This window comes from Perlabentimonas gracilis, from assembly GCF_011174675.1.
Taxonomy (GTDB): domain Bacteria; phylum Bacteroidota; class Bacteroidia; order Bacteroidales; family Tenuifilaceae; genus Perlabentimonas; species Perlabentimonas gracilis.
On the sequence record NZ_JAANIG010000023.1, the window covers coordinates 1 to 57,671 of the forward strand.

The 57,671-nt window shown below is 45.1% G+C and carries 35 protein-coding genes (1 of these 35 running past the window's edge); 12 read left to right on the forward strand and 23 right to left on the reverse strand.

Going from position 1 to position 57,671, the window contains the following annotated elements; genetic code table 11:
* Positions 1-126: 126 nt before the first annotated feature.
* The 3 genes from G8O23_RS10765 to G8O23_RS10775 all read right to left on the reverse strand — a co-directional run bounded on the left by G8O23_RS10765 (position 127) and on the right by G8O23_RS10775 (position 18,592).
* Entirely contained in the window at positions 127-3,360 is a 3,234-nt protein-coding gene (locus tag G8O23_RS10765; protein WP_166364677.1) for an FAD-dependent oxidoreductase, read from the reverse strand.
* A gap of 317 nt (positions 3,361-3,677) precedes the next feature.
* Complete coding sequence (locus G8O23_RS10770) at positions 3,678-4,670, reverse strand: PorP/SprF family type IX secretion system membrane protein (RefSeq protein WP_166364679.1); 993 nt, start codon at positions 4,668-4,670, stop codon at positions 3,678-3,680.
* Positions 4,671-4,672: 2 nt separating this feature from the next.
* Positions 4,673-18,592, reverse strand: coding sequence for an immunoglobulin domain-containing protein (locus G8O23_RS10775; RefSeq protein ID WP_166364680.1), 13,920 nt, complete (start codon positions 18,590-18,592; stop codon positions 4,673-4,675).
* A 342-nt stretch (positions 18,593-18,934) separates the two neighbouring features.
* On the opposite strand from G8O23_RS10775, the gene G8O23_RS10780 reads away from it, so the two are divergent.
* The 4 genes from G8O23_RS10780 to odhB all read left to right on the forward strand — a co-directional run bounded on the left by G8O23_RS10780 (position 18,935) and on the right by odhB (position 23,992).
* Positions 18,935-21,730: a 2-oxoglutarate dehydrogenase E1 component gene (locus tag G8O23_RS10780; protein WP_166364681.1), complete on the forward strand. Its 2,796-nt coding sequence runs from the start codon at positions 18,935-18,937 to the stop codon at positions 21,728-21,730.
* A 106-nt stretch (positions 21,731-21,836) separates the two neighbouring features.
* A complete protein-coding gene (locus G8O23_RS10785) occupies positions 21,837-22,265 on the forward strand; it encodes a hypothetical protein (protein ID WP_166364682.1) in 429 nt (142 codons plus the stop codon).
* 17 nt (positions 22,266-22,282) lie between these two features.
* Positions 22,283-22,651: a four helix bundle protein gene (locus tag G8O23_RS10790; protein ID WP_166364683.1), complete on the forward strand. Its 369-nt coding sequence runs from the start codon at positions 22,283-22,285 to the stop codon at positions 22,649-22,651.
* Between the two features lie 111 nt (positions 22,652-22,762).
* Positions 22,763-23,992, forward strand: coding sequence for a 2-oxoglutarate dehydrogenase complex dihydrolipoyllysine-residue succinyltransferase (gene odhB, locus G8O23_RS10795; protein ID WP_219932492.1), 1,230 nt, complete (start codon positions 22,763-22,765; stop codon positions 23,990-23,992).
* Positions 23,993-24,002: 10 nt separating this feature from the next.
* Here odhB and G8O23_RS10800 read toward each other — a convergent pair whose 3' ends face one another.
* Together G8O23_RS10800 and recR are read right to left on the reverse strand one after the other, a co-directional pair.
* The gene (locus G8O23_RS10800; RefSeq protein ID WP_166364684.1) at positions 24,003-24,728 is read right to left on the reverse strand and encodes a tetratricopeptide repeat protein; all 726 of its coding nucleotides are present in this window, start codon (positions 24,726-24,728) and stop codon (positions 24,003-24,005) included.
* Between the two features lie 19 nt (positions 24,729-24,747).
* Positions 24,748-25,374: a recombination mediator RecR gene (recR, locus tag G8O23_RS10805; protein ID WP_166364685.1), complete on the reverse strand. Its 627-nt coding sequence runs from the start codon at positions 25,372-25,374 to the stop codon at positions 24,748-24,750.
* A 119-nt stretch (positions 25,375-25,493) separates the two neighbouring features.
* Between recR and G8O23_RS10810 the strand changes: the two genes are divergently transcribed.
* The gene (locus G8O23_RS10810; RefSeq protein WP_166364686.1) at positions 25,494-26,957 is read left to right on the forward strand and encodes a sodium:solute symporter; all 1,464 of its coding nucleotides are present in this window, start codon (positions 25,494-25,496) and stop codon (positions 26,955-26,957) included.
* Between the two features lie 182 nt (positions 26,958-27,139).
* On the opposite strand, the gene G8O23_RS10815 is transcribed toward G8O23_RS10810, so the two are convergent.
* The 7 genes from G8O23_RS10815 to G8O23_RS10845 all read right to left on the reverse strand — a co-directional run bounded on the left by G8O23_RS10815 (position 27,140) and on the right by G8O23_RS10845 (position 33,483).
* Positions 27,140-27,874, reverse strand: coding sequence for an outer membrane lipoprotein-sorting protein (locus tag G8O23_RS10815; protein WP_166364687.1), 735 nt, complete (start codon positions 27,872-27,874; stop codon positions 27,140-27,142).
* Between the two features lie 37 nt (positions 27,875-27,911).
* Complete coding sequence (locus tag G8O23_RS10820) at positions 27,912-29,183, reverse strand: ABC transporter permease (protein WP_166364688.1); 1,272 nt, start codon at positions 29,181-29,183, stop codon at positions 27,912-27,914.
* Positions 29,184-29,314: 131 nt separating this feature from the next.
* Positions 29,315-30,490 (reverse strand): ABC transporter permease, encoded by a 1,176-nt coding sequence (locus tag G8O23_RS10825; RefSeq protein WP_166364689.1) that lies wholly within the window; start codon positions 30,488-30,490, stop codon positions 29,315-29,317.
* 10 nt (positions 30,491-30,500) lie between these two features.
* The gene (locus tag G8O23_RS10830) at positions 30,501-31,193 is read right to left on the reverse strand and encodes an ABC transporter ATP-binding protein (protein ID WP_166364690.1); all 693 of its coding nucleotides are present in this window, start codon (positions 31,191-31,193) and stop codon (positions 30,501-30,503) included.
* Between the two features lie 140 nt (positions 31,194-31,333).
* Positions 31,334-31,699 carry a four helix bundle protein gene (locus tag G8O23_RS10835; RefSeq protein ID WP_166364691.1) on the reverse strand — a complete coding sequence of 122 codons (366 nt, stop codon included), beginning with the start codon at positions 31,697-31,699 and terminating at the stop codon, positions 31,334-31,336.
* 85 nt (positions 31,700-31,784) lie between these two features.
* A complete protein-coding gene (locus tag G8O23_RS10840; protein WP_219932493.1) occupies positions 31,785-32,912 on the reverse strand; it encodes a hypothetical protein in 1,128 nt (375 codons plus the stop codon).
* On the reverse strand, positions 32,905-33,483 hold the full coding sequence (locus tag G8O23_RS10845; RefSeq protein ID WP_166364692.1) for a TetR/AcrR family transcriptional regulator: 579 nt from the start codon (positions 33,481-33,483) through the stop codon (positions 32,905-32,907). Before G8O23_RS10845 ends, G8O23_RS10840 begins: the two co-directional genes overlap by 8 nt.
* Positions 33,484-33,725: 242 nt before the next feature.
* On the opposite strand from G8O23_RS10845, the gene G8O23_RS10850 reads away from it, so the two are divergent.
* On the forward strand, positions 33,726-35,423 hold the full coding sequence (locus tag G8O23_RS10850) for an AMP-binding protein (RefSeq protein WP_166364693.1): 1,698 nt from the start codon (positions 33,726-33,728) through the stop codon (positions 35,421-35,423).
* A gap of 25 nt (positions 35,424-35,448) precedes the next feature.
* Here the strand turns inward: G8O23_RS10850 and G8O23_RS10855 are convergent, their stop codons facing one another.
* The 3 genes from G8O23_RS10855 to G8O23_RS10865 all read right to left on the reverse strand — a co-directional run bounded on the left by G8O23_RS10855 (position 35,449) and on the right by G8O23_RS10865 (position 39,406).
* Entirely contained in the window at positions 35,449-36,741 is a 1,293-nt protein-coding gene (locus tag G8O23_RS10855) for a UDP-N-acetylmuramoyl-tripeptide--D-alanyl-D-alanine ligase (protein ID WP_166364694.1), read from the reverse strand.
* Between the two features lie 69 nt (positions 36,742-36,810).
* Positions 36,811-38,325: an SUMF1/EgtB/PvdO family nonheme iron enzyme gene (locus tag G8O23_RS10860; protein WP_166364695.1), complete on the reverse strand. Its 1,515-nt coding sequence runs from the start codon at positions 38,323-38,325 to the stop codon at positions 36,811-36,813.
* A 91-nt stretch (positions 38,326-38,416) separates the two neighbouring features.
* Positions 38,417-39,406 carry a PorP/SprF family type IX secretion system membrane protein gene (locus tag G8O23_RS10865; protein WP_166364696.1) on the reverse strand — a complete coding sequence of 330 codons (990 nt, stop codon included), beginning with the start codon at positions 39,404-39,406 and terminating at the stop codon, positions 38,417-38,419.
* A gap of 199 nt (positions 39,407-39,605) precedes the next feature.
* Between G8O23_RS10865 and porU the strand changes: the two genes are divergently transcribed.
* From porU to G8O23_RS10895, 6 genes are all read left to right on the forward strand, one after another.
* The gene (gene porU / locus G8O23_RS10870; RefSeq protein ID WP_166364697.1) at positions 39,606-43,451 is read left to right on the forward strand and encodes a type IX secretion system sortase PorU; all 3,846 of its coding nucleotides are present in this window, start codon (positions 39,606-39,608) and stop codon (positions 43,449-43,451) included.
* A gap of 71 nt (positions 43,452-43,522) precedes the next feature.
* Positions 43,523-44,713 carry a type IX secretion system outer membrane channel protein PorV gene (gene porV / locus G8O23_RS10875; RefSeq protein WP_219932494.1) on the forward strand — a complete coding sequence of 397 codons (1,191 nt, stop codon included), beginning with the start codon at positions 43,523-43,525 and terminating at the stop codon, positions 44,711-44,713.
* Positions 44,714-44,715: 2 nt separating this feature from the next.
* A complete protein-coding gene (ispF, locus tag G8O23_RS10880; RefSeq protein ID WP_166364721.1) occupies positions 44,716-45,198 on the forward strand; it encodes a 2-C-methyl-D-erythritol 2,4-cyclodiphosphate synthase in 483 nt (160 codons plus the stop codon).
* A gap of 1 nt (position 45,199) precedes the next feature.
* Positions 45,200-45,562, forward strand: coding sequence for a CoA-binding protein (locus G8O23_RS10885; RefSeq protein ID WP_166364699.1), 363 nt, complete (start codon positions 45,200-45,202; stop codon positions 45,560-45,562).
* Between the two features lie 126 nt (positions 45,563-45,688).
* Positions 45,689-47,095, forward strand: a complete 1,407-nt coding sequence (locus G8O23_RS10890) for a M20/M25/M40 family metallo-hydrolase (RefSeq protein WP_166364700.1) — start codon at positions 45,689-45,691, stop codon at positions 47,093-47,095.
* A gap of 36 nt (positions 47,096-47,131) precedes the next feature.
* Entirely contained in the window at positions 47,132-48,619 is a 1,488-nt protein-coding gene (locus G8O23_RS10895; RefSeq protein ID WP_166364701.1) for a GH3 auxin-responsive promoter family protein, read from the forward strand.
* Between the two features lie 144 nt (positions 48,620-48,763).
* On the opposite strand, the gene G8O23_RS10900 is transcribed toward G8O23_RS10895, so the two are convergent.
* The 8 genes from G8O23_RS10900 to G8O23_RS10935 all read right to left on the reverse strand — a co-directional run.
* Positions 48,764-49,075, reverse strand: coding sequence for a helix-turn-helix domain-containing protein (locus G8O23_RS10900; RefSeq protein WP_166364702.1), 312 nt, complete (start codon positions 49,073-49,075; stop codon positions 48,764-48,766).
* Positions 49,059-49,403: a type II toxin-antitoxin system RelE/ParE family toxin gene (locus G8O23_RS10905; protein ID WP_317169005.1), complete on the reverse strand. Its 345-nt coding sequence runs from the start codon at positions 49,401-49,403 to the stop codon at positions 49,059-49,061. Before G8O23_RS10905 ends, G8O23_RS10900 begins: the two co-directional genes overlap by 17 nt.
* 229 nt (positions 49,404-49,632) lie before the next feature.
* Positions 49,633-50,682, reverse strand: a complete 1,050-nt coding sequence (locus G8O23_RS10910; protein ID WP_317169004.1) for a virulence protein RhuM/Fic/DOC family protein — start codon at positions 50,680-50,682, stop codon at positions 49,633-49,635.
* Positions 50,683-50,787: 105 nt separating this feature from the next.
* Positions 50,788-51,624, reverse strand: coding sequence for a CvfB family protein (locus G8O23_RS10915; protein WP_166364703.1), 837 nt, complete (start codon positions 51,622-51,624; stop codon positions 50,788-50,790).
* Positions 51,625-51,727: 103 nt separating this feature from the next.
* A complete protein-coding gene (locus G8O23_RS10920; protein WP_166364705.1) occupies positions 51,728-53,761 on the reverse strand; it encodes a S9 family peptidase in 2,034 nt (677 codons plus the stop codon).
* Positions 53,762-53,827: 66 nt separating this feature from the next.
* The gene (locus tag G8O23_RS10925) at positions 53,828-54,229 is read right to left on the reverse strand and encodes a hypothetical protein (protein WP_166364707.1); all 402 of its coding nucleotides are present in this window, start codon (positions 54,227-54,229) and stop codon (positions 53,828-53,830) included.
* Between the two features lie 58 nt (positions 54,230-54,287).
* Positions 54,288-57,527 carry a two-component regulator propeller domain-containing protein gene (locus tag G8O23_RS10930; RefSeq protein WP_166364709.1) on the reverse strand — a complete coding sequence of 1,080 codons (3,240 nt, stop codon included), beginning with the start codon at positions 57,525-57,527 and terminating at the stop codon, positions 54,288-54,290.
* 6 nt (positions 57,528-57,533) lie between these two features.
* Positions 57,534-57,671 carry the 3' portion of a caspase family protein gene (locus G8O23_RS10935; protein WP_166364711.1) on the reverse strand. Its footprint extends 1,677 nt past the window's final position, so 138 of the gene's 1,815 nt are visible here — the last part of the coding sequence; its start codon lies off the right edge, out of view; it ends in the stop codon at positions 57,534-57,536.

Sequence of the window (57,671 nt, forward strand, 5' to 3'; positions counted from 1 at the left end):
CTAAACATCAAGCATATAGCCAAATTATTCCACAACTATTTTACTGACAATCAGTGTTTTGTTGAACAAAAAAGAGGGAATCCGTTTTTGGACACCCTCGTTGATTTTTTTTTGCAATAAGGCACTCTACTTGAAAGCCTTTTCGGGCAACCCATCGCCACTTAGGCTTAGGCGGCTAAAGTATTCTGGAACTGGTTTGCCCAGCATGGCATCTACATACATACGTGCTAGCCCCATGCCCAGCATGAAGCCTTGGCCCCGAAGGCCTGTGAATAGACCGTGCTCTGGATCGATAAACATTCGTGGCTCAACGTAGTATCCTGCCCAAACGGCCTGGTACCCCACCGAGCTAAGTTCGGGGATCCAGTTGGCAAATACTTCTGAAGCAATCTCCAGAAAGTCCTGCGAGTTTATTTTCAGGTTCTTATCTGTCTCCCTTGGATCCACTGCTGGTGAGGCGCAGCCAATTATTTGCCCTGTTTCTGCCAGCTGCTGTCCATATACAGCCACAAATCCTTTGTAGTTTCGCCTATCGATAAGCATTGGTAGCGGAGTGTTGTTAACACCCATCCAGGGTAGGCGGCGGGTAATGAAAGCTTGGTGCTTTACAGGGTAAATACCTGTGTTTATTCCTAGCTGGCGCGAGAATTTATCGCCTGTTGGCCCCAGTGCATTCACAAAGTTCTCGGCGTGGTACTCGATGTATGTTTTGTCGTGGTCGCGCACTAGGGCAACGTAACCATCGCCATTGCGGTGAACGTTAATGAGCTCGCAATCCTCCTTAACGGTTCCGCCCTTCTCTATTCCAATTTTGCGAAGCAAGTCAACCACTTTGCCGGGTGTGGCTTGCCAGCAGTTGCTGGTAATAAGTGCAGCTTGGTAGGTGTCGATTGCGGGGTTGAAGTAGGGCGATATTTCCTTTCGGAAATCTTTGGGCTCAACCATTCGGGCTTCACTCCAGGCGCGTGAGGCGTCAAGCGCTTTGTAGGTGGCCTCGTCGTGGGCAAAGCTCACGTAGTTAATGGTGCGATAGTCGATATTGCTAACCTGTTGTAGATCCTTAAATATCTGGTGGTTTTCGGCTGCAATCTGTGATATTTCGGGCAGCGAGAAAGCTGTTCGGCCACCGGCAATGTTACGCCAGCTAGCACCCCTTCCGTAGTTTAGGAGCACGGGGTTAAGGCCAGCCTCGGCCATATAGCGGAATAGCGCGCTACCTCCAATTCCTCCACCAGCCACTAGGGTTTTAACCTTTTCCACTCGATTCTTCTTGCCGTTTATTCCAGTTACGTAGGTTTCGGGCACATCCTTTGGGTAGAGTTCGCCAATGCTCACCTGATTGCTTAACGGGCCGCGTGGGGTTGCATCGCCCACAATTTGAATACCCTTGGGGATAAGCGCCGTTTTCAGGCGTTTTATGCATCGCTTGCCACGGCATGCTCCCATGCCCAGTCGGGTGGTGTGCTTAACCTCATCAACCGAAATAAACTTACGGTTTCCTATGGTTTCAATCACTTCGTCGAGGCTTACGTCGTCGCAATGGCAAACGTATGTTTTCACCTCAGGCTTATACTCAATGGGTTTTATTTGTACTGGTGTGGGGAACTTATCTTTAACAATAAATCCTCTTACCTTAAGCAGCTCGTCCTTATGCACGTCTTTGCTTTTCACCCTGGCAATATTGGTTTTGTTGGGTTTTCTGAGGATTTTTTCGATAACCCCTTCGCCCACCTTTTGGCCGTTATTGTCAACCAGGAATACCTCGCTACCTTCAGCCGCCTCGTACTCAATGGGCAGGAATAGCCAATCTTTTCCGTAGTGATATCCAAAGATGGCAAGGCCGGGGCACTGGTAAACGCAGTCCATACAGCCTATACACTTGTCGAAATCGATATGAGGCACTGTGCTGGTGGATGTTTTGGTAATAGCTCCATGTGGACAAGCAAACTCGCAGGGATTGCAGGCAAATCCGTACAGACAGTCTATCTGAACAAAGGGTTTCTTCTCCCTGCGCTCGTTGGTTGGCAGGAATGGCTCCTCGATAACCCTTACGGGGTGTTGCTGGCTGTCGATGTACTCCTTACTAACGGACAGGAACGTGTCGTAGTTATAACGTTCACCCATTTCCTGCAAAATATCATAAGCCACCTGCTTGCCACGAAGCACGGCGCTGGTTCCCTCTCCAATTCGAATGGCATCGCCAGCACCATAGCAGAAGCGTCCAAATATTTCGTTACCCTTAATCAGTAGCTGGTCGTCGGGTACCAATCCAGTACAAATATTAATGGCATCAATTCCTTCAATTACCTGCTCTGTTCCAGGAATAGCCTTAAAGTTTTCGCAATCGGCCACCACTGCGCCAATTACACCAGTTCTATCCTCGTTGGGTAGGGCTTTAATTAGGATTTTACCCAGCATAACGGGGATTCCTAAGCGCCTAACACGGTTGGCCTGAACTGGGAAACCACCCTCCCGGGGCATGGCCTCAACAATAGCCTTCACATTTGCACCGGCTTGCATAAGCTGGTAGCTGGTTAGGTATCCAATATTCCCGGCGCCTACGGTAAGTACGTTCTTGCCTAGTAGGGTGAACTCCTGGTTCATCATCTTTTGAACCACGGCAGCAGTGTAAACCCCAGGTACATCGTCGTTCTCGAAGGTAGGCATAAAGGGCACTGCACCTGTTGCAACTACCATATGGTCAGCCTCTACGTAGTAAATCTCGTCGGTTTTGATATTTTTCACCGCAATACGTTTCCCCTCCAGTATATCCCAAACAGTGCTGTCGAGGAATATCCCATCGTGGTTGTCACCTGCAAGGGTACTTGCGATATCAAATCCACGCATTCCGCCAAACTTCTTCTCCTTTTCAAAAAAGAAGAACTGGTGCGTTTGCATATTGAACTGGCCACCAATGGTTGAGTTATTATCTATCACAATATTTTCTACACCATGCTCAAGTAGCACTTCGCGAGTGGCCAGACCAGCAGGGCCAGCACCAATTATTGCAACGGTGGTTTTGTATACCTTGGTCGATTTTTTCTTGTCGGGGGCGTTAACCGATGGCGCGTGCTCGGTTGGGATTTCGGCAACCTCCTTCACGTCGTCAACCGTGGTGATGCAAATTCGCTTAATCTGCCCATCAACCAGCATCTCGCAGGCGCCACACTTGCCAATTCCACATTCAAGGCTTCGCTCGCGATTGTCGAGGCTGTGGCTGTGCACAGGGAAACCAGCCTGATGTAATGCCGCTGCGATGGTGAACCCCTTTTCGCCTTCAACTACCTGCCCTTGGAAACTAAATTTAACCTTCTCGGGATTTGGCACGTCGAGGATTGGATGCTTACTAATCTTTTGCATAGTAGTATATTTTAATATGGATATAGATTCAGTAAATATGCTTGCGAAGTTACTTTTCCAATACTTTACGTAAAATGATGTTTGTCAGTATTGATGAAAATCAGGTTTTTAAGAAAGTTCAGCATTTTACTCCAAAGGAAGGTCTGTGCCGAAATTGGAGAGGATAGTTGATGTGGAATGAAGAAAGGTTAGTACAATCGTAATATAAGTGGGAAACCAGTTTGGTTTTAAGCCCCAAGACAGTTTTATTAGGGCTTTAAACCGCTGGCCTAATCATTGCATAAATGCTATCTCCTTTAGTTGGTAGTATATCTTTTTTAAAAAAATGTAGGGCAGGGTATCTTACGGTACTTTCTTCTTTGTTCGTTCCCTTCTTTAAAACTTAGATGGTAAATAATGCTAATTTCATGACTTCCACCAGTTGTTGATATTAAACTCCCAAGGGACATATCGTAGCTATAATTGAATACTAGCTGGTTGTATTTAACACCCAGAAGGAATATTAGGGCATCGCTATTATTATATACATTCCCAATGGGAAGACCTCTGTACCATATGCCTAAGTACAGCGGTTTTCTGAAGTAATAACCTCCGATATCCAGCTGATTTACTTTTGCTTGGTTACGTAGGTTGAAAGCTAGGTGTAGCGTTTCGTTGTTTCTGTTTTGTACAGTTCGTTTGGTGGTGAGTTTAACCCCGCCAAAAATTGAGAAGAACAGATCGGGATATTTAAAGTCTTGGCTCAAAACAGGCGATAACGACATGAGGTGGTTTAGGTTGAATCCCCCCCAAATATTTTCGGTGTAGCCCATTACCGAGAAGGCAAAGTCGGCATGCTGAACCCTGTCGGGGGGGAGAACTTCTGAGGTGGTGCCAATAAATTCGCCATTAAAGAACTGATCGGCGAAGCTAAGCGACTGATGGTTTACGCTACGGCTGTAGTAGTATGCCGAAATCCCGGGCTGAAGGTAAAAATTAGGGGTAACCTTTAGCTTGTATGAGTAAAGGTAGCCTATATTGGTTGTTACAACTTTACCGCCTCCGGCTTGATCGGAGAAAAACATAAGACCCATTCCGCTATTGTACTTCTCGAACAAATGATCGACCGAGAAGGAGTAGCTTGTGAAATTGCCGGGTAGCTTTGACCATTGCTCTCTGAAATTTGTGATGAAACGGCTTGTTTCTGCACTACCGGCAAACGAAGGGGCAAGGTAGAGTGGGTTGGAGTAGAACTGCGAGAAATGAGCATTCTGTGCTGTCGCAGTGTACCCAATGGCGAGTATAAGTATATGTAGTATTGTCCTTTTCATGGCTAGTATTCTTTAGCAATTAACAGTACATTGCCAACCTCCCTAAAGGGTTCCCCGTTGTTGTACTTCCCTGTGATGTAGTATACATAAACTCCTTGAGGGAGTAACTTTCCTTTGTAGTATCCATCCCAACCTATGTTAATATCATTAGATAAAAACACCATCACTCCGGCTCTGTTGAAGACCTTTAGTTCATAGTCAAGTATTTCACCATCTGCGAGTATGGGATAAAATACATTGTTTAACCTATCTGTGACGCTGTATGTACCACCAGAACCTCCGTAAGGGTTAGGGGTGAAGGCATCGGGGAAGAAGAATCTGCTACGTTTAACCACATGAACTGCATCAAAGATGGTGTGGGTATCCTCGCAATCATACTGGTTTATTACCCTTAGGGTAATGTTGAATTTTCCAGTATCGCTATACTCATAAATAGGGGCAAATGCTTCAACCAAATCTTTTCCATCGCCAAAGTCCCAAATACTGGTAACAATATTTCTGGAGTAGTTGTATCCGCTTACGGTTTGCCCCGGAATGTACACCACCTCGGGTGCAATCTCAAAGCTGGCAGTAGGTGATGGATGTATAGTAATTGTTTTTTCTTCGGTTACCGTATTATTGGTTCCAGGGGCGGTTGCGGTTAGTGTTACTTTATATACTCCCGGTGTGTGGTAGGTGTGCGCTAAAGGTGCTACCTGTTGCTGCACTACGGGTGAACTGTCGTCGCCCAATACCCAGGTGTAAGGTGCACCTTGCCCTATGGTTTTGTTGGTAAAGCGGATTTCAAGCGGTGGACAGCCACTATAGGTTGACGCTTCGAAGTCCACCTCGGGCCATACAATGTAGTTTACCGTAATCTCATCGGATGCAATACAGCCTTTGTAGTCAATATTCCATCTAAATACGTTTGCTCCTGCGCCAAGATGGTGAACAAAGGTCGAGAAGTTGTCTGGTGTTTCTATTTCGGTTTCGGGGTTGGCCGCAACTGTTTCCCAATAACCAGTCCCAGGATTGGGGACATTACCAATAAGTTGAACTGTTGGGTCGTTCACCGTAGTGTCTTTACCTGCGTTAACGTACATTAGGTTGTTGGTTACAATAATATCGCTGAATAATGAACAGTTCATATGGGTTGTTGTCCACCTAAATGTGTTGGTGCCAAATTTCAGGTTTATAACCTTGGTTTGGTTTTGCTCGGGGTTAAGTATAACCGCATCGTTGCTTGGAGTGCTCCAGTATCCGGTTCCAATTGCTGGGTTCTGGGCAAAAAGGGTAACCGAGTCGGCGCAAATCTGGTTATTATCTCCAACGCTATTTATTATGGGTTGGCTCGGGCTATTGTTGATAAGTTTGAGTTCTGAAATTGATTGACAACCATCCCTGTCGATTACCCATGCAATTACGTTTTCGCCCCGTCGGATATTGATGGCGCGAGATGTGGGTGAGTTGGGGTTTTCGAACTCAGCCGAGCCGCTAATTAGTTGCCATGATCCGGTCTCAATCTCATCGTTTGCGCTGTTTGCATTAAGCATTGTGTTGTCGCTACACAGGGTTTGGTCGGCACCAGCAAATGCGGTGGATGGAATGCTGCTGCGGATGATTACCTCGTCGGAGACATGACAATCGCCACTTGATACTGTCCAGCGGAAAACGTTATCGCCTTGCCCAAGGTTGGTAACCTTGGTGTTATGTTTATACCTGTCCTCAAAGACACCTGCCCCTTGCCCCGACACAATCTCCCATCTTCCGGTGCCTATGCTAGCAGGGCTAGCAGCCAGGGTTACCTCATTTGAACAAACTACCTGATCGTTACCTGCAAAAACCTCCTCGGGTAGATTTCGAGTAATCAGTACGTCGTCGAAGGAGGAGCATATTCCTTCTGTTATGGTCCAACGTAACACATTATCGCCCTCAACTAGGTTGCGAATCCTTGTTTTCGGATCCTCGGGGTCATCAAAATAGGCCGATCCACTCATTGCCGACCATACGCCCTTGCCGTAGCTGGGTGCATTGGCAAATAGGTTGGCCTCCTTGGCGCATACCGATTGATCTTCACCAGCCAAGGCTGTGGTGGGCATGCTGTTGGTAATGGTTACATCGGCAGTGGCAATGCACCCCTTGTTGTCAACTGTCCAGCGGAATTTATTCGATCCTTTTGAGAGGTTTGTTACCACCGCGTTGGGTGCGTTTCTATCATCGAACGAAGCTGAGCTAGCCTCAAGTATGCTCCAGGTGCCAATCCCGGGCTCGGGGTTTGCTGCCATAAGCTGGTATGTGCTTTCGCAAAGGGTTTCGTCGGAACCTGCAAATGCCTCAATGTAATTATTCGAAACTATCACCTCGTCGAATTCGGAGCAGCCTTCCTTTTCAATGGTCCATCGGAAAATATTCATTCCATATGAAAGGTTTGTTACCCCCGTTTTGGGATTCGTGATATCTGCAATATCGCCCGATCCGCTTATGCGACTCCATGATCCAACTCCTTGCAATACTGGGTTTGCATCCAGCACAACGTTATCAACACAAATGTTCAAATCGTAACCAGCATTAGGAGTAGTGGGCTTGTGGTTGGTTATTGTAACCTTGTCGATGGATTTGCATTGTCCATTGGTTATGGTGTAAACGAATACATTATCGTCGGGGCCAAGGTTCGATACGATATTTCCCTCGAAGAAACCGCTACCACTTTCGATGCTCCATGACCCAGTCCCAAAGGTTGGTGAGTTTGGCAGTAGTTCGGTTGAACTTGTGCAAATTGTTTGATCTTCTCCTGCGTTGGCAACTGTTGGGGTGTCGTTTGATATTATTACAAAATCGGTCGAGACACAGCCGTTATTGTCTATAGTCCACTTAAACTCATTAACGCCCGGCGATAGGTTGGTTACTTGTGTGGTAGGGTCGTTTATGTCGGCTATTGTTGCCGATCCACTTATGCGGGTCCAAGTTGATGTGCCGTAAGCAGCAGCATTTGCTGATAGTTGTACCTCGTTGGTGCATAGAGCTCTATCGGCACCAGCATTAGCTATGGTGGGCATATGGTTAATAATTGTTACTTCGTCGTAGCTAACGCCTTCGGCCGATATACGAACTGTCCAGCGCAGCACATTCTCACCTTGAGCTAGGTTTGTTACTCTTGTATTTGGATTATTTCTATCATCAAATACTCCTCCGCCCGATATCACTGTCCATTCGCCCACTCCAACAATTGGAGCCTTAGCATTTAGCGAAGTATAGTTTATGCAAAGGGTTTGATCTTCTCCAGCATCGGCGGGTTCCAGCATAATGTTTTCAATAATAACCTGATCGGAAAGGGAGCAACTTCCTCGGCTAACCGTCCATTGAAGAATATTAGCACCCGGCATCAGGTTTCTTATGGTGGTTTCGGGGTTGTTTGCATTATCAAAAGTACCCCCGCCACTTATTATTTCCCAAGACCCTATTGTCCCATCCTCGGGCGCACTTGCTTGCAGAGTGTACTCATCACTAGCAACAGCATCATCCTGGCCTGCATACGGAGGGAGGGGGCGGTTATTAGTAATGTAAACCCTATCGGACGAAATGCAGTTATCATTATTTACGCGCCACTCAAAAACATTTACACCTTGGCTTAAGTTTGTGACAATAGTTGTGGGGGAGTATGGGTCTTCAATAGCTCCTTGGCCTTGGTTGGGTACTACTCGCCATGAAGCGCCCTCAATGGGCGCTACTGCTTCAAGCAGCACCTCCGTTGAGCAAATGGTTTGATCATCACCAGCATCTACATCAACCTGAAGATTTGTGATGGTCACTTCGTCAAATGCCGTACAGCCATTTTGAGTTACTGTCCAACGGAAAGTATTTGTCCCTGAAAGCACATCAGTTATGGTTGGGTTATGGATATCCTTATGCCCTGGCTCAAATACCGCATCACCGGTAATAATGCTCCAAACTCCTCCTATTGCCTCGTTTGCCTCAAGGGTAAAGGTGCTAGAGCACTCCCGCTGATTGCTTCCGGCATATGCGTAAGGTGTTGGGTTAACTGTGATAGGCAAGGGATCTGATTTCGCTCCAATGCCACAGCCATTTACCCCGTGTACTGTTATTGAGCCTGATGTTGATATGTTTGAGAAGTTTACCTGTATGGAGTTTGTTCCAGTACCGCTTGCAATGGTTGCTCCATAGGGCAATTCCCAAACATAGGTTGTTGCGTGGGCAATTTGAGGTACTGTGTAATGTACGTTGGTTGCACCTTGGCATACCGATATTGAACCTGTTATTGCACCAGCTGTAACGGGTAGCTCGTTTACAGAAAGTTCAGCAGGGCTTGTGCTCTCAATGCTACATCCACCAGTAATTACGCAATGATAGCTACCTGCATCATCGGCAGATACATTGGAAATGGATAGCACATTGCCATTGGCCCCTGTGATTTTTCCATCGATATTCTCAAGGGGTGTTGCGCTATTATCCTTATACCAACTGTAGGTTAGGTCTGTTCCTGTTGCCGTAGCCTTAACCTCGAAGAATGCAGCGTTACCCTCGCAAACGGCGATGTCTTGGGGTTCGAGTTCTATAGGAGTTTCACTCCGCAGCTCCAACTTGGCGTAGGTACTGTTGGCGCTAGTACAACCATCGGTTACGCGGCAGTAGTAGTTACCTGCATCCTCAAGCTGTAGGCTCGATATGGTTAAGTTGGGTGAGTTAGCTCCCGAAACGGTGGTGGCACCATTAGGCTGTGTTCCGTTGCCAAGAGGGGTGTTCCCCTTGTGCCACTGGTAACTTACGTTAGCCACGTTCGATTCCACCGAGAAGGTTACGGTTTGTCCTACGCATCGCTCCTTGATTAGCGATTCGTCAGCGGGGATTGTAACCTTAACAGTTGGGTTAATACTTATTATGGCCACATTGCTCTCCTTGCTGTCGCAGCTATTGGTAACTACGCAGTGGTAATCGCCAGCATCGTCAGATGTAATGTTGTAAATAACCAATCGATTTGTTTCTGTGCCAGTAATTCTTCCATCGTCAGTAAGGGGCGCGTTGTTTTTATGCCAAATGTAGTCCAGGCCAATTCCTATTGCCTCAACCTCAAGAACAAGGTTGTCGCCAGAGCATTTGCTTTGCGACTCTGGCTCGTTGGTAATAGTTACCGCATCGTTAACAATAAGTGTTGCCGTATTGCTATTGGTGGTTACACTGCTTGTTGGACCGGTAACAACGCAGCGGTATAGTCCGTTATTATCCGTTGTAGTAGATGCTATAGTTAGGTGAGACGAGTTGGCTCCTGATATGCCATTGCCATCGGTTAGGGTTTCCCATACACCCGTACCCCTAAACTGCCATTGATAATTAAGTACTGTACCTGTGGCTGTAACTGAGAAGTTGGCCGCATCGCCAACACAAAGTGGTGGTAGATCTTGTGGGTGATCAGTAATTGAAACAGGCTGGTTAATGGTTAGAACGGCTGGGTTGGAGTACTTAACTCCACAATCGCCTGTAACAGCACAACGATATCTGCCTGCATCATCAATGCTAACTGTGCCGATAATGTAAGTGGTAGATTCTGCGCCGGGTACATCCTCGTAGCTGTTAGTTGCATCGTTATACTTTTGCCATTGGTAGGTTAACGGATTGTGCGAGCCACTAGCAGCAACATTAAAGCTAGCCGAATTGCCAACAAGTACCGTTTGATCCAATGGATTTGCTGTAATAGTTGTGTTTGTAGTAACTGAGAGTGTTACGGGGTAGGTCTCAACCTCATTGCAACTGCTGGTAATAATGCACGTGTACTGCCCTTCATGTTCCTTTGAGGCAGATGATACGGTTAGCTGGTTGCTGTTTGCTCCTGTATAGGTGCCGTTGTTGTTAATCACAACGGAGTTGTTGTAAATCCATTGGTAGGCTAGTTCCCCCGTACCAGTTGCATTAACAGTAAATGTGGCTGTTGTGCCCTCGCAAACCCTACTGCTAGTTGGGTTGCTGGTTATGCTTATGCTAGGATTAACGGTTACGCTAGCGGTGTTGCTGATAGTTGTGCCGCACGATGAGGTTTCACCACCAACAACTTCCATATAGTATGCACCCTCGTTCTTTGACTTTATGGTTGAGATGGAAAGGACAGGACTATCGGCACTGCTAATATTAACCAGCTCGGTATCGGCAGGAAGGTTTGTTAGGTCGATGCTAGTTCCAGAACCTTCGGCAATAAACCACCAGGTGTACTGCAAGGGTTCTACCCCTGTAGCCGATGCCACCAGCTGAATGCTCTGATCCTCGCATAAAATGCTGCTATGGGCAGGTTGCAGAGTTATCTGTGGAGTGGGGTTTACAACCATCTCCACGTTTGCGGAGATAACAGCATTGGTATTACAGGAGCCAGCAATTTCGCACGAGTAGTAACCGCTAAGGATGGTTTCTGCACTAGTTATACTTAGTATGCTAGTATTTACCCCAGAGTAAAACTCATTATTCTCAAGATACTCTCCATTTCGCATCCAGCGGTAGCTGGTTATTGTGCCTTCTGCCTCAACGGCTAGTTCAGTTCCGCTATTCTGACAAATGGTAACAATAGGCTCTGGATCGTTAGGTTGTTTTGTTATACTAACCCCGCTATTCACATTAAGAATAATGGAAGATGATGTTGCGGTGCTTGTCCCACTACCGCAATTGGCCTCAACTATACTGGTGTAGCTACCAGCCTCATCGGTGGTGATACCCGTAATTCTTAATCTGCTAATGTTGGGACTTGGGGATGTAACGGAAAGCGTAGCTGATGTTAGAGGTAAATCGTTTATGTTAGTGCCCGATGCGCCACCCTTCTTCCATGCGAAAGTTGGGTTTGTGCCTGTAGCCTCAACGGTAAATACAACCTCACCGCCCTCGCAGCGGGTAAATGTTCCTGTGGATTGCGAAACAATGGTTACAATTGGGTTCACCACAAGTAAAGCCTCGTTGCTTGTTATTTCTGCCCCACAAGGGCCAAATACAGTGCAAGTGTAAACTCCACCATACGATAGCTGAGCGCTTGATATTTCAAGTTGAGAAGATGTTCTACCTGATATGCCAGTGTCTGTATCGGGAATAGTTTCTCCATTTCGTTTCCACAGATAGGATCGTCCATCGCCCACGGCATCTATTGTAATGGTTGTGCTACCCCCCTCGCATACAGGATTGGTTGAGATAACGGGATTTGGATCTGTAAAATCAATCCAACCATTTATAGTTAGTTCAGCGGTATTACTTCTTACTGGTTGCCCTGCATCGGGATTGCAGCTGCCATCTACCTCCACCCAAAAGCTGCCCTCGTGCTCTGCCTTAATAATTGCTGATATAGTTAGCGTTGAGGTGTTATTAGCCGTATTGTTTGTTATGCTGATATTAGAAAGTGTTGTGGCCTCAACTTCCACTGCCGATCCTGCCTCCTTGAAGTGCCAAGTGTAGCCATCAGCCAAAATATGTCCCTTGGCTTGTACGGTAAAGGATACATTATCGCCCTCGCACTTGGCTCGGCTTATGGGGTTGGTGGTGATGACTGTTGTGGTGTTTACCTCAATATTTGTAGCGTTACTAACTACCGATGACGTGTTGTTGCCACAGGTGCCAGTTGCAACACAGGAGTAATTGCCAATGTTTGTAGATACAGCATTGGAGATTTGTAGCTTGTTGGTGTTTCTCCCAGATATATTAGCATCGGTAATGGGTAGTCCATCTTTTAACCACTCAAAAGAGATGTTATCACCTGTAACATCAAACTCAAGGGTAATGGTTTCGCCCTCGCAGGCCGGGTTGCTACCGGTGATAATTGGGTCGTAATTATTTACAACCATCTTTTGGCTTACAGCAAGCGATGCAGATGCCTGTTGTGTTGCTCCACAATCACCTGTAACCTCGCAGCGATAGGTTCCGCTATCACCAATATTTAAGCTAGATAATATGAGTTCGGCATTTATTTCACCAACAATCTCACCATCATCTTTAAACCATTTGTAGCTTAGGTTTGTACCTTTTGCAACCACAGAGAATACATGCATATTACCCTCGCACTTTGTTCCACCAGTTGGCCCAACGGTTATTTGGGTAGTTGGGTTTACTGTAACAATCGATGCTGAGCTTCTATCCTCAATTCCATCCTTAGCTACCAAGCATGTGTATGCTCCCGTGTGACCTGTGTTTGCAGGATTAATGGTAAGCGATGGGCTGTTGGCTCCTGCAATGGTCTCGTCGTTGCGGAACCACTGGTACGAGTCAACAGGGTTGTGTGTGATTATGCTAAGCGTAAAGCTGTTACCCTCGCAAACGGTCTTGGGTGTTTCGGGATGCGTTTCAATTAGCCTCTCGGTTAGTACGGTTAGTGTTGCCGACTTGCTCTCAGTATCGCTGCACAAATCACCATAAACAGCACATTTGTATGAACCAGCGCCACTGTGGCTTGCATTGGTAATGGTTAGGGTTGGGTTGGTCTCTCCAGCTAGCTCATTCCAAGTAGTTGCAGATTCGGGCATGTGATACCACTGATAACCTGTTGCTGTTCCCGTAGTTGTTATGGAAAGGGAGACATCCTCTCCAACCAAAACGCTGGTGGAGGCTGGTCCGTAAATCTTTATTTTTTCCTGAATGCTCAGGGTTTCGGATATGTTAATGGTGCTGCCACATAGCCCATTTACCTCAGCTTGGTAAATCCCATTGTCAGACGGGATAGGATTGTTAATTGTGAGTGTTTTGGTTTGGCTTCCACCAATGCGTGTTCCGTCGGTTAGGGCTGTTCCGCCCTTATACCACTGAATGGAGTGTCCTGTGCCCTCAGCATCAACCGTTAGGCTTATGTTTTGCCCTTCGCAAATTGGGTTTGCAGGGTTAACGGTTATGGTTGATGCGGTTGTTAGAACTGCCTCCAGAACCTCAACGGCATCCGTATAAATCTCTTGGCATATATTTGTTAGTTGACAACGGTAGTTTCCCTCGCTAGTTGCTGTATATGTGCTTGAGCTGGCTCCTGTTATGTTTTGCCAATCGGTACCATCCCATTCTTGCCATTGGTATTGTACAGTTCCCTTAGCAACAACAGTAACACCCATTGAACTACCAGGGCAGTAGTAACCACCCTTGGGTTGCTGTGTGATAACTATTTGCTCCTGAACGGTTAGCGTATAGATGGTGGTTGAGGTGTTTCCGCATGAGCTGGTTATTTGGCACGTATAGTCTCCTGCGTCATCAACGGTAATGTTGTTTATAGAAAGGGTTTCGAGGTTTACCCCATTAATGCGGGCCGTATTGGTTAGTGCCACCCCATTCTTGTACCACTGCAGCTGCATATCTGCAGATCCTGTAACATTTACCGTAAAGGTTGTGTTATTGCCCTCGCATCTTGTTTTGCTGGTTTCGGTAGTTGGGGGCGGGGTAACAACAACAGTTGGTTCAACTTGTAGCCGGGCAGCTGTGCTGTTTATGCTTCCACAATCCGACAACACAACGCACCGGTAGAAACCATTATGCGAAACTGCATCAGGATTGTTAATTGTGAGTATCCTGTTATCGTTGGCTATTCCTCCGGGTAACCCTCCCCAAGGCACAGTCTCCACCTCTCTGAACTGCCATTCGTAATCATAGGTTTCTGGGTCATTACCAGTAACCGTTACGCTAAACTGAACGCTTTCGGTGCCACTACAAATGGTTCTAGAGGCTGGATTGGCTGTTATGATTGGTGCCGATTTTACATTTAGAAACGCGCTAACCGTTTTGGGTTCACCGCAAGTGCCTGTAACTTGGCAACTATAGGTATCTTCATCGCCCTCTATAATGTTTTCAATAGATAGTGAGTTTGTTTGAGATCCTATGATTCTATCGGAGTCGGTTAGCTCTATTCCATCCTTAAACCATTGGTAGGTGAAGTCGGGATTGTATTCTACCACAAAGTTTGCGTCTTGCCCTACGCATCGGGTGATATCGTCCAAATCGATTGGATTGGCTGCTTCTCCCTCCGAAACCTCAGCCTTATTGGTGGCTTCGGTTGCACAACCATTGGTTACCATACTGTAGTAAGTGCCAGCATTGCTTGCCTGATAATTGTTAAAGGCCAAAGATTGACCTGTACTTACAGGCGCTGCTTCACCTTCTTTATACCAAGTATATGTTAGCGACCCAGATGGTGTCGTTGCCTCGGTGGTAAGCACAAAATTATCGCCTATGCACTTCACCTTATCGGTTGGGTGCTTGGTAATACTTATGGTGTTGCTGGCAACGGTAAGTTGTGTGCTAGATGTTGTAGTTGACTTACAACTATTTGATACCAAGCAACTGTAAAGAGCCTCATCGGCTTGTGAAACGTTAGTGAGGGTTAACGTTGGTGAGGTTGCTCCAACTATATTAGCCCCATTTTTCCGCCACTGATAACTTACATCTGTATTGCTAGTTTCTACGGTGAAAGTTACCGCACTGCCCTCGCAAACAGTTTTTGGGGTGGGTTGTTTGGTAATGGTAAAGTCATTGTCAACAGTGATGATTGCCTCTTGACTAGTTACCGTTCCGCACGAATTGGTAATACTTACCTTGTATGTGCCAGCTTCTGTGGCTGTGAAAACGGAGTTGTTATTGCCTTGCGATAAATTATCCTTAAACCACTCGTAAGTTGGTGTTGGTGTAAGTGGGGTGTGCGTAACGGATAGCTCAACGCTGCCACCATCGCAAATTGTTTGGTTTTGGGGAGGGGCTGTAATTGTTATACCCTCAAGCACTGTTAGGGTGCTACTCGACTGTATTACATCGCACCCATTGCTTGCGGTTACCCTGTATGAGTTACCGTTATGGGCCGATGTTGCCACGGGCAATGTGTATGATGGGCCGTTGGCACCAGCGATAACAGTTCCATTCTCTTCCCATATGTAGCTAGTTATATTTGCCGTTGGTTCTACAGAGAATGTTATGTTGGCTGTGCCATCACATACAGATTTATTCTCAAGTGGTGTAATGGATATTGGTTGTTTTACAAGGAGTTCAACCTCGTTTGAGTAGAAAATACCACAACCCAGTGTCTCAATTTTACCTCGGTAAATACCAGCAATGCTAGTAGTATAGGTTAGATTGCTATTGGGCGCAGGAGCATCAACAAAATTGGCTCCGTCTTTAACCTGCCACACCACATTGCTGTAGTCGCCATCAATAACTAATGAGAATGTTGCATTATTGTCAGAACAGATTGATGTGCTTGAAGGTGTAGCCAACTTGGTGGTAACACGCTCCTTAATAACAACTCGTACCTCATTGCTCTGGTCGCTTCCACAGGTGCCGCTAACTAGCACGTAGTAGCTACCAGCTTGTGCCGATGTAATATTTGAAATTGTTAAGGTGTTTCCATTGGTTCCGCTGTATATCCCGTCGTTTGTAAGGGGCGTAGCGCTTCCAACCTTGTACCAACTATAGGTTGGGTTGTGGGCATCTGCACCAACGGTTATGTTAACGTTAGAGCTTTCGCATACAACAATATCATCGGTGGGGAAGGTGTTTATTAAAGTTTCAATGGGTATGGTTAGTGTAACCGTATTGGTAGTTTCGGTGGCTCCACAAGGGCTAGAGATTTCGCAGTAGTACTCACCAACATCGCTAATATCAATTGAGTTTAGCCCAATATTTGCTGAGGTTCCCTCGGGGCCTGGCACCACCACGAAATTAGTTTCTCCTTCCTCCTTAAACCACCATTGGTAGGTTAGGCTTGTTCCGGTGGCACTGGTTGTAAAATTGATGTTGCTCCCCTCACAGGCCGTTTTACTTGTGGGTTGCGCTGTAATTACAATCGGGTCATCGATGAACAGTTCAGCATCGTTACTCTTAACCGGATTTCCGCAATCGCCTGTAACCACACAGTAGTATGTGCCGGCATCGGCACTCAATAGGTTGGTGATGCTGTATGTCGATTCTGTTGCTCCTGCGCCTAAGCTATTGTTGTCTTTGAACCACTGATAGGTTCTGTTTTTTCCAACGGCAGTTACAGATAGTGTTGTCCCCTGCCCAGAGCAAATGTTAGCACTCAGAGGATGGCTTGTAATTCTCGTCTTTGGCTCAACGTATAGCCTCACTCTATTCGACTCAATCGGGTCGCCACAATCGCTCGAAACTATGCAGTATACCTCAGAGTTGTTTTTATCAAGCGATACGCTGTTTACGATAAGCACGTTATTGTCAACTCCAAGATCAACACCCCCTACAAACCATTGGTATATTGGGTTTATTCCAGTTACTTCTACGCTGAATGTGACAGAACCATCTTCGCATATTGTAGCGCTTTCGGGCTGTTTAGTTATTGCCACTTCAGGAAGTATTGATATTGTTGCGCTGCTGTTCATTTGTCTAGTGCAGCCTGTTGTTGGATTGGTGGCAATAACGGTATAGGTTCCAGCGTTGGTTTGCTTCTCAAAGCTAATTTCCCCACCATCACCCGTTTTGGTGTCTGCTATGGTCGCAGCGTTTCTGTAGAGTTGGTAGGCAAAAGTATTCTCCGAACTGCTAAGCTTAATCTGTACGCCTTCAGGGTCGGCTGGACAATGACTTCCACCGCCAGATACGCTGAAAACTAGAGGGAGGGGGTTAACTACAAATACTTTTGTAATGCTCGATGTGCATCCATCAGCCGATGTGAATTGGTAGGTAACGCTGTAGCTACCTGCCGACAAATTGGACAATTCAAGCGTTGCTGTGCCGTTTCCGTGGTCAAGAATTGCATCGCCAGTAAAGAAACCACTAGGTGCCCGATTGCCTGTTAGCGTAATGTCATTATGTCCACGACAAAATTCTTGGTTATTACTTATCCCCGAGAAATTAACATTGGGCAAGCTGAAAACCTGTACCGTTTGGGTAACGATATTGTCACATTCGCCATCGTTATAGGTGTAGGTTACGGTATGTACTCCAGCCCCAGCTGTAATGGGGTTGAATGTAGCTGTTCCATCCCCATTGTCCGTAACTCCCAGACCTGATACCGAACCGGCAGGTTCTGAGTAGGTGAATACTACCGAAGGTTCGTTAAGGCAAAAAGTGCTAGGCAGGTCATTTATTGATATTTCGGTTCCAACTCTTGTGCTCCGCGTTGTGGAGTAGTAGCAGCTGTTTGGGTCGGTATAGTTATAGGTTATTGTATGCGTACCCAAACCCGCAGAAGAAGGGTTAAAAGTGGCGGTTCCATTCCCATGGTCAGTAATCCCAGCGCCAAAGAACTGGCCTCCGTTAGCATTTGCTCCAAGAGTATTATTGTATGCAGTAATGGTATACGCTGGCTCATTTTGACACTGATTGTCTTTAAAGTCAAGTAGTGATATGTTTGGCGAATCTAGTACCTCAAAAGTAACGGTTGTTGTGTTTGAAAAATCTCCTTGGGCAGTTGTTACGGTGTATCTGGCTTCTATTTGGTAAGTTCCGGTGCCAACTGAAAGAGGATAAAAAGTATTGCTTACAACTCCCTCGCCCGAAAAATACCATGCTCCCCCATCTGGTGAACCAGTGCCACCATCAATAACGAAGGGGTCACCATCCTCGCAGAACTCTGTTCGCGTGGGGTTAAAGGTTATGGTTGGTAGTACGGTTATATTCCAAATGCGGGTATTATTGCTGCTACTGTGAGGTGCAGTAACAGTAAAGTTGCCAACGCTAGAGCATGTGGTGTTGAATGTTTTTGTTTGCGTATCACCCTCTAAGCAAGTGTTATAGGATACAGGATCCACTGTCCAGTCATTCAGCCCACCTGAGTGTCCTTCGAGCAAAGTTGTTTCTCCATAGAAAAGTGTTAAGTTAGTAGTTGTTTGTCCAATAGCAGCCGAGGTAAATAACAGAAGGAAGCTAACAACCAAGGAAGCTAACACTCCTCTTTTCCCAGATGACAAACGGAACAGACCATCTTCTGGCTTCTTTGAGAGTTCAACTGTTGTGCTGCTTTTTAGAGAAATATATTGATAACGGTTCATTTCTGTCAACTTTTTATGCTTAGGATTACTCTTCATAGGATATACGAAGGGTATGTTAGATGGTTTGACAGACACCCCTTGTTTGTTGGTGATATTTATCATCAAGATTTTTGGTGTAAGATGTAAAAAATAGCCTTAGTTGAGTTGATGAATACTTTAACGCCTAGGTTAACTCCCTGATTTTGTCTGTACAATATCCAGTTTCAACCAAAATAGAGAATGTAGGGTCACTTTTCGCCCGCATTTTCTCAACATTCCCGCCCCAAAACTGTTGATTCCATTAAATTCTAAAATATCACACCTAATTTTTTTACCTTTGCTTAAAAGGCAAAACCTAATAAAATGGAAGACAACTCGTTTTTATCCAATTTGGATCCGCAATCCATTGATAATCTATATAAAGATTACCTTGATAACCCCGAATCGGTTGATCCCAGCTGGCGTCAGTTCTTTCAGGGCTTCAACTTTGCACGCGCTAGCTATGGCGAGGCTGGTGACCAGCTCTACGATGCCGAGGTAAAGGTGCTTAACCTAATTGATGCCTACCGCAAGCGTGGGCATCTGTTCACCAAAACCAATCCCGTTCGCACCCGTAGGAGCTATTCGCCCACGCTCGATATCGAGAACTTTGGTCTATCGGAGGCTGATTTGGGAACCGTATTCCAAGCGGGCAAGCAGCTGGGCATTGGCCCTGCCAAGCTAAGCGATATTATCGATTACCTAAAAGCAACCTACAGCAAGTCCATTGGTTGTGAGTATATGTATATCCGCGATGTGGAGGTAATTAGCTGGTTGCAGCAAAAGATTGAGAAGGATAGGAACAGCACCAAATTTTCTGATGATCAGAAGAAGAAAGTCTTCGATAGGCTTAAATTGGCCGTGGGGTTCGAGCAATACATCCATAAAAAGTTTATTGGGCAGAAACGGTTTTCGCTCGAGGGTACTGAGGCCCTAATCCCTGCCATGGATGCCATAATTACACACGGAGCGGAGTTGGGCATTCAGGAGTATGTAATTGGTATGGCCCACCGTGGTCGGCTCAACGTGCTGACAAACATTATGCGCAAGCCCTACGAGCATATTTTCAACGAATTTTTTGGTGAGGAGTACGACGAGGACGTGGCCCTTGGCGACGTGAAGTACCACATGGGCTACAACAGCACGGTGAAAGCATCCAATGGAACAGAGGTGAAGCTAAACCTTGTTCCCAACCCATCGCACCTCGAAACGGTTGCCCCTGTGGCCATTGGGCTTGCCCGTGCCAAAATCAACCATCATTACCAAAAGGATTTTAAAAAGCTTGCACCCATAATAATCCATGGCGATGCAGCCGTTGCAGCCCAGGGCGTGGTATACGAAACGCTGCAGATGTCGCAGCTAAAGGGCTACACCGTGGGCGGAACCATCCATCTGGTGCTTAACAATCAGGTTGGATTTACCACCAACTACCTCGATGCGCGCAGCAGCACATACAGCACCGATATTGCCAAGGTTACCAAGTCGCCCATATTCCACGTGAATGCCGACGACCCAGAGGCGTTGGTGCATACCATACAGCTAGCCATGGAGTATCGGCAGCGATTTCATACCGATGTATTCATTGATATATTGGGATACCGGCGCTATGGCCATAACGAGGGCGATGAGCCTCGCTTTACACAGCCCATTCTTTACGATATTATTGCCAAGCATCCTAACGTTAGAGATATTTATGCCGAGAAGTTGATTAGGCAAGGTGTTGTTACCCCCGATGAGATTAAAAAATCGGTTGGCGAATTCAACGATATGCTCGACGAGAAATTTGAAGTAGCCAAGGGCTTGAGAAAAGTGAAGATCCAGCGGTTCCTGTCTGAGGAGTGGAAGGGAATACGTTATTCTCATCCTGAGGATTTTTATCAACCTGCAGAAACAGCCGTACCCAAGGACGATCTGATTCGCGTTGCCAATCGAATAAATAGTCTACCATCCGATAAAAAATTCTTCCGCAAGCTCGAGAAGCTAGTGGCCGATCGTGCCGCTATGGTAAAGGAAGGGCGAGTGGATTGGGCTATGGCCGAGCTGCTGGCGTATGGAACCCTGGTCGATCAGGGGCATCCGGTTAGGCTAAGCGGACAGGATAGCGAGCGGGGCACGTTCTCACATCGGCACGCCGTGTACGCCGTTGAAAAATCGGAGGAGAAGCATTTTCCGCTTAAGAGTATCTCCGAGAATCAGGCCAAGTTTCATGTGTACAACAGTCTACTCTCCGAATATGGAGTGATGGGGTTTGACTACGGATATTCCCTTGGTACGCCCAATGGGCTTACCATTTGGGAGGCTCAGTTCGGCGATTTCTTTAACGGTGCACAGATAATTATCGATCAGTATATTAGCTCTGCTGAGGATAAATGGGGGTTAACATCGGGGCTAACGCTGCTGCTGCCCCACGGGTTTGAGGGGCAGGGACCAGAGCATTCCAGCGCTCGAATTGAGCGATTCATGGTGCTCGCTGCTCGTCAAAATATGCAGATAACCAATATTACCACCCCTGCCAACTTTTTCCACGCCCTACGCCGTCAGGTTAAGCGGGATTTCCGTACCCCGCTGGTGGTGTTCACGCCAAAGAGCTTGCTGCGGCATCCCAAGTGTATCTCGTCAGTTGATGATCTTACTCAAAACGGCTTTAGGGAAGTTATTGATGATGATAATGTGGATAGGGAAAAAGTGCTTCGCGTTGTGTTTTGTACTGGTAAAATTTACTACGATTTGCTAGAGCGCAAGGAGCATTTCGAGGCGCGCGACATCGCTCTGGTTCGTCTTGAGCAGCTATACCCATTCCCTGCAAAGCTGGTGGGTGAGGTGCTACAAAAGTATCCCAACGCCATTCAGTGGTTGTGGGTTCAGGAGGAGCCCCAGAATATGGGCGCTTGGAATTTTATTCGCGATAACTTTGTGAATATTCCCATACAGCTAGTATCCCGACAACCTAGTGGTAGCCCTGCGGTGGGACTTAGCAAAATCCATAATCAGGAGCAGCAGGACATACTTGACAAGGTATTCCGCCACTGCGACTGCGAGTTCAAGAACAAGTACTGCGGATTGCAGTGCAAGGTAGGAGGTGAGCGTATGGAGCGTAAGGCGGAGTTTAAGGAGATGTAGAAGAGGGGAGACGGAAGACGGAAGACGGAAGACGGGAGACAGAAGACGGGAGATAGAAGACGGAAGAACGACCTGTCAGCGTCCGAAGATCCTGACAGTGTCGCCTTTGAAGAGAGAAAGCGGAAGAATGACCTGTCAGCATCCGAAGGTCTTGACAGTGTCGCCTTTGAGGAAGGAGGAGGGAAGACGGAAGAGAGAAGACAGGAGACAGAAGACAGAAGAGAGAAGAGGGGAGACAGGAGACAGAAGACGGAAGGCGGAAGAGAGAAGACAGAAGAGGGGAGACAGGAGACAGAAGACGGAAGGCGGAAGAGAGAAGACAGAAGAGGGGAGACAGGAGACAGAAGACGGAAGAGAGAAGACGGAAGGCGGAAGAACGACCTGTCAGCGTCCGAAGATCCTGACAGTGTCGCCTTTGAAGAGAGAAAGCGGAAGAATGACCTGTCAGCATCCGAAGGTCTTGACAGTGTCGCCTTTGAGGAAGGAGGAGGGAAGACGGAAGAATGTTTTAGGGTCTATTTACAAAAAAGTATAAAACCAAAATTTTGAACAATGAATGGTTTTGAGCCACGATTTAAGTTCGAAAAGTTGATAATCTGGCAAATGGCAATGGATTATGGTGAGGAAATTAATTCTTTAGCACAAACTTTTCCAAAGAGAGAGATTTATAATTTGTCGAGTCAGATTTGTCGTGCGGTTGATTCAATTGCCCTTAACATCTCAGAAGGTTCTATTGGACAGAGTGTTCCTGAAAATAAAAAATTTGTTGGTTACGCTATTCGCTCATTAGCAGAGGTAGTTACGTGTTTGCATAAAGCTTTCCGCAGGAACTATGTCTCTCAAGAAGTATTCAATAAGCATTACGATTATGCATACAACCTAATGAATATGATTTCTGCATTTAAATCAAAACTTAACTAGTATAAAATTGAAGGAACATTGTGGGCCAGAACGTGATTCAAATGTATAGAGAACCACTCACTTACTTTGCTTCGGTCTTCGGTCTTCAATCTTCCGTCTAAAATAAAAATTATGAAGATAGAAATTCGCATACCAAGTCCGGGTGAGTCAATTACAGAAGTGGAAATAGCCAATTGGCTAGTTGACGATAATTCGTGGGTTGAGAAAGACCAAGAGATTGCTGAGGTTGAATCGGAAAAGGCAACGCTACCCTTGCTGGCCAGCCACAGCGGAGTGGTTAGCATCAAGGTGCAAAGCGGTGCCATTAAGGTTGGCGATGTGGCCTGCACCATCGATACCGAGGCTCAGAAACCCGAGAGCACCGAAACCCCAACCGATACTACACCTCAACCTGAGCCTAAATCTGAACCTAAAACTCAGCCTCAGGCTGCACCCCAACCTCAGCAGGAATCCTCTCCGGTTAAGGTAACCCCACTAGCCCGTAAGCTAATGGACGAGCAGGGAGTAAGCGTTGAAGATATCATTAAAGGGCTTAAAAAGATTACCACCCATGAGGTGAATGCTGCTCTTGGAGAAGGAGGTTTTGCAGAACCAAAGCAAGAACCCGCTGACCGAGCAGAGGAGCGAACTACCATGAGCCAGCTGCGTAAGAAGCTTAGTCAGCGACTGGTAGCGGTGAAGAACGAAACGGCTATGCTTACCACATTTAACGAGGTGGATATGAGCCGGATTATGGCGATGAGAAAAGAGTATCAGAAAGATTTCCAGGAGAAGCACGGGGTTAAGTTGGGTTTCATGTCGTTTTTTACAAAGGCTGTAGTCGAGGCGCTTAAGCAGCACCCAATGGTGAACTCACAGATTGATGGCGACGAAATTGTTACCCCTAACTATTTCGATATTGGTATAGCCGTGCAAACCCCCAAGGGGTTGATGGTTCCTGTGCTTCGCAATGCCGAGAGCCTGTCGATGGCGCAGATTGAGAAGGGTATTCTCGACCTGGCCGAGAAGGGGCGCAAGGGGCGTATTGGCCTCGACGATCTTGCAGGCGGAACTTTTACCATAACCAATGGCGGAATCTTTGGGTCTATGCTATCCACACCCATTATCAACCCACCGCAATCGGGAATTTTGGGAATGCATAACATTATCGAAAGGCCAGTTGCCGTGAACGGCAAGGTGGAGATACGGCCCATGATGTACATTGCCCTAAGTTACGACCATAGAATAATTGACGGTAAGGACTCGGTTGGATTCCTGATAAAAGTGAAGGAGATGCTGGAGAACCCTGAGCGAATTCTAGCTGCAGGTGTGAATCCCGATAGGTTACTGCTTGGAATTTAGTTTGATAGAGCTACCGAACCCCGGAGCACTCGGTAACAATCATACGGCAGGCATTAACATTTCCACGACTGCACGCCTGGTGAAAGTCAGGGCAAGCCTTGGCCTTGTCGCCTGCACGCAGGTGGGCCATAGCGCGGTTGTAGTAAGCCATGGCGTTGTCGGGGTTTAGGTCAATAAACTTGTTGTAGTCGCTAATCGATTCGGCAAATTTCTGCATTCGGTAGTTAGCAAATGCCCGGTAGTTGAGCGATGATGCGTGCCTTGGGTTTATTTTGAGGGCATTGGTAAAATCGGCTACGGCATCGCCGTAGTTTTCGTCCTGCATATGGGCTACACCCCTATTTATGTATATCTGAATATCAGCCGATTCGCCGCTAAGGTTTACGGCGTTGTTAAAATCTTCGATGGCGCGTCGGTATTGTCCCCTCATATTATTAAATATTCCCCTACGCATATGGAACTCGGGGTTTGAGGGGTACTCCTTGAGCGCAAGGTCAATATATCTTTGGGCGTCCCTTAGGTTTTCCGATAAAAGATGGGCTCTGATAATTCCTGAGAGGGCAGTTTCGTCTTTAGAATCCTGCTTAAGAGCCTGCTCAAAAAGTTTAATGGCTTCGGGTAGTTCACGAGCCTCAAGTTTTTGCATCCCCTCGGCGGTGGCGCTCGATGTTTGAGCAAATGCAGAGCTACAGGCAAGTGTTACTAGAGTGAGAACTATGTAGATTTTATGTTTCATCCTTGTGATGTAAAGTGCCTTAATTGGCAATGGTTGACTCAAATTTGGTTCGGTTCACAATGGCACGACCCAAGGTTATCTCGTCGGCATACTCCAAATCATCTCCAAAAGCAACACCTCTAGCAATTACCGAAACGGCCACAGGGAACTGATTAATTTTTTTAAAGATATAAAAATTTGTTGTATCTCCTTCAAGGGTTGGGCTAAGTGCCATAATGATCTCCTTTACGTTGCCCACCCTAATTTTGTTTATTAGCCCATCAATTTTAATATCGGCAGGGCCAATGCCCTCCATCGGATTTATCACAGCTCCCAGCACATAGTAAAGCCCAGTGTACTGGTTGGTGGACTCGATGGACATCACATCCTTAATGTTCTCAACAACGCAAACAGTGGTGCTATCGCGGTGGGGATTGGAGCAAATGCTGCAAACCTCAGTGTCGGAAATGCTGTTGCACTCCCTGCAATGCTTTATCTCGTTTTTTAGGGTTGTAAAGGCCTGTGAGAATCGCTCCACATCGCCATTGGGCTGGCGCAGCAGGTGCAGCACTAGCCGAAGTGCCGTTTTACGACCAATGCCGGGCAGCTTGGCAAATTCATCAACCGCATTCTCAAGTAGTTTCGATGGGAAACTGTGAATATTCATAATTGTTTCAGTTCTAGCTATTGCAAATCTACAAATAATCGACCAATGCTAGGCATTAGAAAAAATTTTTTATTCGCCCATTTTTGCCTAGACTTGCAGAATTATTAACATATTCTGCTATGAATTCAATTTGGGTGATTCTTATCATCGCCATATACTTTTTAGTGCTTATAGTAATAGGTAGGCTTACTAGCCGAAATGCAAACAACGAATCGTTCTTTCTTGGCAATCGCCAGTCGCCATGGTACGTGGTGGCCTTCGGAATGCTTGGGGCATCGCTATCGGGTGTTACGTTTATTTCGGTGCCAGGTTACGTAGGCGAAACACAGTTTTCCTACTTACAGCTTGTGATGGGCTACCTTTTGGGATACTTTGTGGTGGCCAACGTATTGCTGCCCCTATACTACAGGTTGAATCTCACATCAATATACACCTATCTCGATGCTCGGTTTGGGTTTTACAGTTACAAAACGGGAGCCGTATTCTTTCTGATATCAAGGCTTATTGGGGCATCGTTTAGGTTATTCTTGGTGGCCACTGTTTTGCAAATTACTGTTTTTGATAGTTGGAATATTCCCTTTGTGGTAACCGTGCTGGTAACCATTCTGCTGATTTGGCTATACACCAATAGGGGAGGGATAAAAACCATTATATGGACCGATACCCTGCAAACCGCCGCTATGCTCACGGCCGTGGTACTCACCATATACTTTATTGCTAAGCAGATGGATTTATCGTTTGGGCAAATGGTGCAAACCATAAAGGAGAGCGAGTATAGCCGAACTTGGTTTTTCGACGATTGGAACGATAAGCGCCACTTCCTGAAGCAGTTTTTTAGCGGAGCATTCATTACCATTGTTATGACTGGTCTCGACCAGGATATGATGCAGAAGAACCTTAGCTGCAAAAATTTGAAAGATGCCCAAAAGAATATGTACTGGTATGGATTTGCTTTCCTACCGGTTAACCTCATATTCTTATCGCTGGGCGTTTTGCTATTCGTATTTGCCCAGCAACAGGGCATTGCTATTCCTGAGCAAACCGACGAACTTTTCCCCATAATTGCCACACAGGGCTATCTTCCGGTAGCGGTAAGCATCCTTTTTATCCTTGGTATTGTTGCGGCAGCGTACTCCAGCGCCGACTCGGCGCTCACCTCGCTCACCACCTCGTTTACTGTTGATATTTTAGATCCAAAGGAAAAAACTGAGGAGGAGGTGAGGAGTATACGTAGGCGAGTTCATATCGGAATATCATTACTTATGGCCGCTGTAATCATGGTGTTTAAAGCGGTGAACAACGAGAGTGTGATTAGCGCAATATTTACTGTGGCTGGTTACACCTACGGGCCTTTGCTGGGTCTGTATGCCTTTGGATTATTCACCCGGTTTAAAGTTCGGGACAAATGGGTGCCTTTGGTGGCAATAATCTCACCTATTATTTGTTTCTTTCTAGCGAAATATTCTGCAGTACTATTCAATGGGTACGAGTTTGGATTTGAACTGCTTATGGTTAATGGAGCCTTAACTTTTCTTGGGCTATTGCTGCTGAGCAGGAGAGGGGAGAGGGCGCAAAAGGTTTAGGTGGTAGTAATGAGTGCGAAATCATAGTGTGTTTGCTAAAGTGTTTTAAGACAGAGGTTTTGCAAAACTGCAAAACCTCTGTCTTTTTTGTATAAACACTAATTAATGCCTAAAAATTATACTTACGTTACCGAAGTCGCTAGTCTTGGTTTAGTCCGATTTATTAATTAGTGTAATTTTTTTTATCTGCGTAGCACAGCTTTGGTAAATATGTGCTCTGGAATTTGCTTGTTAAACTTTATGCTGGTTATTTTAAACTCGGTGCCCTCGCCCTGCTTAAGCATATCCTTGTAAACCATGATGGTGGGGAACCAGCGACCATCAATCTGTTTTACGTCCGTAAGTGTTGTGCGCTTAAGCAGCTGCCCGCTTTTGGCAAAAAGTTCCTCCTTTAGAGGCACATACCTTTCGGTGTCAATCCACATTTTTCGAGTATGGTAGTTCACATCCTCAACCTTAGCGGTTAGCTCCAAGATGTAAGCCTTACGGCCATCGATGGTTTCCTCCCCAATGTTTTTGGCCTGGTATATATCGGTTAGTTTTCGATCTTCCATCATATCCTCGTACGATAGGTCCGAGCCCATAACCGATTGGCGTAGCATATGCCCGGAGAGCTGAATGGTACGGTCGGTTGAGGGGGAGTATATCCAAAGCTGGTTTTCCAACTTAAGCATCTTGGTGCCCTGCTCGCGCGCTGGCGCAAGGTACTCGGTGTATGCCTTGGTTTCGCCCACGCCGTAGGTGCGCATAGTCATAGTGCGGCTGCTGCGCCTGCCGTGTATGGTCATCGACGATTCCATGATCCTATTTTCCGATGACATATTCCTGTCAACCCTATCGAGAATATCATTGGCACCAGGCTGTGAAAAGCTTGGCAGAGTCAGTAACATAGCTAAAAGTGATAGTATGGTTTTCATATTCATTATTTTTTGTTGATCATTTTTGATTTTGCAATTACGCCTCCAGCTCCTTAAAAAGTTTTGCCGTTTGTCGTTTGTATATTCCAATTCCTGAAAGCATAGTTCCAAGTATGGTGGAAAATAATCCGGGGATAAAACCAATGTAAAAATCGGACGGGGCTATTCTGGCTCTAATGTGGGTTGGTAGCATCATCGATCCACCATCCATCATACCTGTGATATCAATACCATAGGTTTGGATAAGCCATGCAAAAAACAGCCCGAATGCTGTTCCCACTATCGACCCTGTAATACCAATAAATATCGATTCGTAAATCATGGTTCGGTATACATGGCCTTTCTCTTCGCCCATCGCAATGCGAATACCCACCTCGCCGTAGCGGCGGAGACCGCCTAAAAGGCCTGCATTCCACAGCACCAGGGACATAGCTAAAACAAACACCATAGAAATGTAAATAGTCCAAACATTGGTTAACGCCACGTACTGACCCATAGCGCCTTGTTGGCCTAGAGCCTTCATTACTGGAGCAAACTCGTGGCCATGGGGATGGGTGGCGTTAAAACTATTGGCTATTTCTAATGCTCTATCGTTGTCGTAAAACCCTTGGTTGAAGAAACCTAGAATTTCGCTGGCAGCATCGTACATATCAAGTGCAACTCTTGCATCCTCAATGTCAATAATTATTGCACCCCTATCAATAGCTTCAGTGCCAAAACTTACGGTTCCTACCAATGTGAAGTTATCCATCGACATGCTGCCGTGCATGGTAGAGCCAATTAGCGTTACGCTCTCGCCAATTTCAACGCCAAGCTTCTGGGCAAAGTCTTCGCTAAGAATGGTTTCGCCCCGGTTTTTTATAAGATTTCCCCTAACCAAGGAGTGCGATAGGTTTAACCTTTCATCCTCCTTACTTTTTTCAGAAATGATGTCGATGCCCATACCCATAGCTGGTCCCTGAGCACGAGTTTCACCCTTTTCGTCGGGAATATCGACTAAACCTCCAAACTGAATCCGTGGAGCCCAAGTGATCTCGGGTAGTTCTGCCTGCATCTTTTCTAAAAGATTGCTAACGTCAACCAGCGCAAGATCGTTGGGCATTTGGTTGGCATTCTCGGCGTAGGCGTGTGTCATCACTTTTAGGTGGCCGTTGCTGAACTTGGCGTTTATTTCAATGGTATCGCCCATGAAGCCACGAATGTACCCGTTCATAAGAACGGTGAGCATTACGCCTATAGATACTATTATTACGGGTACTCTACTGCGACTCTTGTCGCGAAGTAGCCCTTTTATTAGGAATTTTATCATAAGAGTTTTTTTATCAGTTATTGGTTGTCAGTTGTTGGTTGCTGTTCGATAAAACTTAGAGTGTTATTACTAACTGAAAACCGACAACCGACAACTATTCTTTTTTTCTTATTTACTACACTTCCAACTTCTCATTGTATTTTCCCTCTCAGCGCCTCGGTTGGGTTCATTTTTGCAATTTTTCGAGAGGGCCAATAACTTACAATGGTGGTGGTTAGCACTACTATCAACACGGTAGTTACTACTAGTCCAAGGCTATAAACAGGGTAAAGGGTTTGTGCTATGGCCATACCTAGCTCGCTCACATCAATTGGCATGGTCCATCCGGCCTTGGCTTGCCAAGCAAGAAAAGGTAGTCCATATGCAGCACCAACCAGCGCAGCTAGGATGGAGTACATTGCACCCTCAACAGTGAAAAGGCCCACAACTTGATGCCGGGTATACCCCAGCGCCACGTATGTTCCAATTTCTTTTTGCCTGCGGAATATGGAAAGTACCATAGTATCGAAAATGGCAAGCATGGCAAGTAGTAACAGGATGAAGTAGAATATTGATAATCCGGCAGTCTTGGTTTGTATTAAGTCGTCCACCGATTTGGTAAGGGTGTCCTTAGACTTTATTACCCAGCCATCAGTTTCTGCGGTTTGCACTTTGCTATCCCGGAGTGTAAGTATGGTAGCGTGGTTGGGTAAGAGGGTCATCTCCTGTAATTTTTGTAAGTCGATGTATATCTGTCCATTTTCAATTGCAGGAACATTGCTTGCAAAAACATCAACAATTATAACTGTTGCAGCATCGAATGTGCCGTTGGCATCGCGCCAGCGAAGGGTTACCCTATCGCCTTTCTGTAAAGCCATATCGTGAGCCATCATAGCGCCAATAATTGCAGGAATACCGTCTACAACCGTGTCGAGCTTATGCGTTGGTTGGCTCAGTATGGTCTGATTAGGATCGATTCCCTTTATGGCTATGGATTGCATACGTCCCTGCGGATAAAGCGTTCCCTGCACAATTAGCATATGTAAAATCTCGCCCTTTTCTACTTCACTGCTTAGTTCATAAGGGACTGGTGCATGGCTCTCGGCTAGCGTAAACGGGTCATAAGGATCGTAGGTTTGATGCCAGTATTGGCCGCCGCCAATTTGCCAGTTGGTCATATCGTGTTTGGCCTGCTCCTCCCAGCCTATCATCACTCCATTCATCCATATAATTATCACGTAGGAAAAGGAAAGCACAATCACATTGAGCCAGGTACGTAGCCCAGCGCCAATAAGATTCCGGAAAGCTAGTTTTATTGCTAGTTTCATGGCTATGGATTTAGTTCGATTTAACTATCTCGTCATTATCAACTCTACCATCCAAAAGGAAGATCTTTCGGCGTAGGTAGTTTATCACCTTTTCGTCGTGCGTGGCAAAGATGAAGGTGGTTTCGAGTTCGCGATTCAGCTTTTCCATGGTCTGCAGCACGTTATGAGAGTTAGCCGCATCGAGATTGGCGGTTGGCTCATCGGCCAGCACCAGTGACGGGCGCTTAACCATGGCGCGAGCTATGGCCACGCGTTGGCATTCGCCTCCCGATAGCTGGGGTGGTTTCGATTTAATCTTATCGGTTAGGCCTACCCATTCGAGTGCATCTAGCACCATTTTTTTGCGTTCGGCAGCCGAGTGGTTAAGGAGTAGTAGTGGAAACTCCACATTCTCGTAAACCGTGTGAACCTGAAGTAGGTTGTAGCTTTGGAATATAAAACCCAAATTCTCCTTGCGGAGCTGTGCGGCCTGCTTGGAGTTTAGCTTTCCAATGGAGTTGCCCAGAACCATTGCCTCTCCATCCGACGGCACATCGAGCGAGCCAATGATATTGAGCAACGTGGTTTTTCCCGATCCGCTGGGGCCAATAAGCCCTGCGAACTCGCCCTTACCAAAGGTAAGGTTAATGCCCTTTAGGGCAGTGAACTCACCCTTTCCCATGGGGAATCGTTTGGTGAGATTGTTGATTTGGATGATTTGCATATGTTTTATTTTAGTCTGAAAGTCTGAAAGTCTGAAAGTCTGAAAGTCTAAAAGTCTGAAAGTCGAAAGTCTGAAAGTCGAAAGTCTGAAAGTCGAAAGTCTGAAAGTCGAAAGTTTGGAAGTCTGAATGTTTCAAATGCTTATGGTTTGTGGCTTTTGTTGTTTAGTGATTTGATAAAACCTTTAATTAGCCTTGAAATTTCTAAACAATTATTAATAAGGTCATCTCGTTTCTGAATTTCTATGTACTTTAATCGTTCAGCTAAGTATAGCATTGACCTTACTTCACTGCAAGAGGCGGTTGCTATATAAAGAAATCGAGTAAAGTCTGCATCAGTTCCCCTATCAAAACCTTCTGCAATGTTGTTTGATATTGAAACAGACGCCCTACATATTTGATCCTTAAAACTATAGTCCTTTGCATTGCTAAAACTGAAGTAAATATCAACAGCCACATCTTGTGCTTTCTGCCAAGCAATTATTTCTTCAAAGCGCTCAATTTTCATAGTTTAAAGGTATTATTGGGTTACTATTTTAAAAATTACTTATGACTTTCAGACTTTCAACTTTCGACTTTCTACTTCTTCACTATTAATGATTAAAAACCAACATTACTTGTATTCCTTTGCCTCCAAACAAATTGTTGCCTAGGTTTTGCTGTGGCAGGTCGAAAGTTTCGGGGTTCCAGTATGCCATAACATGAAATGAGAGCTTATTGTACGTTCTTTGCCAATTAAAAAAGCTGTACACATCGTTGCTATTCCAGCTGTAGTAAAATATGGCCGAAAGGTTGTCAAATAGCCCTATTGGGTACGAAAGCGATAGAAGCGAGAATTGAAATGGTGATGCAAACTCAAAAGGTTTGATGTCGGATGAAACAATTAGATGCTCGTAAACAGCCAGAAGTCCATTCCCAATACCAAATGTGTAATCCATTCCTGTATTTAGCAGTGTTTGGTTTGTAAAATGGCCTACTTCCTTTTGGCTGTTAATCCAGGCTCCCTCAAACCATAGGCCCACAACCCAGTCGATTTTTGTGTCAAACCCCAATCGATTCTCTGCGTACTTTTCGAAGCTTAGTTCAAGAATATCGTTTAAGTTTTGTGTGTTTGCTTTACGATGATGATAGGTTAATGCCGTTTCGCCAATGCCAATGGGCAGTTGGACTCTACCTCCAAATTCTGGATAGCCGGAATGTGTTCCTAGCACTTCCCAGCCCTTTGGTTCCTTGTTGCCGTAAAGTCCCCAAACCCATATGTTAGCATTGTTTAAAAAGTAGTACTTTCCAAGTAGCCCCCAAACGCCATTGGTTAGCTGTAGCGGGTCGCGGGGATCCATCTGGTCGAACCACATGAGCGGGCGAAGCATGGTGGCCGAGCCAAAGTTTATCTTTTGCAAGCCAGCCCTAACCTCGAACTGTGATGTAGCGTAGCGAGCCCATGCGCGATAGGGTTTAATATCGCCATCGGGGGTATTTTCATTTAATGTACCATAGAGGTTGCCCGAGGCTTCGAGGTTGAGGCTTTGATTCTGTTTAAAGAATCGCTGGTAGCTTAGCTCAGGGATGTACCTACCACCCAGCATAAAGTTTTCGTTGCTCAAGTTGTAATTTCCCCAAGCCGAGAGCTGCCCCTTATATATAAGAGTATCCTTTTCTTGCCCATTCAAAATGCTTGGATAGGTGCACATAAGGGCTGCTATGATAACTAGTTTATTCATGGGTAGAGATACCGTAGGTGAAAAAGTTTGCAATTTCCATAACCAGTTCTTGAGGGTTTGCATAGAGACCAAGCACCTTCTCGTCGGTTGCCAGCTCCATAATTTTTTGCGATGCAAAAAGAATGAACTCCGGTTTGAAGTCGTTGCGCATCCATCCATCCCTTTGGCCTTGCCGAAAATCTTCAATAATGCTCATCCAAACCTCCCCCGTCCGTTTCTGTATGTAGGTTGAAACCTCAAGCTCTGGATTGTTATAAAAATCCATCATGAACTCCTTGCTAATATCGTTCGTGCCTTCAAATTTCATTTGAAGCATTTTTCTCATCTTTTCGGGTGCTGACATATCCGACTGCATCAATTCTCTAAAATCATCAATCCCTTTATCAATAACCATATCGAAAACTGCTTTGGCTACCTCCATTTTGTTAGGATAGAATCTGTAGAAGGTCATCTTGCTAACGCTAGCCGTTTCGCAAATTTCCTCAACGGTTACGCGCTTAAACCCGAACTTCCAAAAAAGATCCTTTGCCGATTCAACCAGGTGTTGATGCTTTTTACTTTTAAACTTCATAGTATTTAATGATACGTATATGGTGCAAATATACGAAAAAAGTAAAATAAACAACAAAACGTAACATTTGTTTTTGATTATTTTTTATAACGACTATCCCAATGTTAAATTTTCGACTTCAAACGTTTGCGATGATCAGCATCATTGAATTGAAGGTGCTTTTCAATGGTTATCTTTGGGTTTATTGCATATATTTGCCGCTTTGTTTTCGATAGATTTGTGGATTTGTAGAAGTTGTAGATATGGTAACATACAGCAGTTTAACCCTTAAGGATGTGCTAAACCAATCGAGGATACTATATGCCGATAGGCCCTCGTTAGCATTTGTGGGTGAGAAGTCATTGTCGTATTGTGAGTTGTCGATACATGTAAATAATGTATCGTGTATGTTGTCGACAATGGGAATTGAGAAGGGTGACAGGGTGGCTCTACTGGGTGAGAATAGTCCCAACTGGGGCGTAGCCTATCTGGCTATTACCTGTATGGGGGCTGTGGTGGTTCCAATACTTCCCGATTTTTCGGGGGTAGAGGTAAAACGTATTCTTAACCATAGTCAGGCTAAGGCAATATTTATTTCTGCAAAGCAGTATTCAAAGCTTCAAGCATTAGAGGCTAAGGAAATGCCCGAAATATTGTTGCTAAACAACCTTGAGGTTGTCACATCATATGCCAATAAGGTAGATGGTAGCATAGGGTATTCACGACCCGAACCCGTTTTAAATATTGATTTTTGTAATGTTGATACGCCTGAGCCAATGGAGGAAGATCTGGCTGCTATTATTTACACATCGGGTACAACAGGTCGACCAAAGGGGGTGATGCTAACCCACAAGAATCTAATCTCAAATGCACTATCAACTTTTCAAATTCAAAATATTAAATCAACCGATAGGTTGGTAAGCCTATTGCCGCTATCGCATACGTACGAGTGTACCATAGGATTTATTATGCCCCTTATGCGTGGCGCATCGGTTTATTACCTGCAGAAGCCGCCAACTCCCCCGGTGCTTATCCCTGCATTGCAGGAGATAAAACCCACCATGATGCTTGTGGTTCCTCTTATTATCGAAAAGGTTTTTCGATCGAAAATTTTACCGCAGCTAACATCATCCAATATTAGCGCACGGCTGTACAAAATACCATTGTTTAGGAAGGTGCTACATAAAATTGCTGCCAGAAAGCTGCACAAAACCTTTGGGGGGCAGTTGCACTTCTTCGGAGTGGGTGGGGCTAAGCTATCCTACGATGTTGAGCGATTCCTTTACGAGGGTGGGTTTCCTTATTCCATAGGGTATGGAATGACCGAAGCTTCACCACTGCTCTCGGGTTGCACTCCATCGCTGGTGAGGTTCCGTTGCGCAGGATTTTCCTTGCCTGGGCAAGAGATGAAAGTGGTAAATCCCAATCAAACTACAGGCGAGGGCGAAGTTTGGGTAAGGGGAGCCAACGTTATGGAGGGGTACTATAAGGACGAAGAGCTGACCCGTGAGGTGCTTACCGATGACGGTTGGTTAAAAACCGGTGATTTGGGTGTAATTCACTCCAATGGATTTTTGGAACTCCGGGGTAGGCTTAAAAATATGATTGTTGGCCCCAGTGGCGAAAATATTTATCCTGAGGATATCGAGGAGGTGATAAATTCACACTCTTTAGTTTTGGAATCGTTAGTTTACGAAATCGGCGGTAAGCTTGTGGCCAAGGTGTTACTCAACTACGAGGCGCTTGAGTCTAAGTACGTTAACTTCAAAGAGGCTGCTGTTAGTATGCAGCAAAGTGTTCAGGATAGGGCGAAGGGAATAATGGACGAGATAAAGCACTACGCAAATTCAAAGGTTGCCTCTTTCTCCAAGGTAAGCTTGGTGGTTGAGCAGGTGGAACCGTTCGAGAAAACCCCCACGCATAAAATTAAACGATTTATATACACCACGATTAGTAAATAGAAAAGGGCCTTTCGGCCCTTTTGCATTACAGCTGTTTAACAATTTCATCTAACTTAATCCCTCTAGACCCTTTTAGTAGAATTGTTTTTCTATTCAAAGGATTTGCCTTTAGGTATTCAGAAAGTTCCTGATGGCTCGCAAACCAAAGCCCCCCCCTGCAGCTTTGCTTGAAATTTTCGCCAACAAAAAACACCTTATCAACCACCTCTAAAGCAAGCTGTGCTATTCGCTGATGCTCTTTTGCAGCATAGCTACCCAGTTCGAGCATATCGCCAAGGATAGCAACCTTTGGGTTTTCGCTTGGCATTGCGTTAAAGTTCTGTATAGCTTGTTCCATACTTGTAGGGTTGGCATTGTATGCATCTAGAACTACGTTGTTCTTAGCGGTTTGCAAGATCTGAGAACGGTTGTTGGCTGGCGAGTAGCTCTCAATTGCTTTTATTGCCTGGGTTGGTTCTATCCCAAATCGATGACCAACACAGATTGCCGCCAAAATATTTTCAACATTATACTGCCCAACCAGCTGGGTATTTACCTTGAATTTCTTTCCTGATATCTCAAGGTCGAAGCAGAGATATGCATCAGAGGTAGATGAATTAGACACGATGTAGTTATCACTCCCGTAGCTATGGATGTGGGAGAACTCGCATTGCGAAGCTAGGCCATTAAGAATTTCGTTGTTGCTATTGATAAATAGTTCACCCTTTTGACCGGAAAGGTAGCGATATAGCTCCGATTTAGCTTGTTTTACACCTTCGAATGAACCAAAACCTTCAAGATGGGCTTTCCCAATATTAGTGATTAGGCCATGGGTTGGTTGGGCTATAGAGCAAAGCTCTGCTATTTCACCAATATGATTTGCGCCCATCTCAATTATAGCAATTTGCACTTGGTTGTCGATAGACAAAATAGAGAGCGGCACACCAATATGGTTGTTAAGATTGCCCTTAGTGGCAAAGGTTTTATATTGGCTTGCCAAAACCCTATTGATTAGCTCTTTGGTGGTGGTTTTCCCGTTACTGCCAGTAAGGCCAATTACTGGTATATTTAGCTTTTCTCTATGGTACGAAGCAAAATTCTGAAGAAACTCAAGCACATTCGCCACTAATATGGTGTTGGATTGACTAGAGAACTTTGGATCGTCACATATTACAAGTTCAGCACCAGAAGCCAGAGCATCGGGGGCAAACTTGTTGCCATCAAAGGTATCCCCTTTCAGTGCAAAGAAGATGGCTCCCTTTGTTACCATTCTGCTATCGGTGCAAATGGTGTGGCCATTAGTGTATAGGCTGTAAACTTGCTCCAGATTCTTGTCCATTGCCAATGCGTTTTAAAAAAAGAGACCCCATTGTATCAATGAGGTCTCAAATATTTTTCAACAAATGGTTTATCTACGTCCCACTTGCGATCCAACGGCCTCCATAGCACATCTAAAACCAATGTCATTGGTTGACGATGCCTCATCGAGGAATCGTCTGGTACCTGGACTTAGCCAGTAAGCTCTATCTTTCCATGAACCTCCTTTGTACACGCGAACTCTATCGTTTATTAAGCTGGCCATACCATCATTGGGTCGATCTTCGCGCGTGGTTGTTCCTTGGTCGTACATCCTATTTGAGTCGGTGGTTCTTTGCGCACCATCCATATTCGTATAGTCAATACTTGAGGCAAGGTCACCATCCTTGTAGTTGATGTAGTAAGCCTGGTTGTAGTTAGGCCTGTTGGCCGATTCTTCTGGAGTAACTTCCCTATATCTTACCCTACCTAAGCTGTCAACGCTTTTTGGGGTGCCGTCGGGGTTGGTATCCAGTGTTTTAAAAACATTACCACGGAATGGGCGGAAATCATCGAAGTCTTCGAATGAAGCAGGACGGTATACGTCTAGTACCCACTCGTTAACGTTTCCAGCCATACAGTAAAGTCCGTAGTCGTTAGGCCAGTACGATTTTACATTTCCAGGGATATGCTCACGGTCGTTCAGGTTGCCAGCAACACCCATATAGTCACCTCGTCCACGTTGGAAGTTCGCCATCATCTCGCCTCTGTTTTTAGAGCTGCTATTTCTTACGTTATGGCCGTTCCAAGGATAGATTCGCCTTTCAACAATTCTTTCATCGTAGGTGTTACCAACTAGACCCTGAGCAGCATATTCCCACTCTGCCTCTGAGGGTAGGCGATACTTTGGAAGAAGAATACCATCTTCAAATGATACTCTACGTCCTTCTTCTTGGCCTGGCCTCATACTTGGGCGGGTATTACGAACCGAAGCTTCATACATTCCAAGTAGGTATGCGTCTGTGTTGAAGTTCTCCGCGTCAACTTGTTGTAAGTCGAGGTTGATGTATCCTTCCTTGTATAGAAGCATTTCGTTTACCCTATCGCTACGCCATAGACAGTAGTCGTTGGCTTGCAACCAGCTTACACCAACCACGGGGTGCTCATTGTAAGCAGGGTGGCGGAAATAATTGGTTACATAGGGGTCGTTGAACCCTAATGGGCTACGCCAAACTAAAGTGTCGGGCAGGGCATTGCGATAAACGTTTGGGTAAGATACGTAAACCCTGCGAAGCCAGTATAGGTATTCGCGGTAGTCAACGTTTTTCACCTCAGTTTCATCCATGTAGAAAGAAGCAACGGTTACCCTACGGTTCACGTTATTCCAATCATACATCAGATCCTGTTCTACTCTTCCCATTATAAAGGTACCGCCCTCAATAAAAACAAGTCCTGGGCCAGCCTTTGGAGTGTAGTCTTGGACAACTTCAAATCCACCGAACTCGGGGTCGTTGTATCTCCAACCAGTTGTTGATGATTCACCAGATGATCCGCCAAACATAGAACATGACGAAATTGCTGTAGAACCAGCCAACAGCAAAACAATGTAACTGTGCTTCAATTTCATAGTTGATGTTTTTTCCTTTGAGTTCAACTCGTTTATAACTTCAAATATAGAAATAATACTTTTAAATTATGCGGTTCACACTTAAAAAAAACTAAAATTTGGGGCTTTTTATTGTGTGAACCCTTTTTCTCGACCTCTTTTTATACTCCAAATTAACTCCAAAGGTTACTTCATGCGATGAAGTATTTAATCCTCTAAAACCTCCTCGTAGGATGCTGAAATCGTAACTGTAGGCAAATGAGTAACTAACATCATGGTAACCTGCCATAAAAACAAAGGTGCTATTGGTCACACCAAAGCTATTTCTGAGCCAAAACCCGCCAACAATATTTAGGTACGACAGGTACACCCCCAAATTCAGCTGTTTAAAATTGGCTTGCTGCATATAGATTAGGTTTGGCGATAGGATTAAACTTTTTCGGATGAGGTACCTTTTGTAAAGATTTATATCGCTCCCGAAATGAACCGTATACTTTCGAGGAAGTTTGGTTGTATTATCGTCTATCCTCGAATCAATGGGCTCCAGAAGATGGTGTACAGCAATCCCTCCGTAAAAGATATCCCATTCGCCTAAAACGCCCACAGCAAAATCGGGCATCACCCTACTAGTGCCTGAGTAGCCTGGATTTCCAACTACCTGCCCTGTACTTGGGTCAACCATATCAGGAAAGATGAGGTTCCGTGTGCTTTGCGACTTTAGAATTCCACCAGCTTGTATGCCTCCCCTGATCTGAGCGTTGTACGCTACCCTAACGTTGTATGAGTACATAACGTCAAGCGTTAGCCAGTTGAGTGCGCCTAGGGCTTGCATATCGTTAATTAGGTTAACCCCAAGCCCGCTATTTTGGTCAATAAAGAATCTGTCGTAATTTACTCCATAGGTCATGTATGGCGATTGGCGTGTTAGCCATTGGTTTCGGTAAACCACTGATGCCCTCTGGTATTTGGGATTCCCTGCATAGGCTGGGTTTAGATAAAGCTGGTTGGCAAAGAATTGAGCAAAACTAGCGTCCTGTCCATATGAGGGCAAGGATAACCAAAGAATAGAAACACCAATAAATATGTACTTCCAATACTTCATAATGTAAGAATACGACTCGGGATATTTAATGAAAATTCATCGGGTTGATGAATAGTAAATTAATTTCTAAACGCATATCTTGTAACCCATTTTGTATTAAACAACCTTTAAAAATAAAAACTTAAGGAAAGCGTTTTTATTTTGTGCTTAAAGTTAAAGCAAACTTTTTGTTTATTTGCAAAAATAAGCCAATTATCCAATGTTTCGCATATTGCTAGTTTTCTGTACCGTAGCTTTATTTTCTTTCAATGGGTTTGCTCAACGCTTTTCGCGAATTGTGCAATGGCCTGCCGATAGTATAGCCAAAGCAAATGATCAGCATGGATTTTCGGGCGATGATATCAAGATGTCCTACCTTTGGTTTGAGGATAAAGTACACTATCCCCACTCAGAAACTTTATTACCGTTTTATGCAGATATCGTTTCAATTCCTAGCTCGGTTTTAAGTACTGAGGAACTAAAAATCTCGTTTTCGTCAGCTAAGTATACTGCACTAACCAATGGTGAACATAAAATTATTAGCAAGCTAAACATACAAAGTATTTCAGAGCAAAGTCCAATTTTTAGTGTATTCAAATCGCGGGGTCAAAATTTTCTGCAATTTGCTATACCAACTGTTCGTGTTAACCCTGCAACAGGGCAGGTAGAGAAACTAACTAGTTTCGATCTACAGGTTGACATTACCAAAGAAGCATTTCCGGTCAAAGCCAAACGCAGTAATGAAGCGTCTCAGTCGGTTTTGTCCGCAGGTAAGTGGTTCATGGTATCAGTAAATACAACAGGTGTGCACAGAATTGGGTTTGACGAACTCCAACAAATGGGGGTTGAAAATGTTGACAACCTCTCGGTATGGGGGCACAACGGAAGGCAACTTTCATTTTGGAATAGTGATGCATCGCCTGATGATTTGATGCAAATCCCCATATTGGTTGATAAGGGTACCGATGGGGTTTTTGGCAGTGGCGATTTTATCTATTTCTTTGCAAACGGGCCAGCAACATGGACCTACAGTGAAGAGGATGATTTTTTTGAGCATAAAATTCATGATTACGCCACAACCATCAACTATTTTGTAACGACTAGCCGGCCCAATCCGCTTAGAGTTTCGTCGCAGAGTGGCAATTTGGAAAGCTATACCCGCACCAGTAACGAGTTTGATGCGCTAGCATATTTTGAGAGGAATGATACAAACCTCATTAAATCGGGGAGGCAGTGGTTTGGCGAATCATTTGATGTTTATACTTCTCGAAACTTTAGTACGGGCCTAAGTTCACCCGTTGCCAATGGTACTGCCAAGGTAAGGGTTAGGGCAGCCGCCCGCTCTTCGGTAGCCAGCAGCTATACTCTAAAAGCGAATGGAGGCATTGTCGGCACTCTACCTATAGCATCGGTGAATACCGCAAGCCAGTATACTAATTTTGCTGCTGAAAATACGCAAATGTATTCATTTGGTTATAGTCTAGGGGAACTCCAGCTCGAATTGACCTACAATAAACCTACCCCAGCAGCCAAAGGCTGGCTCGATTACATAACGGTAAATGCCCGTCAACGACTCCAAATGGGTTCTCAGCAGCTACTATTTCGTGATACAAAATCGATTGGCGAGAATGCCATTACCGAATTCTCCATTGCAAACTCCCCACAAGATATAAAGGTATGGGATGTTACAGATTTTTTTAATCCTGTTAACCTCAATCGATCCATATCGGGTAACGTATTAAAAATAAGGGTTGAAACCCCATATTTAAAGGAGTTTGTTGCGTTCACCCCATCGCAAGCCAATAGCGTTAGACTTGTTGGTGAGTTGCCTAACCAGAATATTCACGCCGAATCGCAACCCGATATGGTGATTGTTGCTCACCCCGATTTCCTTTCGCAAGCTCAGGAGCTTGCGCAAATCCATAGCATTCATAGCGGGCTAAAATCGTTGGTGGTTACCAGCCAGCAGGTATACAACGAGTTCTCATCCGGAAACCGCGATGCTAGCGCCATTCGCAATATGATGCGAATGTTTTATCAGCGCGCAACCTCCGAGGTGGATATGCCCAAGTACTTGCTCCTTTTTGGTGATGGTTCGTACGATAACAGGGGCGTTTCTTCACAGAACAGCAACTTTATTCCCACTTTTCAGTCCGAAAATTCACTGCATGTAACCAGCTCGTTTGTTTCCGACGATTTTTTTGGATTGCTCGATGATAATGAAGGGGAGGCGACAGGGCTTTTGGATTTAGGCATTGGCCGGATTCCCTGCTCGTCGCAAGCCGAGGCCGATATTGCTGTGCGAAAAATTCGAAATTACCTTAGCCCTGCATCGCTGGGTGCTTGGAATAATCAGCTGTGTTTTATTGGCGACGATGGTGATGGAAATCTTCATATGCGCGATGCAGATTTGCATGCACAGTACGTAGAGGAGAACCATCCAGAGTATAATATCGACAAGATATATTTTGATGCATTCCCATTGGAGTCGATGTCAACTGGCGATAGGTATCCTGGAGTAACAAATGCCATTAATAATCGAGTTAACCAAGGGACTCTCATTATGAATTACGTTGGCCATGCAAATGCTCGCTGGCTTGCTCATGAACAGGTTATTATGATTAGCGATATACTGGCCTGGCGAAACCTCGATAAGCTTTCACTTTTTGTAACCGCAACCTGTGAGTTTAGTCGATTCGATGATTTTACCTACAAATCAGCAGGAGAGCATACTCTTTTTGCCCCCCTAGGGGGCAGTGTGGCGCTTGTCTCAACGTCGAGGGTTGTTTACGCAAATCCAAACTTTACGCTTAACCGAAACTTTATTCATTACGTTTTTGCCGAGAGAGAAAGCACCCTGCCAAGCGATATGGGCAAGCACTACCGTTTGGGCGATGTGGTTAGGCTAACCAAGGTTGCAACGGGTGGGCAGGTTAACAAACGTAACTTTATGCTGCTTGGCGATCCGGCTTTGCAGCTGCATTACGCGAGTAATCCTGTTGATATAACCAAGATTAATGGTGTTGATGTTGGTGGCGATTTGGACACGCTTAGAGCGCTTTCCAAAGTGGACATTGTAGGCCAAATTGCAAATCCGAAAAATGCCAATACTGTAATGGGTGAAGTGGAGTTCAGGCTCTACGACAAGGCCAAAACGGTAACTACCCTAGCCAATAGGGGCGGCGTGCCCTTTGTGTACACAACTCGCGAAAATAATATCTATCGAGGCCGATCATCGATAACAGATGGTGCCTTTAGCGCAACCTTTATTGTTCCCAAGGACATTATGTATAACTATGGTCATGGGCGCTTTAGCCTATTCGCTAAGGGTGGCAGCCAGCCCTCTTCAGGTGTTTTTGAAGATTTTATTGTGGGAGGAATTGGGCAGGATGCTGGCCTTGATAAGGAGGGGCCAACAATAGATATATATATGAATACCGATAGGTTTGTAAGCGGTGGTATTACCGATCAGAATCCGAAGCTGCTGGTGCATTTATTCGATAGCTCAGGTATCAATACCACCGGGGTTGGTATAGGCCATGACTTGACGGCAACCCTAACTGGCGAGAACGAGCAAACCTATGTGCTGAACGATTACTATGTTGCCGAATTAGATAGCTACCAAAAAGGTAAAGTCGAATACCAGCTCTCTGGCCTAAAGCCCGGTCCACATAAGCTTAGAGTAAAGGCCTGGGATGTTTACAACAATAGCTCCGAGAGTGAAATTGATTTTACTGTGCAGCTCGACGATGAGCTAACCCTCAAGCATATACTTAACTACCCCAATCCATTTACTGAGAACACCGCTTTTTACTTTGAGCACAATAGGCCATACGAAAATTTTGATATTATTATTCAGCTATTCAGCCCCTCGGGCAGGTTGGTTAAAACCATAAACCATTATACGCCTGGCGATGGGAGCTACCGCATTGGCCCTATTGCATGGGATGGGCTCGACGATTTTGGCGATAGGATTGGCCGTGGCGTATATTTCTACAGGCTTACCGTAAGGCTCAGCAATGGTCAAACAGCACAAGCCTATCAAAAGTTGGTGATTTTAAAATAAACCGTGAATACTAAATCAATTTTTTTAATGTTATCATTTCAACTAATTTTGCGATTCTAAATATAAATATGATGATTAAACGATTAATAGTTCTACTATCTATTTCCTTGGTTTTTTCCTTGTCTGTATTTCCCCAATCTCAAGAGGATCTTGATTTTGTAGGTGGTTTAAATGCCCTAAGGGTTGCCGTTCCATTCTTAACCATAGCTCCCGATTCTAGAGCAGCCTCAATGGGCGATTTGGGAGCAGCCACCCTTCCCGATGCCAACAGCCAGCACTGGAATCCGGCCAAGTATGCTTTTATCGATAAAAGCTGGGGCGTTGCCTATTCTTACACTCCATGGCTCCAGAATCTTATCAAAGATATGGATCTAAACTACCTGGTTGGTTACTATCGCTTCGACGAGCAGCAGGTGGTTAGCGCATCGCTGCTGTACTTCTCTATGGGTACCATTATTTTTACCGATGAGCAGGGGACTAGGCTGCTCGACCATAATGCCAACGAGTTTGCTTTAGATGCGGCTTATTCACGTAAGTTTTCCGATAAGATAAGCGGTAGCTTAGGATTTCGATACATTCGTTCGGACTTAACCGGAGGCTACTCCCAACCTGGCCAATCCGAAGCCAAAGCAGGCAATTCGGTTGCTGCCGATATATCGTCGTACTACCAAACGCCCCTTGTTGTCGACAATAAGGATGCCGAGCTGGCGCTGGGTGTTAACATCTCAAACATTGGTGCTAAGATGTCGTACAGCGAGGATCCAAACAAAATGTTCATCCCAATCAATATGAGGCTTGGTGGACGGTTTAGCATCGATATGGATCAGTATAACAAGGTTTCGTTTATGGTTGATGGTAACAAGCTACTTGTTCCAACGCCACCCATTTGGGATACTGAAACCGATGAGATAATGCTAGGCATGAACCCCGATGTTCCTGTGCTTACGGGTATGCTGCAGTCATTCTACGATGCGCCAGGTGGGTTTCGTGAGGAGATTCGTGAGGTAAGCTTATCGGCCGGGATTGAGTACTTGTATGCTGGGCAGTTTGCCATAAGGGCAGGCTATTTCGATGAGCACTCAACCAAGGGAAACCGAAAGTACTTCACCCTTGGAGCAGGAATAAAGTATAATGTATTCAATCTCGATTTTGCATACCTTATTCCAACCGCTGGTTTATCAAACCCGCTGGCAAATACCTTTAGGTTTACATTGTCGTTCGAGTTTGAACACGTGCGCCCAGGACAACGAAACAAGCAGTAATGATGAGTTTTAGGGTAGGTGTAGGATACGATGTGCATGCCTTGGCCCCAGGTTACGACCTGTGGATTGGAGGTCTAAAGGTCGATCACCACGTTGGTTCCGTTGGGCATTCCGACGGCGATGTGCTAATCCACGCAATTTGCGATGCCATGCTGGGGGCAGTTGCTCAGCGCGATATTGGGTACCATTTCCCCGATACCGATCCGTCGCTTAAGGGCATCGACAGCAAAATCATCCTAAAAAAAACGGCCCAAATTATTGCCAACGAGGGTTACTCAATTGGCAATATCGACTCCACCGTATGTTTACAACGCCCCAAGCTAAAGGGTCTTATCCCTTTGATGCAACAAACGCTGGAGGAGATTTTGGAACTCGATAAGGGCAGCGTATCAGTTAAGGCTACCACCACCGAGAAGTTGAGCTTTGTTGGCAGGGAGGAGGGGATATCGGCCTATGCCGTTGTGATGCTATACAAATCAACTTGATATGAGTAAGAAAACGCTGGTGCTTGGTGCTAGTACCCGACAAGGGCGCTTCTCCCTGTTGGCCATAAAAAGTTTGGCCAAGCATAATATTGAGGTTGTTGCCATTGGCGCTCGTCCCGGTGAGGTTGAGGGAGTACAAATACTAGACTACCCAGTTTTCCCTACCGATATCCATACCGTTTCGCTATACCTTAACCCATATAGACAGCGAGACTACCTCGACTACATTATTGGGCTTAAGCCCAAGCGCATTATTTTCAATCCGGGTACAGAAAATCCAGAGCTGCTAAAGCTTGCCCGTGAGAATGGTATTGAAGTTGTTTTCGACTGTACTTTGGTTATGCTAAATGCCAATAGGTATTAGCTTATCACTAAACAAACTCCCTATATCAAATAAATTTGAGGTTGCGTATTTGTTAGCGTATATTTGTGAGTGGGCTGAGAATTCACATTTTTTTAGACATCACAAACAGGCTAACCTACATTTTGTATGCGACAACTTGCTTCTGCAATTATTTTCATTTTAATCGTTTCGTTTCAATCTCTTCATGCTGTGCCAAATAATGGAAATCAGCACGATTCCATTCCGCACTCTGCCCTTTTGCTTAGCGATTACATTCAGTATCCTTCGGTTACGGGTAATGAAAAACAGGCCGGGCAATATCTTGCCACCATGGCTATGCTCAAGGGTATGCATGTTGAGGTTTTTACAAACCATACCGATACGTTCAACTTTGCTGCATCATTATACCCACTCTCACTTAACAAGCCTAATATTATTTTCCTTAACCATATTGATGTTGTTCCTGCCGAAAACAGCGAACAGTTTACCTACCCACCATTTTCGGGAACCATTGCCAATGGGCAGGTTTGGGGGCGGGGAGCAATCGATAATAAGGGTATGGCGGTGATGCAGCTGCTAGCCATGGAGCAGTTTGTTGATTTGGCACGTGAGCAAGATTTGCCTTACAACGTAACCCTACTCTCCGTTTCGGGTGAGGAAACCGGGGGGCATGCCGGTGCCAAGATAGTTGCTGAACGCTTTGCGCACAAACTTAGCCCCATGGTGGTATTTGGTGAGGGGGGCACTGGGCTTCCCAAGGTATTGGTGAATGACCCCGATAAAAAGGTATTTACCATTTCAACAACCTTTAAACGTTCGCTTTGGCTAAAGCTTACGCTTAGCATGAACACCTCGGGGCACGGCTCGGTTCCACCCAAAAAGTATGCGGTGCAGGAGAAGGTTCGATCGTTATACAAAATTGTTAGATGGAACAGAAAGGTGGTTTTCTCCAAAACTACCCGAAATATGTTTCGGGAGCTGGGTAGGCTTGAGGGTGGTATGAGGGGGGTTGTGCTCCGTAACCTTGGGTTGTTCCGACCTCTGGCGGTACGCGCTATGAGGCAAGATGAGGTGATTTACTCCCTTATTACCAATACAATTACCATAACAGGAATACAAACGCCTCCGGGTCCACCCAACGTTATTCCGCAGGAGATTGAGGTTATCCTCGACTGCAGATTGCTTCCTGATGTGGACACGCATGAGTTTATTAGTGAGATAAGGAAGGTGCTTGACAATAGTGATGTGAAGATTGAGATACTAGAGGAGAATGCAGTGGCGCCTCCATCGGAGATAGGGGAGTGTTACAAACGAATGGCCAATGCTCTACAGGTGATTTACCCTAAGTCGGGTGTGATTCCCATACTTATGCCTGCCTCCAACGATAACAACTACTTTAGGGCGCTAGGTATTCCTACCTATGGCATTATGCCTGTGTTTATGAGCATGGAGCAAATCGAGTCTATTCACAATGTTGACGAAAGAATTCCCATTGAAGCCCTTGAGTTGGGAACGCAGGTATACATCGAGCTGCTAAAGCAGTACTTTGAGTAGAGAGAGTTTTTCGTTGGTATAACTTTTTTACATTGTATGTTGAGCAGGTTAGCATACATAGTTGCAAGGCAATATGCTCCATTGTATCAAAAGTGGGGGAGCGAATCTGTTGCCCTACAGCAAAAGCAGTTCGCAAACCTAATGCAGGCGGGTAAAAATACTCAGTTTGGTAAGCTACACAACTTCGCCTCAATTAAGAGCTACAATGATTATTGCAACTGCGTTCCAATTCGCGGTTACGAGGGGTTTGAGCCCTATATCCAAAGCATAGTAAAGGGTGAGAGGGATGTGCTTTGGCCCGGAAGGCCAATTTACTTTGCTAAAACCTCGGGCACAACTTCTGGGGCTAAGTTTATACCTATCACCAGGGAGTCAATGCCAAACCACATTAACTCGGCACGGCATTCGCTGCTTATGTATATTTATAAAACGGGGCAGGCCAACTTTATCAATGGCAAGTATATTTTTATTTCTGGAAGTCCAGAGTTGGACAAAACCAATGGTATACGCATTGGCCGACTTTCGGGCATTGTGAATCATCATGTGCCTTGGTACGTTAAGGTTAACCAGCTACCTAGCTACACTACAAATTGTATTGTGGACTGGGAGCGAAAACTCGATGCCATTGTGACCGAAACCATAGCCCAAAAAATGACACTGATAAGCGGCATTCCTCCATGGGTTGAGATGTACTTTGAGCGGGTATTGAAGGTAAGCGGAAGGGAAACCATTGGCGAAGCATTTCCAAACTTCTCGCTTTATGTGCATGGTGGTGTAAACTTTAAACCCTACGAGCAACGGTTTAGGCAGCTTATTGGGCGTGATATCAATTTTCTGGAAACCTTTCCCGCCTCGGAGGGGTTCTTCGCTTTTCAGGATGAGTTCCCATCCGAAGGATTAGTTCTGATTCCCGACTCGGGAATTTTTTACGAATTCGTTCCTGCCGATAGATTCGATGAGCCCAATCCCCCACGAGTGCCGCTTGAAGGAGTTGATCTTGGCGTGAACTATGCTCTTGTGGTTACCACCAATGCTGGGCTGTGGGCATATAGCATTGGCGATACGGTGAGGTTTGTATCAAAAAATCCATATCGACTGGTGGTAACGGGCAGGCTCAAGCATTACACCTCGGCCTTTGGCGAGCATGTTATTGCCGAGGAGGCGGAAACTGCGCTTGATGAGGTTTGCAGCCGGCTTAATGCTCACGTGTCGGAGTTTACCATAGCTCCCTTAATCAATAATCCAGAAGGGTCACCTTGCCATGAGTGGTTTGTTGAGTTTTCGAAAGCCCCTCAGGATATGGCCCTTTTCCAATTATCACTCGACGATGCCATGCAGCAACGCAACCCCTATTACAAGGATTTGGTTAGGGGTAAAATTCTTCAACCCCTAATTCTTCGCAATTTACCCAAGGGTACATTTATTCGGTACATGAAGTCGGTGGGCAAGCTGGGTGGGCAGAACAAAGTTCCTCACCTGAAGAACGATAGGAGCATTGCCGATGAGCTAACCAAATATCTGTAAGGTTTTTGTTGAACCTAGGCAGTTCGCACCGTGTCTCTTCTCAACGATAGGAGAGACCTCGTCATCGACCAAAGAACATCCGATTACTAGGCACAGTGAGGTTGGCTACACCCTTTGTTAGAGCACGTGATTTTTTTCATTGAATTAAATTTCAATCGATATGTTTACTTTTCCTCCCAATCCTTTTTCTACAATTTCAAACAATGTACTCAAAGTTATATTACTTCCATTGTTCTCTACACGAGAAATATAAGTCCTTTTCTTATCAATGATTTTTCCCAAATCCTCTTGAGTTAATTTTTTAGATTCTCTGGCTTTTTTTAAAAGCAACCCAATTCTAAAGGCTTCAGTTTCTCTTTCAAGTGAGTCACGCCTTTCCGTTCCTTTTTTTCCATAAACTCTGTCTTTAATTTCTGACCAAGAGTTTAATTCCTGATTATTATTTTTTGTTTTCATAGTATTCGTTCATTAAGTTCAACGCTTTTTCAATCTCATTCTTAGGTGTTTTCTGTGTTTTCTTTTGAAATCCATTCAGAAGAATCACCAATCTTCCTTTGTCGAAAAAGCAAAATACTCTCCAAATATTGCTTCCTAGTTGAATTCTTGCTTCATACAATCCATTTGTTCCTACAATTAGTTTCAAATAATTGGTTGGAATTCTTTCAAGAGTTTCAATCCCTTCTAAAACTTTATAAATCTTATCCTGAACTTTCTTGGGTTGCTCTACTAAGAAATCTTCAAAGTAATGTTTATATGCGACTATTTCTCGAATTTTTTCTATAATCCAACTTATTTCTCTAAACGCAAATGTAACTTTAAAGTTACAATTCTCTAAATATCGTTGAAATTTCGATTTTCTGTCGGATCATGTGCCCTAACGGCTGGGGGTGTGACCAGTTTGGGAGAGCGTGCTACGTTTTCGTCCCCCGACGAAAACGCCCGAGCGGGCGAAACCGCTCCGAAGTTCCAATGTCAACCCATCTCGTCAACTTGTTGACGAGACTGCACCCTTGTTAGCGTGCGTTATTATTCTTATTTATCAGGTTTACAATCACTTTTATAATCGTTTCCTTTTCTTCAATTCTGCTCACCGCAATCATTAAAGTCAATGCTACTAAAGCATTATCAGCAATTCTTTTTCTACCTTCATAGTCATAGAGCAACCCATTTCTTTCAAGGAAATATAAAAATAGCATAGCTGCAATTCTTTTATTTCCATCGGTGAATGAATGATTCTTTGTAATGAAGTACAGTAAATTTGCGGCTTTTTCTTCTATGCTCGGATACAAGTCAACGCTGTCATAAGTTTGATAAATTGTTGAAATAGAACTTTTAAAGGACTCATCCTTTTCTCTACCAAAGAGTTCATTGTTCCCAAACTTTTTCTTTGCTTCTTTAATCTGTTTTACTGCTTCTTCATAGGTTAATTGATATGTTTCTTTTCCTGATGTTTCTTCTATTTTCAGTTTTTGGTAATCGTATTGGTCTAATATTTCTAAAGCATAAGCGTAATCAGTTATTACTTTTAATAATCCTTCACTTTCCTCATTCGAAAGTGTTTTGGAATCAATCACTTTGCCTAATAATCTAACAGATTCTTGAAGTTCTTTTAGTTGTACATTTTGCTTTTTTAGTAGTTTCTCATTGATAGTATAACCTTTGATAAGGTATTCTTTCAAGATTCTATTCGCCCATATTCTAAATTCTGTTCCACGAAATGAATTCACACGATAACCAACAGCTATAATAACATCGAGATTATAGTATTTGATATTACGTTTAATTTCTCTTTTGCCTTCCTTCTGAACTTGTGCAATTTTTGCACAAGTTGAATTTTCGTCTAATTCTTTTGATTTATAAATGTTTATAATGTGCTTATTAATAGATGTTCTATTTGTTTCGAAAAGAGATTCAAGTTGATACTGATTCAACCAAACGGTTTCATCTTCAAGTTTTACTTGAATTTCAGTTTTTCCATCTTTTGTTCTAAATATCTGAATTTCTGAATTATTCACTCCGATTTTTTCAGTAAAGGTAACGATTTTTTCGGCATCATAATGCACGCTAACTTGTATGTACCCACACTAGTAACCTATCCAAACGTTAGGCTTGTAGTAAGCTGTTAGAGGAGGATAGGGAGGGATCGTGAAGAATTCTGCTTTAAGCGCCTACACCTCCACCAGCCTTATCCCCTTTTCCTCAAGGGTAATAAGTTTCGCTTTGTACAGCGCGCCAATGGCCTTTTTGAAAACCTTTTTGCTGATGCCAAGCAGGCCGTATATCTCTTCGGGGGCGCTTTTGTCGGTAAGCCACAGCACACCGTTATTCTTCTCCAGCTTATCGAGGATGCTTTTCGAGATATCATCCACCTTTTCGTAGCCTGGCTTTTGGAGTATAAGGTCTATTTTCTCGTCGTCGCGTATCTTCTTTATGTAGGCCTTAAGCTGCTTGCCGCGGCTAAGGTGTCGGAATACCTCGTTCTCGTATATTACGCCCCAGTGGGCGTTGTTCACAATGGCGCTATAGCCCAAATCGGTTTTGTTGTATATCAGTATGTCTACCTCCTGCCCAACTTCGTATTCGGGAGGTGTGTTGTCGATAAATTTATCAACCTTTGCCGAGGCGGCCAAGCGGTTGGTCTCGTAATCGATGTAAAGGGCCACAATGTACCACTTATCCACCTCCATACGCTGCTTCTGCTCCTTGAACGGCACAAAGATATCCTTGGGTAGTCCCCAGTCGAGGAATGCGCCGGCATGAGTAACCGACACCACCTTTAGCATGGCAATCTCGCCCAGCTTAATTTTGGGCTCTTCGGTGGTGGCTATAATCCGATCTTCCGAGTCGAAGTAGATAAAAACATCGATGTACTCATCCACCTTTATATCCTCGGGCACATAGCGGCGGGGGATTAGAATTTCGCCATGCTCTCCGCCATCGAGGTAGCAGCCTATGCTAATCTTTTTCACAACCCGCAGGTTGTTGGTTTTTCCAATTTCAGCCATCCCTTTAATGTATTTGATGCAAAGGTAAGGTATTATTGCTTACTAACAATCCTATGTAAAGCGAAGCGAGGAGTAAATGTACCCCTCGCTTTGCCTTGTGCATTTAGTATTGCAGATATTTTTCAGGAATCTCGCCTCGTGGATTTTCAGGGTTCAAATAGTACTCAAACCACTGTAACGTGCGTAGTAGGTAGTCGTAACGATTAAGGTTAATCCTGTTACCATGGCCCTCGTTGGGGTACCAAACCAGCCTTACGGGCGCCTCGCCGTGTAGCTTGAGGGCACGGTATAGCTGCAGCCCCTGCTCGGGATGGATGCGTGGGTCATGGGTTCCGTGCAGAATTAGGGTTGGCGTTTTGCTCTGGTGGGCATACTTAATTGGGCTTGCGCCCCATACCTTCTCTAGGTTCTCATGATTCCAAAATCCCCAATGAACGTAGTAGTCTTCCCAGGGTATATCGGTGGTGTTGCGTTTCGAAACCTGATTGCTAATACCAACAAATACCACCGATGCGGCAAATCGTTCGGTATGCTTGGTGGCCGACCATGCTGCGAAGTATCCACCGTATGAACCGCCTCCTAAGCCAACGCGATTCTTGTCAACATAGCCAATCTCAATAAGGTTATCTATACCATCCAGCACATCATTGTACTCCACACCAACCAGATCGCCATATCCCACCATGGTGAAATCGACACCACGACCCGAACTGGCCCTGTAGTTGGGCATAAAAACAAACATATCGCGTGCAGCGGCAAATTGTCCCCAGGTGGAGTAGTTAGTCGTCCAACCATTCTGAACGGCAGCCTCGGGGCCACCGTGAATATAGGTGATAAGCGGGTACGACTGTCCCTCTTGAAAATTAAGCGGATAAACCAATACACCCTCAATGCGCATTCCATCGCGGGCCTCGTACTCGAACTTACGTTGCTTAGCCAGCTTCACATTGGCTAGCCAAGGGTTGTGCTGGGTAATTCGTTCGAGTTTTTTTCCCTTTACGCCAAATGTAAACACTTCGGTGGGATGCGCTGGTGTATGACCTGCAAATGCTACTAGTCCATCAACATGCTGAAAGCGACGGAATACCACATCGCCCGGGTTGGTTAGCGCTGTTCTGGCCTTGGCCTTCAGCTTCTGCTCGCTTAGCACAATGTCTACTCCCTCTTCGGCTGCAAATAGTAGGGTGGAGTTGTCCTTCCATGTCATATCAATTATCGACATCTCAAGCCCCTCGGCGTAGTTGCGTAGCTCCGCAAATTTTTTGCTGTTGGGAACATCCACAACGAACAGGCTACCCACAACCGAATCCTCTAGTTTCGATGCTGAGCGGAATGCCAATTTCTTGCCATCGGGGCTCCACACCATGTTGCCCAGCTTGCCGGGGTTGTCAACCAGCTGAACTATTTCGCCACTTTCCATATCAATAGTATGAATTCGTTTGAACATGTAGGAGTCGTCTACCAAATTCTGTGGAGCTATTGCAGCGGCAACCAACTTGCCATTGGGCGATACCGCGAAGTCGAACACTGTCACATCCTTGGTTAGCTGGCGAGTTTCGTTTGTTGCAAAGTCGTGGATATATAGGTTGATATGACGCCACTCCTCCTCAAATATCTCGATATTGAAACCTTTTTCGCGCAGCTCAACACGGGTTGGATCATCATCGTTTAGCGAGGTGAATACCATTGCGTTTTCCAAAAGGTGGTACTGCGACACCGATGAGCTGTGCTTATGGATAAGCTCCACCTCTTGGCTGTCGATATCGATTTTGTACACCTGAGTACCGCTGGCCTCTGGACGATTGGCTCTGAACGTTATGGCTTTGCCATTGGGAGTCCATCCCAACGAGAATACTGATACCTCGCCAGTAATTAGCTTGGTAACCTCCTTTGATTTTAGGTTTACCAAATGTAGCTCGCGATAATCGCTACCCGGCTTATGATCCATAGGGCGAGGAACGGTAACGGTGTAGGCAATAGCTTCATTGCTAGGCGAAAGAGCTACCTCGCCCACCGACTCCAGCTCAAAAAGTTTACTAGGAGTTAAGGTGTTGTCGTTGCCGCTGGCAAATGCCATAGAGCCACTTAGCCAAAAGGCAATGGCAAGGCAAATCGTTTTGTAAACGGTTGTTCTCATAGCGTATTTGTTTTATTGATTTTGATATTTAGCTATCGAATGGAATTTAACGGTTTTTCATCAGCACTAGAAACGTCTAAAAGCGGCTTCAACCTGAGGATCGGAGCCTGAAAATCCCGAGTAGGAGAATCGCCAGTAAATGGCGCTAAAGTCGCGCTCTATATGACCCGTACCCGAGAAATCGTTATAGGTGTTGGTGCCAATTAATTCAATTAGGGTGTCAGACACGGTGGCGTAGGTCTCCACCTCGAAGCCAAGGTTATAAAAGTTATATATCTTAATCATTGTCGAGTCAGTACCATTGTAATCAAGGCTCACATTGTACTGTCGATACCCTGATACGGAGCCCTCCTCGAAGCATCGCCATGTCCCCAGAATAGAATTTTCGGGATAACTGGGCTTGTCGCAAGCCTTTAGCGTAAAGGCTATAGCAATGGCAAGTAGGGCAATTTTAGTGGCTGATTTCATAATTACAATATTTGCCGTAAATATCCGAAAGAAAAGGAATATTAGCAAATTGCAATGGCTATAGCGCAAAGCCAACTATTACAATGTCGTCAATCTGATCTATGCTATTATCGGGTCTCGTAGGATTCACACGCCATTCCTCAATGGTTTTTTCAAGAATCTCTTGCTGCTCGGCAAATGGCTTGGTGTGTATTTCGAGCAGGAGGGCTCTTAGGTTTTTTCGCATAAACTTTCGCCCATCGGGGCCGCCCATCTGATCCTGATACCCATCGGAGAACAGGTAAATGCAATCGCCTTTTTTGAGCTGAACCGACTCTGAGGTGTACTGATCCATTTTAATATGAAGCCCCACGGGCATTCGGTCTGCTTTAATCTCAATGGCTTCGTTGTTTGATATGAGCACCGCAGGGTTATATGCTCCGGCAAAGGTCATCTCTAGGGTTTCAAGGTTAATCACGCAAAGCGCCATGTCCATTCCATCCTTGGTTGTGCCAGCATAGTTCCCTTGATGTAGAGATTCTATAACGTTGCTGCGCATTTTTTCTAAAATCTCATTTGGTTCCAGGGTCTTCTGCTCATTTATAATTTTGTTCATAAAGCTTATACCCAGCATACTCATGAATGCTCCCGGAACACCATGGCCTGTGCAGTCGGCAGCAGCAACAATTAGCTTGTTCCCATTTTTGCCAAACCAGTAATAATCGCCGCTTACTATGTCGCGAGGTTTGTAAAGTATGAAGCTGTCAGCAGTATTTTGCCTTAGGTAATTGGCATTGGGGAGTATGGCCTGCTGTATTCTGCTAGCGTAGCTAATGCTTGATGTTATTTCATGCTTTTGCGCTGTAACAATGGTATGCTGTTTCTCAATATGGTCTTTTTGGGCAACCACTTCAGCGGTTCGTTCCTTAACTACTTGTTCAAGGTGCTCTTTTTCCTTTTTTAGCTTGCGTTCGCGATATCGAATGTATAACGCTATTAAAGCAATTGACGCTAGAATACATAGAATAAGGAACCACAAGGTTTTCCAAAACGGTGGTGATATGATAAACTGATAGGCAAGTGGTTCAGACCAGTTAACCCCATCGGCGCTTGCGCTTACCACAAACGTATACTTACCATTGTTTAGCCCCGGATAGGTTGTGCTGCTGCTCTTGGTGGGTGGCGACCAGTTTTTGTCGTATGGTTCAAGCCTGTAGCGGTACTGTATCTTTTCGGGGTTTGAAAGGTAGATACCGTCAAAATCGAAGGTTATATGGTTTTGGTAATATTTTAGGTTGAGGTTTTTGGGGATATTAAACCAAGGTTTTACATCGTAGCCTAGCCGTTTCCAGTCAACAGGCTCAAAGGAAAGACGAACGCCTTTTATATGTATTTTTGGGGTGCGTAGTATGGAGTCCTCTAACAGGGGCTGGTAACGAGTAAGGCCGTCAACGGTGCCGAACCAAACGTTACTATTCCTATCTTTTGTAATGGCATTAAAATTTGTTTCGCTAAATCGAAACCCATTGGTTTTGTCGTATTGCTTAACCTGAAGCACTCTGGTTAAGTTCCGATTATACACAATACGATTGAAACCTGCTGTGGTGGCAGCAAGTAGGGTGGAGTCGTTATAAAAGAGTAGTGCGTTAATCGATCGGGCATTAAGGGCCCCACCTATGAATGGAGTTATTGTGTCGGTTCGTTCGTTGTAAATAAATATACCATTGCTAGTTCCAACGTAAATTTGGTTGTGCTTATCAACAGCTAGGGCGTTAACATGAACATCTAGCAATCCGTTTCGAGGCGAGAAATCTCTGTAGTTTCCTGTGCTGGGTTCAAATCGAACCAATCCTCCCATTGTGCCCATCCATACAACATTCCTGGGGTCGGAGATTATGGTGGATACCTCGGGGTGAACCAGCCCATCCTCTGTGGTTATGTAGTATATTCTATCGTCTTTAATCTCGTTGTAACCCAGGTTGGTTCCCACGTAGATAGAGCCATACTTGTTCCACGCTACGCAGTTCACATTGTTATTGGCCAGCCCATTGCTGGCTTTTATGTACTGGAACGATCCATTTTGGTATACGCCCAGTCCATCGCCTCGGGTGCCAGCGAGCAGGGTGCCATCGCTGTCGAAATCCATAGAGATTACAGGTTTTCCGGTAAACCCACTCTCCGGACCAAATACCTTAGCGCTTATCCTATTGTTATTCAAATTTAGCTTAGCCAAGCCTTTGCCATCGGTGCCTATCCAAAGGGAGTTGTCGGGAGCCGACTTGACAGCAAGAACCTGCTTACCAGGAATTCCTTCGCTCTCGGTATAGTGCATTAGGTGGAAACCTTGGAAGAGTGATAGCCCATTCATTGTTCCAACCCATAGGTTCCCATTGCTATCGGGGTAAAGGCTAAGTATAAGGTTGCCCGGTAGGCCATTTGTGGTTGATATGGACTGTGTAACTCCATTCTCGATGTAGTACAACCCTTTCTCGTTGCTACCAATCCATACCTTGCCAGAGTCGTCGCAAAGCACCCTCCATATCCTATTGTCATAAATTCCTTTGGCTGAGCCGTAGTGTGCAATTTCGTATGGGGTTTGGGTCATCTTAATTTGAAACACCCCAGCATCGAGCGACCCGCACCACAGATTACCCTCCTTGTCGATATCAATGGTTGAGATTAGGTTGCTAGACAAGAATAGGGAGTCCTCCAGGCTATGGATTGTGGGCAGGTTATCGTTTAGGGTTATCATGTTAACCCCCCCGATAAGGGCAAGCCAGGTTTTTCCTTTTTTATCGTGCAGAATATCGAGAACAAAGTTTCCTGCCAAACCAGAGTCTTTATCATAATTGAGGATTGATATGGAGTCGGTGGAGAAGGTAATTACATTTACCCCTGCATCGTTTGTTGCTACCCACATCCTGTCCTTATGGTCGAGCCTTAGCTTAAGCACTGCAGTACCGGCCAGCCCATTGGCCGATGTAATGGTTGACCATTTGGCACCATTATATACTCCAATTCCACCGTCTGTTCCTACCCATATGTTGCCATTGGGGCCTTGGGTAATGCTTCTTACTATGTTGCCCGGTAGGCCCGAGCTGCGATCGAATACGGTGAACTCGGTGCCATTAAACCGTGCCACACCGCTTTCGGTGCCAATCCAGAGGTAGCCCCGCTGATCCTCGAATATTTCAAATACCGTTGATTGTGGCAATCCCTGCTCTAGCCCATAGTTGGTGAAGTTGAATTGCTGACCTAAGGACGATAAGCTGCATAGCGTTATAGAGAGGGCTACTAGTAGGTTTATGGGATGTTTCACTATGGCTTAAGGGTTTTGTTTTCGAATAAAGATGAACTGTCCACCCTCGTCTCCGGTATTAATAATTGGGCTATACATTGGGGTTTGGTTCGAATTGTTGATTACAGCAATCTTAAGGTCGTTGTAAAGCTGGCTTGCATCGAA

Excerpts from the sequence above, each read along its gene's own strand:
- G8O23_RS10765 (WP_166364677.1), bottom strand. The coding sequence starts at position 3,360 with ATGCAAAAGATTAGTAAGCATCCAATCCTCGACGTGCCAAATCCCGAG.
- G8O23_RS10770 (WP_166364679.1), bottom strand. The coding sequence starts at position 4,670 with ATGAAAAGGACAATACTACATATACTTATACTCGCCATTGGGTACACT.
- G8O23_RS10775 (WP_166364680.1), bottom strand. The coding sequence starts at position 18,592 with ATGAACCGTTATCAATATATTTCTCTAAAAAGCAGCACAACAGTTGAA.
- G8O23_RS10780 (WP_166364681.1), top strand. The coding sequence starts at position 18,935 with ATGGAAGACAACTCGTTTTTATCCAATTTGGATCCGCAATCCATTGAT.
- G8O23_RS10790 (WP_166364683.1), top strand. The coding sequence starts at position 22,283 with ATGAATGGTTTTGAGCCACGATTTAAGTTCGAAAAGTTGATAATCTGG.
- odhB (WP_219932492.1), top strand. The coding sequence starts at position 22,763 with ATGAAGATAGAAATTCGCATACCAAGTCCGGGTGAGTCAATTACAGAA.
- G8O23_RS10800 (WP_166364684.1), bottom strand. The coding sequence starts at position 24,728 with ATGAAACATAAAATCTACATAGTTCTCACTCTAGTAACACTTGCCTGT.
- recR (WP_166364685.1), bottom strand. The coding sequence starts at position 25,374 with ATGAATATTCACAGTTTCCCATCGAAACTACTTGAGAATGCGGTTGAT.
- G8O23_RS10810 (WP_166364686.1), top strand. The coding sequence starts at position 25,494 with ATGAATTCAATTTGGGTGATTCTTATCATCGCCATATACTTTTTAGTG.
- G8O23_RS10815 (WP_166364687.1), bottom strand. The coding sequence starts at position 27,874 with ATGAAAACCATACTATCACTTTTAGCTATGTTACTGACTCTGCCAAGC.
- G8O23_RS10820 (WP_166364688.1), bottom strand. The coding sequence starts at position 29,183 with ATGATAAAATTCCTAATAAAAGGGCTACTTCGCGACAAGAGTCGCAGT.
- G8O23_RS10825 (WP_166364689.1), bottom strand. The coding sequence starts at position 30,490 with ATGAAACTAGCAATAAAACTAGCTTTCCGGAATCTTATTGGCGCTGGG.
- G8O23_RS10830 (WP_166364690.1), bottom strand. The coding sequence starts at position 31,193 with ATGCAAATCATCCAAATCAACAATCTCACCAAACGATTCCCCATGGGA.
- G8O23_RS10835 (WP_166364691.1), bottom strand. The coding sequence starts at position 31,699 with ATGAAAATTGAGCGCTTTGAAGAAATAATTGCTTGGCAGAAAGCACAA.
- G8O23_RS10840 (WP_219932493.1), bottom strand. The coding sequence starts at position 32,912 with ATGAATAAACTAGTTATCATAGCAGCCCTTATGTGCACCTATCCAAGC.
- G8O23_RS10845 (WP_166364692.1), bottom strand. The coding sequence starts at position 33,483 with ATGAAGTTTAAAAGTAAAAAGCATCAACACCTGGTTGAATCGGCAAAG.
- G8O23_RS10850 (WP_166364693.1), top strand. The coding sequence starts at position 33,726 with ATGGTAACATACAGCAGTTTAACCCTTAAGGATGTGCTAAACCAATCG.
- G8O23_RS10855 (WP_166364694.1), bottom strand. The coding sequence starts at position 36,741 with ATGGACAAGAATCTGGAGCAAGTTTACAGCCTATACACTAATGGCCAC.
- G8O23_RS10860 (WP_166364695.1), bottom strand. The coding sequence starts at position 38,325 with ATGAAATTGAAGCACAGTTACATTGTTTTGCTGTTGGCTGGTTCTACA.
- G8O23_RS10865 (WP_166364696.1), bottom strand. The coding sequence starts at position 39,406 with ATGAAGTATTGGAAGTACATATTTATTGGTGTTTCTATTCTTTGGTTA.
- porU (WP_166364697.1), top strand. The coding sequence starts at position 39,606 with ATGTTTCGCATATTGCTAGTTTTCTGTACCGTAGCTTTATTTTCTTTC.
- porV (WP_219932494.1), top strand. The coding sequence starts at position 43,523 with ATGATTAAACGATTAATAGTTCTACTATCTATTTCCTTGGTTTTTTCC.
- ispF (WP_166364721.1), top strand. The coding sequence starts at position 44,716 with ATGAGTTTTAGGGTAGGTGTAGGATACGATGTGCATGCCTTGGCCCCA.
- G8O23_RS10885 (WP_166364699.1), top strand. The coding sequence starts at position 45,200 with ATGAGTAAGAAAACGCTGGTGCTTGGTGCTAGTACCCGACAAGGGCGC.
- G8O23_RS10890 (WP_166364700.1), top strand. The coding sequence starts at position 45,689 with ATGCGACAACTTGCTTCTGCAATTATTTTCATTTTAATCGTTTCGTTT.
- G8O23_RS10895 (WP_166364701.1), top strand. The coding sequence starts at position 47,132 with ATGTTGAGCAGGTTAGCATACATAGTTGCAAGGCAATATGCTCCATTG.
- G8O23_RS10900 (WP_166364702.1), bottom strand. The coding sequence starts at position 49,075 with ATGAAAACAAAAAATAATAATCAGGAATTAAACTCTTGGTCAGAAATT.
- G8O23_RS10915 (WP_166364703.1), bottom strand. The coding sequence starts at position 51,624 with ATGGCTGAAATTGGAAAAACCAACAACCTGCGGGTTGTGAAAAAGATT.
- G8O23_RS10920 (WP_166364705.1), bottom strand. The coding sequence starts at position 53,761 with ATGAGAACAACCGTTTACAAAACGATTTGCCTTGCCATTGCCTTTTGG.
- G8O23_RS10925 (WP_166364707.1), bottom strand. The coding sequence starts at position 54,229 with ATGAAATCAGCCACTAAAATTGCCCTACTTGCCATTGCTATAGCCTTT.